Below are 56,637 nucleotides of genomic sequence, written 5' to 3'. Positions count from 1 at the left end.
TTTCCGATATCCGGCCATCGGCAATGGCTCGGAACTTCTCGCGAATATCAGTGGACGAAAGGGCAGACGCTCCAACGGCGGCCTCGTTTTCTAGGACGGTGTCGGACTGAAGGATCACGCGCACCCTGGCGAGGGTCTCGGCGGGGAACCGGCTGTCGATCGATGGATCGATCTCAAGATCAATTTTCTCCGCAAAGGCCGCGATGCGGTCATCGCTCAACACGCGTTGCGAAATCGGCGAGAGCGCCTGCGGGCCATGAAGCGCGAGGGTCGCCAGGCAGAAGGGTAAACTGTATTGAGCGTCGACCAGCGTTTCCGGTCTGAGCTTGTTGGCAAGGCGCAGTGCCCAGCCAAAGCTCGAAACCTCAATCCGGGCAATGCTCGCGGGCTCGATGTCGCCCAGGGCACGATAAGCATCGAGCGCAGGATGGATGTAGCGGCAGCAGGCATATCGCTTGAAATAGGTGTCGGCGATCAGCCCTGGGTCCAGGCCTATGTCGATGGGATGGCGAAAGTCATAGTGCGATGGGTGGTCCAACAGATCGATCGGTCCGGTAAAACCTATGCGGGAGAGCTCGAGAGCCATCAAGCCATGCATGGTGCTAATCGGAATGCCCTCCTTGGCCCAGTTTCCAGTCTGGTTGGCGTAGCCTGAACTGCCGTTTGCCTGCTGATTGGGCGCCCAGACGCCGGCTATGGCCAGGGCATTGGCAAGCTGATCGCGATCCGGCCTGACCAGATGCCCACATGCGGACACCACACCCAGACCCGCCCATCGCCCCGTCTGATAGGTTTGTGTCCGATCGTATTGCTGGGCCGCGGCAACCGCGATGGCCACTTCGTAGCCTATGGCGATGGCGGCAAGGATGTGCGGGGTCGAATAATGTGCTTGGGTGGCCTCTGCCAAGACTGCCGGCACAATCGCGGATCCTGGATGCCCACGTGCCAGACGGTGTCCGTCGTCGAAATCAAGCGAGGATGCCGCCATCGAATTGCACCAGGCAGCGCCGGCGGGACTGAGCCGGCTGTGGGTAAACCAGACTGGCGCCCCTCCCTTGGCAAACGTTGCATGGGCCATCTGCCGGGCCGATAGAGCGGCCTGGATCGAGACGCCCGCAAGGCAGGCCGCGACGTTGTCCAGCACGCAATCAAGCGCTTTGGACCGTATGGCACCTGGCAGTGCCTGGGCTGGATATTGCAGGATGTTGTCAGCCAGGCGTTGGGTGAAATGCCGCAACTCGGTCATGAGGGAGCATTGTCGTTGGCAAGCCCAGCCAGGGGCGACGCCGCTGCCAGATAGGTCTCGTAAATATACTGGGCCACATAAAGGTCGAGGCTGGGCACCCCCACACAGGTGATATGGGTTGGGCCGGCGTCGTGTCCCTCAGCGGCAAGGTAGTCTGCCAGTTCGCGCACACCGCGGTCCGCGGCTTGAGCTTCGAGGGTCGAGCCTCGTCGCGAGAAGTGAAGTGCAATCGACTGGGAGTTGCGGGCACTGACCATGGCAATGTCATCACAGACGACGCGGCCGTGGTCCAAGGCACGAGAGATGAACTCATAGGGGGCTTCATCGCCGCCGAGATGAAGAACTGTCGCATTTCGTTCGATTTCAAAATCCTCAAAGAGCGGGAACTTCGAGTTTGACGCGGTGATGATCAGGTCGGCTTCCCTTAGATAGGCGTTGCCGGCCACGGGAGTGATCGTCAAAGCGATCGGTTGAAGGGACTGAACAAAGGCCTGGGCCGTGGCCATGGAACGCGTCCTGACCCAGAGGTTTTCCAGTCGGGGTCCGAGCACCGCGTCAAGAGCAAGGCAGATGCTGCGGGCAATTGGCCCCCCTCCAAACAGAAAAACGCTGGCACCGGGGCGTCTTGAGAGAATGGCTTTACCAATTAGGGTCGCGTAGGTCGCGGTGCGTGCCGCCGAAATGGCCGTGCCCTCGAGCAAGCAGAGCGGGCGCATGGTCATGGCGTCCAGAAGCAGAATTGTCGAACACGACCGCGGGTATCCAACAAACCGGTTGGCGGCATTGGCGCCCACGATTTTGACGCTTGCCAGTGTGGAGTTGACTGCCGTCAACGTGGATAGTTTCCATCCGAGACGCTCGCGTTCGAAATGCTGACGAAGCGCTCCATGTTGAGACGACGCCCAAAATGCACTTTCCGGGGGGAGCAGCACCGATTTCTTGCCCGTGCCCTGGCCCGGCCCGATGTCGCGCCACATTTGAGCGGCGCGCTCGTGGAGAAGGCGTGGATCGAGCTCGACGCCGGATCTAGCCAGGTCGGCCGAGGAGATCAGTAGCGGTGGGAACGAGGGCCTATCATGCTCCATTTTGGCGATCCTTGCAGGTCTGATCGCGCAAGGATGAGCCTTTCGGCCGGCTCGAAGTAGCCAATTTTGGGACAAATCGAGGCCGACAACCGGCCCAAGAAATGGGCCGGCGGCGCTGATTGCTTTATCGCCAGGCCCGGATAGTTGCCATCCCACAGCAAGGGGGTAGCGTTTGGCAAACCCCTCGTGCCAAACCTGCCCTTCCGCCTAGCCGGTTGGCGGAATGTGAAGCCGGTGGCAAGAACCGCAACTCGATAGGCTTTTGCGATGAGCAGCCATTGGAATGAGCTTTCGCGCTCGCTCTATCGCATCGCTGTGCAGTTCGGCGCAGATATATCCGACGCCTTCAGGCGCCCGCGCGATTACCCGGCCCCACGGATCGCAAACAAGAGAATCCCCGAAACTGCTCCGCTCGGTCCCGTCGGCCGATGGGTAGCTCCCCCATTGGCCGCAGGCAACGAAATAGGTCTGGAACTCGATCGCCCGCGCGCGACACAGAACCTCCCAGTGGTCTCTTCCGGTCTCGGCGGTAAACGCGGCGGGCAATATCATGACGTCGACTTCGCGCTTGGCCAGCTCCCAGAACAGGTTGGAGAAGCGCAGGTCGTAACAAATGGCGCAGCCTATGCGCAGTCCGTAGAGCGTATAGACCAGCAGGTTCGAGCCGGGCATGACGGTCTCGGATTCGCCATAGCGGCGTCCTGAAGGCGTGGTGATGTCGAAGAGGTGGATCTTGCGATATCGCCCGACCTCCTTTCCCGAGCCGTTAAAGATCACCGTGGTGTTGTAGATCTTGGTGTCGCCGGGCACGCGCTCCAGCATGCTGCCAGCGTGCACCCAGACCTGATGTTTTGCGGCAAACGCCGAGACGATGCGATAGGCTTCGCCGCCCGGCAAATCGTCGGCCGCAAGCAGCTTCTGCTCGGGGGTGCCGCCGGACCAGTCGAAATGTTCGGGCAAGACGATAAGATCGGGATGAGCATCGTGGACGGCTTGCTCCATGAAGTGGACGGCCTGCGCCAGATTGCGGGCCCGATCGGGTTGGGAATTCATCTGGATCATGGCCAGCTTCATGAGAGGTTCTCCCGGTCGAGATCGAAGATGGAATGGCCAGCCTGCAAATGACGGCGCACGGCCAGTGATTGTACTTGCCGGGCTGCAGCCCGAATTGCCATCTCGCGCATGCGGTCAGGGCCCGCCACGTAGACGCCGCTCTCATCGGCGAGGACGCAATCGCCGGCCATGACCACGGCATGGCCGCAAGCGATCGGGTAATTGATCTCACCGCCCAGTTGGATATGGCGGGAGGTCGTCTTGGCCGACACGCCGCGGCACCAGACCGGCAGGCCGTTGGCGACGATTTCCGAAGGGTCGGTGCAAGGACCATCCACGATGATGGCCACGGCTTGCCTGGCCTTGGCGGCGGCCGCAACGCCGCCGCCAACGCAGGCAATTTCGTCCTGATCGAGTCTTGCGATGACCAGGATATCTCCCGGTTCCAGCATATCGATGGCCATGTAGATCACCCGCCCATCGCGACCCGGGGCCGCGACGGTGATGGCGCGACCAACGGCGTGTGCTGGAAATACCGGGCGAACACCCCCAGTGATGAAGCCTGCGAACTCGAAATGGCCGATCGTGGCGGTTTCGACGCCGGCGAGCAGAGCACAAAGCTCCTGATCCAGCGGCTCGGGTCGAGGCGCTGCCCGGTATTGTTTGTCCATTTTGTGTTTCCGCCTGACTGGGAGCTAGACCGGCCGTTCGCCGGCGGTGGTCGTGCGGTGCATGATCCGGATCGAATTGGGATCAAAGCCGTCGCGGCGATGCATGGTGCATCGGTTGTCCCACATCATGATATCGCCGGCATTCCACTGCTGGACAAAGACGTCAGCGGTGTTGGTGGTATGATCCCAAAGCTGGGCGAGCAGATCGTTGCTCTCCTCGAGCGGCATGCCGACGATCCACGCCCCTTCGGTCGTCCCACCGAGATAGAGCGCTTCGCGACCGGTTTCGCCATGCGTGCGCACGAGGGGATGCACCATGCCGACCCATTCCCGGAAGTCCTTGGAGGTCGGTTCGGTACGCCCCAGGCGGAGCTTTCCGGTTTTGTCATAGGCCGATTGGAAGAAGATCTGGCGCTTGTGGACCGCGTCGCGCAGGTGGTTGGGGAGGCTGTCATAGGCCTGATAGGTGGACAGAAAATAGGTGTCGCCGCCGGTCTCGGGGACCTGCACTGCGCGCAGGATGGCTCCGGCAGGAGGTTTCTCGTAGAACCAGGTATCGGTGTGCCAGGTCGCTTCGCTATTGCCCATGGCGCCGCTTGGCCGGCCATCTTTCATGGCATTGCTGATGACCAGGATTTCTGGATGCGTGGGGTGGCCACCTTCCTGCAGTTGCTTTGGATGAATGACGAACTCTCCGAAATGGCGGGAGAAGTCGACCTGCTGCTGATCGCTGATATTGGCGTTTCGAAACCTGATGACGCCGTATTGCAGCCAGAAGCTGCGAACGAGCGCGATGTCGACGGCGTCGTAATTGTTGAAATCGAACCCCTCGATATCGGCACAGACATTACTGTCATGCTGTACGGCCCGTATTCTGTCCTTCACGTCCATAATTTTGCCTCCTGTAAACGTCGGCTATTCCGACACTGGTAGCCTAGGGTTTGAGATCAACGGTCGTCCAATATCAATTTGGCCTGATTAATAGGATTTGATTATCGGTCAGTTAGCTAGACAGGAGCTTTATAGCGGCGGGTTCGATGGTCAGCTCGATATCGACGCCAGGCCTCAGTTCTGCGCCGCGGGCGGCGCTGATCAGAGATTTAAGGACCGTGTCGCTCTGATGCCGGCACCACACTTCGAGATAGGCGCCCAGATTGACGATCTTGGTGATGGAGACCGGCAAAATGTTGAGGGGGCGATCGGCTGGAGATTGCCCTTCGATCCAGCGCGCGGCCTCAGGGCGGATGCTGCAAAAGGCAATTCCGGCCGGATCGGGCTCGGGGGAGGCGGCCAGCAGCTCGAGGCCAGTTCCAGAAATCTTCACACGATGGATGCCGCCTTCGACCTTGGTGGGGGTAACGGCAAAAATGTTGGACTTTCCGATAAAGTCGGCGACGAACGTTGATCGCGGCGTGCTGTAGAGTTCAGAGGGCGTACCGACCTGAGCGATGACGCCCTGGTGCATGACCACGATCCTGTCAGACATGGCCATAGCTTCTTCTTGGTCGTGGGTGACGTAGACGAAAGTGATGCCCAGTTCGCGCTGGACGTCCTTTAGTTCGATGCGCATGGCTTCGCGCAATTTGAGGTCGAGATTGGAAAGTGGCTCGTCAAGAAGCAGCAGGGAGGGACGCGGAGCGATGGCGCGGGCCAGTGCCGTGCGCTGCTGTTGTCCACCGGACAGTTCCTTGGGGTAGCGGTCCTCGAAGCCATCGAGGTGAACGCTGTGCAGAGCTTTTTTGACTTGCTCGTCAATGTCGTGCTGGCTCTTGCCCTGCATCTTGAGCCCGAAGCCGACATTTTGTCTGACCGTCATATGCGGGAAGAGGGCGTAGTTCTGGAACACCAGACCCACCCCACGCTTCTCGGGGGGCACTCCAGTCTGATCGAGGCCGCGGACCTTGATGTGCCCGCTCGACGGTATGGTGAAGCCGGCAATCATGTTGAGGGTCGTGGTCTTGCCGCACCCCGATGGGCCAAGAATGCTGACGAACTCGCCTTGTGGCACGGTTAGATCGATCGCACGGACAATGGGGGTGGAACCGTAATTCTTGCTCAGATTGACCAGCTCGATATCGGGCGAACTCATTTGCTTCCTCCGTGGATTTGGGCGGAAAAGCCGCCAATTTTTTCAAAGGCGAAGATCACGGCCAGCACAAAGAGGAGAGACGCGACATTGACCGCCGCCAGAACCGGATCGAGGCTGTATTCGAGATAATTGATGACGGTGATCGGCAGAGTGGTTTCGCCGGGCCGGACCAAAAAGACCGACAGGGGAATGTTGTTGAAGGAGATGATGAAGGCGAAGGTCATCCCCGAAAAGACGCCCGGTTTAATGATGGGGAGTAGCAGGTACCGGATGCGCTGGGCTTTGGTTGCACCCAGGCTTTGGCCCGCGCGGTCAAGGTTCTTGTCGAAGTTGAACATGGCGGTCGCGATCATCCTTACCGCAAAGGGCAGGGTGAGGATGATGTGCGCGGCGATCAGTCCTGGGGTGCCGACCCAGCGATAGAGCCCGGCTGATGAAAGGAACAATACAATCGCAACGCCCTTGACGATTTGCGGCACGGCCAGGGGTGAGAGCAAAAACGACATGATCGTCGCGTGCCCGGGACATTTCTCGAAGGCGACCACATAGGCCGCGAGAAGTCCGAGCACGCCGCTGATTACCGCAACAAGGACCGCAATCTGCGCACTGAGCATGAAGGGATCGAGCCACCGGCTGGCAATCAGGTCGCCATACCAGCGCGTGGTCCACTCCCCGGGGATGAGGGTCACCTGGGCAGTTGGGCTGAGGGAAGCGGCCATCACCACGAGCAGGGGCAGGGTGATGAAGGCCATGATGCAGACCAGGGAGACCCAGAACAGGCTCGAGATAATTCGGTTCATTTCGATCACGCGGTTCTAGAATTGAAGCTTCTTGTGCAGGCGCATTTCGAGCCGTGAGCCGATGAAGGCGACGATCAGCATCATCACCAGCAGCACGTTCGCCATGACTGCGGCGAATGACCAGTCGATGTAGAAAAGCACTTGCTCGTAGACCATGGTGGCGAGCACCTTGAAGCCGGCGCCTCCGAGTATGGCGGGCGTGGCATAGGCGCTGGCCGACATGGTGAAGGCGAGCAGCATGGAGCTGACAATGCCCGGAATGGTCAGCGGCACGAGGATGTGCCGGATTACGGACAGGCGCGATGCGCCCAGGATCTGAGCCGATTTTTCGAGGTTCGGATCGACACCCTGCAGGCTGGTCAGGAGGGACAGAATGCCAAACGGCAGGATCACATGAGTGAGTCCTATCACGACGCCGAACATGTTCTTGGCCAAGGGCAGGGGTTCGGAGATCAGGCCGAGCCCAACGAGCGCGTTGTTGATGAAGCCGTGGTCCTCCAAAATGATCAGCCAGCCATAGGTGCGCAGCACGACCCCGGCCAGTTCCGGGGCGATGGCCAGGGCAAAGACCACTGCGCGCCAAGGCGAGCGGGACCGGGCAAGGAAATAGGCGACTGGATAGCCCATCACGGTCACGCAGATCGCGACAAGGCCGGACATAAGAACAGTGCGTCCCAGGCCGATCAGAGTGAAATCATCGTTGAAGAAGCGCTCGTAATTGGCGAGAGAGGCGCCCGAAGCCCCCTTCGGCTGGAAGCTGAGGCCCACCATCATGCCCATGGGGATGGCAAAGAACAGCAGGAGGATGAGGGCAGGGGGCAGGAGCGGTGTGTACTTGCGGAGCAGGGCCGTCCTCATGGGACGGTCCTTGGCGGCATTGATGGCCAGGCTCGACATGGCGGTTACCGAGCGGCCGGGACGACTTCGCGTTCCCAGCGCATGCCCCATTCCGCCAGGTTGGCCGACAAGGAAGCGAGGTTAGGAAGCAGAAGTTCGTCGAGGTCGGCCTGGGTGGTGATCTTGCGGGCTCTGGCCTCGTCGCTGACTTCGATGTCGGAACGGGCCGATCCGACCTTATAGCTTTGGACCCAACGTTCCTGGCTGGTCTTTGCCAGGAAGAAATCAACGAATTTAAGGGCCAGCTCTTTGTTGTCGGCGCCCACTGGAATGTTGAGGGTGGCAATCAGGGGGATTGAGCCTTCTTCGGGCAAAATGTAGTCGACCGGGGCGCCGCTATCGACAAGCAACTGTGCCCTGCCGTCCCAGAACGGCATGGCCCAGACCCGACCATCGACGATGTAGCTTTCAAGGATAGCAGAGGCCTGCTCGAAGCCGATCGACTGGGCCGCGAGCCGCGTCATGGCTTCAAAGCCGGGGTCGATATTGTCATTGATATCGCCGCCATAGACCGAGGCCATGATCTGCGTGAGATAGGCCGCCATGATATTGGCGAAGGTCGGCAGGACGATCCGGCCATGCAGGTCTTCGTTGAAGAGATCCTTCCAGGAGGTGGGTGCTTCAGTGAGCTTATCGGTGCGGTAGAGCAGGGAGAGGTACTGGATCTCGTGGACCGCCCCACAGGCGCCGGCTACGGCACTGATGGCGGGATTGAGATAGGCCAGGTTGTGTACCGTTTCGACACTCATGGGCTCGAGCAGCCCTTCGCGGCAGCCATCGAGCGACTGAGAGGCCGACATGACCACCACATCAAAGCCCGGTCGGCCCTTGGTGGCCTTGATCTTGGCATAGTCCTGCTGGGACGAGCCGACGGCATCGTAGATCACCCGGACGCCATACTGTTCTTCGAATGGCTTGATGATGGCGTCCTGGATGATTTGCTCATAGGGCCCGCCATAACTGTTGACGATCAGATCCTGCCCGTGGGCGAGGGTGATGACGCTCGACAGGGTTACGGCTGATGCCGCTAGAAGTGCTCTTTTCACGATATTCCCCTCAATGTGCTTGCGCTGAACAAGGTGCAGGGGGGCGGACGTTATTTCAAATATTGAACGCGGCGCATTCATAGCCGAATGCGATCAATACCGTTACCGAGCTCTTACATCCGCCCTGTCCGAAAATTAGGCGTCGCACGATGTTCTTGCGGCCTGGATATGTTTGAATGCGCACAGCCAAAGCTCGTAGCGTTCGGTCTCGCCCTCGAGGCGGGCATAAAGGGCGCACCAGGCGGCGATAGAGGCAGAGCCGCTTCCAAAGATGCGCGCGAGCATGCTGGCGGCCACAAGGGAGCTGGTTTCAAGTTGCTTGACGTCTGCGATCGAGCCCCAAAGCTGGGCTGGTGGCAGAACGGATTTGTCTGACATGGCGAGTGCTCCGTGAAGAGCCCGGCGCGCGGGTGGCCGGACGTTTTCAAGGCAGGCAGCTGGCCTGCATCGTCCGGAAGCACCATTCTGTGTCAGTCGATGCGGGGGGAATTTTAGCATTGGCACCGCGCTACGCAACGCCAAAAGTCCTCAGGAGGCCCCCTAAATAAGAGGGGGCAGGCCGCTTACTGCGCCTCGATCGCGGCCTGTGCGAGCAGGGCGAGACGTTCCTCACACACGGTCTTTACCAAGCCATGCAAGGTCTCGGTGCGATCGATCAGCCAGGTCAGAGCTTCTTCGCTGATCTCGTAGTGACGCGAATAGCGCGCTTTGACATAGGCTTCATTGAGCACGTTGAACCAGGCGTTGAAGCGCTGCTGCTCGCGCGGCCATGCGTCGATGAGCCGGCGATCGCGATCTTCACTCAACATGCGCAGGAATTTGAGATTATGCGAAGGCGGGCTGTAGTTGGTGAGGACCAACAGAACGGTACTGTAAGCTCGTTCCACCGCTTGGTGAAGATCGAAAGCGGCCTCGTTCAGCTGTCCATCAGCCAATGAAAACCTCGCGAGCTTCAAGCGGTGCTCCGACGAACCGAAGCGATCATCATAGTGCCTCTTTGCAACAACAAGCGCCTGTGCCGCGTCCAGCACAGCGGGCTCAGCCAGTTCCCTGTCATCTAACTCGTACAGAACGATCCCTTCCTTCCGTATATCGGTGAAGAAGTACTGCGCATTGCGCAGCGCATTGTTCACCTCACGGCCTGAATGCACGATCAGGCCCACGGGCGCCCCGATCGAGGGTTCTCGGTTTAACCGATCCGTGGCCCGATCCCAATACTCAAACCCGGCAAAGCGGCTCTCGTTAACGATCACCAGAACGTCAAAGTCGGAACGATATCCCTTCATGGTGTGGGGTTCATCAACCCAGGTGCCACGGGCGTATGAACCAAACAAAATTATCTTGAGAATACGGCCACGGCGCTTGTTTTCCGACTTGGCCTCTTTCAGCGCATCCTCAAATTCCTCATGGAGTGTCTCGACGATGCGGGCGACGTTTCTCTGCTTGCTTTCTGGGAGGTGATCGAGACTCATCTTCATTTCAGCGCGTCTCCTCTGGCTCTGAAACATCGTTATAACGGCACTATGCCTAACCCCGATTCCGCTGACAACATTGATTACGTTTGATTTATCGATTTCGTACTTACATAATCGCACTTGTATGTGGACCAGAGGCCCGGAGCTGGCACTATCGTGGAAATACGCCAACTCACCTTGTTCGTAGCGCTCGCCGAAGAGCTGCATTTTGGCCGAACGGCTGCCCGCTTCAATATCGCTCAGCCCGCGTTGAGCGTGCATATCCAAAATCTCGAACGCGACCTGGGTGTTCAATTGCTGGTTCGATCGACCCGCCGCGTGCAATTGACCAAGGCTGGCTCGGTGTTTCACGAGCGCTGTCGCCGCATACTAAGCGACCTGGAAAATACTCGACAAGTCGCTCAGGCCATCGCCGGGAAAGATCTGAAAAAGCTTACGATCGGCACGATCTACCCGGCAACATTTGGCGTGCTGCCGGAATTTCTTGCCAAGATCGGTCGCCGCTTTCCCGACGTCAAAATCCACGTTCGCACCGGAACAAGCGAGTTTATCATCCGAGAAATTGAAGCCGGCAATATCAATGTCGGCTTCATTAGGCCGCCAGAGAATCTGGGGGCGTTGCGATGCCTCGGCCTTGCGCACGAGCGATACGTTCTCGCAATGCCCTTTGACTCATTCCTCTCACGGCTGCCCAAGCTCGGTATTGACGATCTAAGGCCTCAAAAGATCATCGCCTTTTCCAGATCGAACCTGTCTTACACCGAAGACTATTTCTACCGGATGTTTAGAGAGCACGACCTCCTTGATAGCATCGCCTATACCTGTGATGACACACTGTCTCTTTTCTCGCTGGTGTCGTCAGGGCTGGGCGTCGGTTTTGTCCCCGAGTGGATGAAGGAACTGCCGAACCAAAACGTCGCCTTCCGCACCGTGGACGGGGTCGATTTCAACGTTGGACTGTCGATCGCCTGGAGCAAGGATGACCCCACTGCCAATCGAGACGAGATAGTCGAGATGGCGCGTTCGCTGAGATAGAGGTTGTCATGCGTCGTCAACACATTGGCGTCTTTAGGCGTAAAAGGACGCCTCGATGGCGGGTTTGGGCCGAGGCTGTCTGAGAACTCGGGGCACCATCGCTCGGGTTGTTTTTCTATGGCGTGCGTCGTGTCCGTTCAAGCCGTTATTCCCTTGAAGGTCGAGGCAACGCCAGCGATAGTGATGGCGCGCTTCATGTTGTAGGCCAGCATCGCCAGGCTGGCTTCCGTGGCGACGTTCTTCAGCCCTCGCGTTCGGAAGTGGGGGGCGCCCATTCATCCTTTTATGGCGCCGAAGAGGTGCTCGACGGTACAGCGGCGAACCGCCATCGCTTCGGGCACCGACATGATCACGGCCTAAGACACCGGCTCGGTGGAGTAATCCGACTGTCCTGATGTTCATTCCAGCTTTGCCCCCGGGTCGACGAGGCACGATCTCGTTGGCCAGTATTTTTTCGCTGTTCAGACTCCGGTCCGAAACGCTACATATCGCTGTCGTCGACGTCTTTGCTGCTAACAGAATTATAACGAGCCATTCAAGCTTCGTTCAGGCAGACCCGGGCAACCTCCATTAATCGAATTGAACCGAACAGATGGAGCGACCAAAATGCATAAGATCCTGCTGACTGCCGCTATTCTCGCCGTCCCGTTCTTTGCCGTTACCCCCAGCTTTGCCATGAAAGGCATCGACGCCGCCCGCTCGTGCGAGGCCCAGAAGCCGAAATGCCGTGTCACTTTCGATGATGGTGGCGGCGCCACGATCTTCATCGGAGACACCATTATCGATTGCCCCACCCCACAGGGCGAATGCTCGGTGGTGCGTGTCGTGCATGGCCGGGGTGATTTCGGACCGGCTGATACCAGCAGTGGCGGCCTGATCGGCGGGCGTGGCAATCCGCCCCACGGCGGCAATGGTGGCAACAAGCCTGGAAACGACAGTGTCGGCTCGAACTCCGGCACTGCCACCACCGATGTCGGCGGCAGCGGACTCATCCAGTAGTCCCCCTGTTCGAACAAGGGCCTGCTGCTTCGACCGGATCGGCGCTAACCTAACCGAACTGGTCATCCGTGAGAGTGCCGGTGGACGCACCGGATCACTGCATCCCAGTGGCTTATCGAACTGATGGAAGTGTTGAAAAGCCCCGACCTCGGGGCGGAGGTAGGGGCTAGGAGACTTTGCCAAGTCTTATCGTAGTATGCAGGCCTAGAAATATTGCCTCCCTGGGCACGACCGGGCTCGGCGATGTTCCTTACGCAGTTTACAAAATATGAAGCTAGCGCGAGAAAAAGAGGCGTTGGTGAAGGGGTAGCCATTGGGCGTGACGCCGCGCAATTCCATCGGCCGCCGGGCTCGCTCGGCGCTAGCCGCGCCCCTGGTTATCCATAAAAGTGGCATTGACCTTCCCTCGTCATGAAGATCAACACCTCCGCTGCGGGGCGCGGCAAGGTGCAAGCGGGCTTATGCTCGCAATCCACAAGTTCGGCGCATTCCTCGACTCCCCCCGAATCCATGCGACCCAAACCGACATGGCCCGGTTGCACCATAAACAAGAGCCGCGATGACCCCCGGCGGCCGTCTGCGATATGCGCGCCGGATGGCGGGCTACGGCAATGCATCCGATGCGGCCAGAGCCGTAGGCATCGGCGTATCGACTTACAGAGGTCACGAGAACGGCAAGAACGCCTTCACGCCGGCGCAGGCGCAGAAATACGCTGAAGCATTCAACACCGATGCCTCCTGGCTGCTCTATGGCGACGCCGAGCAACACGGCGAGCCGGCGATTTCATCGCGGCCGTCACCTGTCGTCGTCGGCGATTCTCGCCGCCTGATGCAGTCGCTGCACGACACAAGGCTGTTGAACGGCGAGGAGACGGTCGAGGTCTATGAGCAGGCGCTGTTGCTGCTGGAAATGCAGCAAGCAAAGGCTGATGAGAACCCGGCCTACGGCCAGTCGTCGCGACTGCGCGCGAGCTGATTGAGCATCATTTGAGGCAGCGGGGTAATCTAGGCACTCGGTTATGAGTACGTGCTCTATGTCGATGAAGCCGGGGATCTTGGCCTAAAAACCCGCGCGGACGGCGGCACCGGTTCATCGGAGTGGTTTGGTCTAGGCGGGGTTGTGATCGCAAGAAAATTCGAAACCGAACTGGTGGACTGGGTGCGAGCCCTACGCTTCGCGCTGCTTCGAGCGCGGCGATCTTGCCGGCGCCGTCGAAGGCGACGTTGAACACCGTCTCCGCCACAGGTGACGTTGGTCAGATCACGTTCAATTGGACCGCGCCGAACAGCGCCAACTACCTGGGCTCGCGGATCTACTGGAACACCAGCAACAGCATGACCGGGCTTCTCTGGGGCTACCGAGTATGGTGCGCCAAATGCGGCCGGCAATCGCGTCGTCACCGCATCAGCGCCGGCACGCGATACGGCTTCATCGTCGCCATCAATGGCTCGGGCGTTGCAGCTGCGGCTGTGCCAATAGGCGCAGTAACCGTCACCTAAAACGACCTCAGCATATCGATCACGCAATGGCCTGCCGCACCGGCGCGCCTTGGTGTTGCCATGACCGAAACCGCAAAAATCATCATATTACAAAGTTGCTTTCCTCGAGGGTAGTTGAGAAAAGCACGTTGGTTGAATGGCGCGGCAATTCTGGTCGGTTGTGCAGGTCGCCTCGCCCTGGAAAAGGTCGAGGCTACCCAATTGGGGCGGGACAGCCTCTATCCACCATTGAGGGTTGGCGGCCGGACAGCGCTAAGAGTGGTTGCGCTCACCTTTGTTTCATCAAGGTTCATTGGATATATGCGTTCCAAATGCCAAGCCTCGGGGCCTAGAAATTGAATACATAATCCCACCGGGCCATGAGCCAGATTATCGCCAGCGCCAAGGCAACCGCATCCGCGACGACCTCGCCGAACGGGCGGTTCTTCGGCCCGAAGCGCTTGCCCATCATCGTGGCGATCGCTCGCCACTCTCGCTTTAACCAGCCCATCTCAGTGGATGACCTCGGCAGCCGCCAACCATAGAGCGACGCAGGCCGACAGCATCGTCAGCCAGACCAAGCCTTTGATCGTCAGCATCTTTCCGACCTCTCTCGCGCTGAGCGTAACCGAGCGGAGCCAATCCTTCAACATCACTGGAGAATTCAATGTCCGCTGCACAAACGTTCCGCGCCAAGCGCCTGGAATTGTCACAATGCGTCTGGGCGATTTCCCCTTCGCCTCCACTACCTCCCTCTTGAGAGTCAGCCGACGGGGACGGTTCTGGCGTCGAAGCACGCACTCGGCTGACCTTAGGCTGCAATCAGCGAATAGCCACGACACTCCAGCTCCGCCTCTATTCTAGACCGGTTTGTTCGCAGCAGCCGATCATCAGTGAGAGCTGTCGCAAGATCGCGCCAATGAAATCGACTAATCTCTGTGGGAACGATGTTCGCCTCGCCAAAGGGCAGAACCAGTAACCAAGCTCGCGGCCCGGCGTCGTCAGATATCAAAACATTGACCTGCATTTCCGCCTCCTCTTTGGGGAGTTCATAGCTTGGAACTGTGACCTCCTTGAGGCCCGCAAGTGCGGCTACTCAATTAGCGCCAGCGCCGCCTGCGCGCTCTCCTGCCGCTCGGCCTCGGCATACTTGCCTTCCAGATGCCGCATCATGTTGAAGCGGGCCTCCCGCTTTGCATAGGCGGAGTCTGAATATTGGCCCTGTTCATGGTGTGCTAGGTCTCTATCGCCTTTTTGAGGAAATCCGCCTCGTCCTCGTAGACCAATATGAGCCGTCCAGCCACGTCATCACCTCGCTGATTGAGCGAGGATAATGCACCAACATTATTGGAGTTTGCCCATGCTCTCGAAGCCCGAGGCATTTTTTTCGCACGTCCGTGCATCCGTCTTTGGCGGCGAGATCAGCCAGCCGCAGGTCAACGGCATCAACGCCATTCTCGACGCATGGGACCGGTACGGCGACGGCAACCTGCAGCAGCTGACCTACGCGCTGGCAACGCCCAATGTCGAGCCCGGCGGCCGCTACCAGCCGATCTATGAGACTGGCGCGAAGTCCTATTTCGCGAAGTACGAGCCCGGCACCAAGCTCGGCAACACCATTGCCGGCGACGGCTACAAGTTCCGCGGCGCCGGCGCGGTGCAGCAGACAGGCAGGGGCAACGCGATCCGCACCGGCGCCTAGCTTGGCCTTAACCTTGACCTTGATCCGGTCAGCCATCCGGAACTGATGATGGATATCACCACCTGGGCGCGCATCCTGGTCGTGGGCACCATGGAAAGCTGGTTGACCGGCAAGGGGCTGGACGACCTCATCGACGACGCGGAATTGCTGAGTGCTCCCTAGCGTTAAACTGTGACGCCATCAAACTGAGGTGTCCTAGCACCAAAAATAGGAACAGCAACGCCGACCATTAACCAAAAGATTGGTGCCGATAAAAAGTTGGCACTTAGGCTGAAGACCAGCAGCGCCAGCAGCAGAGGGTATTCCGTGTGCCGCGCCACTAATAGAGCGGTTCGTCGTGCGGGCTTGTGCAGCGCAATCAGGATTGCGAGGAGGGCCATTAAGCCGAGCAGGTATTCCTTCAGCAGAATGATTTGGGCGAAGGCACCGAGGGCGGGCTCATTGGCTGTGGACGCGATACCCAAAAGCGTCGTTTTGCTTATCGACCCATCCTCGTAGAGGCCGAAATTTAGGCTTTCATCGAGCAAGTAAGAGGTAATGGACCCGTTCGAAATGCCCAAATCGGAACCCAGGCCGGCCAGCCGAACGGCGATACTTTGCCATAGCAACGGCCAACTCAGAAAATAAGTCTGCACCAGACCCGGGAAAGCAAGGGCATAGATCAGCAGGGCCAGGCCGGCGAGCGCTCCCATTCGAAGAAACCGCGACCGACCTTCGCCACCCCCAAAGATCGCCCGAAAGACCAATATTGAGACCAGGCCTACGAAGACAACTTTTGAGAGAGTCAGTACTGCGGCACAGCAAAGCCCAAATTCGATCCAGTAATTTCTTGGCGTGCCGGTAGCGTTATACAGCGCGATGGCAAGGAGCACGACCATGGAGGCGAACTGGTTGGAATACAAAAAGCCAGCCGGTCGACCCTGCAGTGGCGATGCATTCAGTTGGTCCGCGGGCACAAGGAAGGTCCACGAAGGTATTTTCGTTGTCCAATTCGTTTCGGTAATTTTGCCCTGAGTCGTTAGTGCCTGCGTCCACTCACCGATGCCGACAACTTGCAGGAGCATCAACAGAGCGGAGGCCAAGACGGTCCAAATAATCACGGACCTGGTGATCTCAGGCGGTGCAAGTCGACGCATCGCCGCCCCAGCGGCAAACATCAGAGCCAAGAGCAGAAATTCATAAGCGGTGCGGGCAGGGTCACCGAAAGCATATGCTGCTGCGGTGACGCACAAAAAGGCCAACGCAGGACGGATGCGGACGCAGCAGATCAGCGCGCATGAGGCAAGGATGCTCAGAAAATGACACACCCTACCTGCGAATATGGCCTCTGGCGCTGGCTGATTGGTGAGTACGCTCGCGCAGATTATTAGAACAACAAGTGAGCCGCTCAGGTGTGGGATTGCTTGCACAAGCCGAGCACGCACCGTCGACGACGGTACGATGTCTAAATCTACCGCTCTTGGGGAAGATCCCAAAAGCAGGGAATTCTCGTGCGCCGTCTGGTTTTCCATACGTAAATTCATGACGGCGGGGCGGCGGTGATCGGCTCAAATATGGCGCGCTTGCACAGGTCACTATCGAACCCGCTCTTAACTGAAGGGCGGCGACTTTGGGCGGAAAAGAACATGACCCTATTATAAATGCCGTCGTTCACGCCGACCAACCCTCTTACTAAGTTCTCGACGTTCGGCCAATTCCCACTCTTCTCCGGCTCGGTCGTTCCACTAATGCATGAATACCAACGCTTGGGACCAAATGGACTTTCGCCAATTGTTTCTTGCGGGCGAGAGACTTTTGCGGTTGAGATTGTGCCGCCATTCAACGCCACAACGCGCGCCGCCTCTTGTTGATAGTTTTCTGGAAATGGGATGGTTTCACCGGAGAACTGCACCCGGTTAATATTGTACCCGGAGCAAGCTGCCAGAACGCTAACCAACGACAAAGCCAATAAATACTTCAGCATCATTCTCCCCGGGTCCCGCTTGGCAGCTAGAGCAGATGGCCGAGCCACTAGCAACTAGGGTTTTGAATCGCGCCGGACCGTCGATCCATCAAGCCAAATGCCGCCCTGCGCACAATGCAAGCCGCGCGGCGACTTGCGGTATTCCCATCTGTCTAAATTCAAGCTTTCAAACTCACCAGCGCATAGCCGTTAACGACGTTCTGGGCATCAATGATGGGGCTGACGGAAGAGAGCAGTCTGTCGTCTAGTGTTGTCACGGCAAGGTTCCGCCAGCTCAAATGCTTCAGTTGGTCTGGTATTGCGGCAGTCGGACCATATGGCGTCACGAGCAGATGATACTGCTGAGTTTCATCAGTTCTTACGAAGACGTTGACCTGCAAATTATCGAACTCCCGGCCCAATTAACACTGAGGCCACGTACCGAGGAACGGCGCAACCCTCATTCCCCAGCCTGGCGATTTCGCTAATCCATAAGCTCCCGCGCCGCCTGCGCGATCTGCCTGCGCTCTGCCTCGGTGTATTTGCCGTGCAGATGCCGGATCAAATTGAACCGGCTCCCCCGCTTGGCATAGGCCGCGTCTGACAGGTTGCCCCTGTTGATCGTATTCCAGAGCTCTATCCCCTCTTTGAGGAAATCGGCCTCGTCCTAGTAGACCAATATGCGCCGTCCAGCCACGTCATCACATGCTGATTGACGAGGATAGCCGAAAACCGTCCGCTTCTCGAACATCTGCCTGCCAAACGCACCATGTTAGCGACCCTCCGGTGCAACGAAAGCCGACCGAGCGGGCAGCGCAGCGGCCGCATTGAGGAGTGTGACTGTATGTTCTAGGAGCCTCATCGGGCCCCAGCGGTATGGCTCAAGGCTCCGTGGATGATCGACACCGCCCGTCTCGACAACAGAGAACGCTGACTGGAACAGCAGTTCTCCGGCGTTGCGGAGGTCGGCAACCGCGTTCAACGCTGGCGGAGGAAGTATGGCAGCTTGATATGCGGCTATGAGTAGGTCTGCGGCTGCAATGAAGTGGTCGAGGCAGTCAGCCTCAAGGGAAGTCGTCACGGGTTTTCTCCGCTCACCGATATTGGTGACGGCGTCTATTGATGCGGCGGTTTCGGCTAGGGCAACAAGTATAACGTCAACATATGGACAGAATGCGATAATATCCTGTCATTACATGGTGACAGCGAGCTTCATTCGCTCAACATTTACCGAACTTCTTCGCTGATTTATTCGTCATCATGTCGTGACGGTCGAACATATTGTCGCAGATTGGTCTGCGTCTCACTCAGACCTATGATTGACAAGGGTTTGACTATACGCGCATCTCATTTGGGGGCGTGGGGGATCGGCGTGAGTTTGTTGCGGCTGTTGCGGATGCTGGTTCGGCTGGTTTCCGGGAAGAGACCGACCTCCTATCGACGCCGAGCAAATGCGCCGGCTTTCAAGCCCTATCGGACAAGCCCGTCACAGAGGGCGTTCACCCGCACGACGACGATTGTCAGGGCGGACAATCCCGTGTCGCCCGCCGTGCTGCAAGGTCGGTGCTGGGTAATCGACGGCGACACCATCATCGTCGACAACGTTCGGCTGCGCCTTGCGGGCATTGACGCGCCGGAGCTTGATCACCCATGGGGCAACCAGTCCAAGTGGGCGCTGGTGCAGCTCTGCAAGGGCCAGACTGTCACGGCGAGGCTCCAGCCGGAAATGTCCTATGACCGGGTGGTGGCGGAGTGCTTCCTTCCTAATGGGCGAGACCTCGCTGCCGAACTTGTGCGCTGCGGTTTGGCTCTGGATTGGCCGAAGTTCTCGGGTGGCAAGTATCGGCATCTCGAACCTGCTGATGCTCGACGCAAGCTGTGGAGGGCCGACGCCCGACAACGGGGAAGGATCATTCCGCAGAGCGGGACCTAATCCGGAAGGTTGACCCCACCCCCCACAGGCTCTGGCCTATCGGGCGTTCGCTAAGGACTCAGAGGAGCGCCCGAATGACGACGACGACACCGGCAACGGTGGCGACGTGGCTATCAACCTCATACGCCCAATGTTATCGGGCTGACCTTTGTGTTCCAGGCAATTCATCAGTGCCACCTGGCGGCATGGAGCGGGGCTCCGACACGGCCGTTAGGTGAATGATGGTTTCGTTTACCGCTGCTGCAGCGACATGATCGCCATGGATCGATGGCTGAGAGGTCTTGCTTGCTGGCATCTTGCCTTACCTGTATGAGTGGGGTTCACAATGTGCTGCTCGTCCGACTGCCAAGTCAGAGCCGAAAGCAGTGGTCGTCGCCAGTGTGGCGCTTCCAATGATGTCATTCTGCGTAATCTGCAGGACGACGCCGCCGCAATTGCTCAGTGCGCTATAATCCGAAACCATGTGGTTCAAATACCCCGCAGCCGTGTCGCTGCCGCGCAGAACTCGACCGCGTAGGGTGAGAACATGCTGACATCCTGGAATGAACGAAGACTGACGAGGATTTTGTCTTATTTGATTTGGCCGTGGGCTTGGCCTCCGCCAGCGATCAGAAAGACTATGAGCAGCGGGGCGTAGGCAATAGCGACCAGGCCCCACGATATTGATGGATTTATGCCCGCCAGCGATGCGATTGGCGCGGACCAAACCAAACTAATTGCGCCGTACATAAGCGTTATTTTTCTGTGCCCAAATCGCCTAGCCAGCTGTTGATAGGCATGAGTGTTGTGGGCTTTCCATGGCTTTTCCCCTCGGAAGACGCGACGTAATAGAGTTACGGTGGCGTCAGCCATGAAAACAGAAATCAAAATTAGAATAATTGGGTATGAAGTATCAGAATTTCCGCTTTCAAATAGCGCCAAAACAAATATCGCAAACGCGAGGAAGTTCGATCCTACATCCCCCATGAATATGCGCGCAGGTGGCCAATTTCGGGTCAGAAACCCCGCGGTAGCGGCCATTATTATCCCGGATGCCAACTGGGGAGATTGGTCGCTTGGTAATATGAGGCTAGCCCCAGCCAATATTAGGATTGCTTGAGTGCCCGCTATGCCATCAATCCCGTCCATAAAATTGAATAGATTGATCCACCAAAGTCCGGCCAGAACCGATATGGCGGTCAACGGCAGGCCTACTATCTGCAGTGAGCCGAGCGCAATTGCTGGAAGAGGCCCTGCCAATGAGACGGTAGCGCCGATAAGAATAGCTTGAAGAGGAAATCGCAGTGCCGGCGAGAGATTAAACCGGTCGTCTATCAATCCCAGTGCGGCAAAGGCCGCTCCTATCGCTGCGGCGCCTGCGTATTTGGGGTTGCCTTGAACGGCGATGAAAATAAATCCCAAAATGCCTACGATTGCTATCGAGGCCCCTCCGCCAGTTGGGGTGGGTTGGATATGGGCAGACCGGGAGTTTGGACTTTGAACCAAACCCAGTCGAGCAGACTTACGTTCAATTATTGCCGTTGTAGCCCATGCTAGCGCAAAGGCGAGGCAGACGAGAATAGCAGCGGACAACGGTTCACCTCTGTTTGAGTCGGATTCTCTACGAAAAACCAACCCGGACGTAAACCTGCAGGCGCGGTCGCCATAGCTTGATAGCACTTGGGTCGTCACCTATAGAGAACGCAACTAACGCGCTTCGCCCGAATCCAGAAGGAATCCATCATGCTGGCTGATAGTGTAATACTCATAACGGGTGGAACGGGTTCCTTCGGCAAGAAGTTCGTGCCAATGACGCTGAAGCGGTACAATCCCAAGCGCATCATCATCTATTCGCGCGATGAGATGAAGCAATGGGAGATGGCGCAAGGCTTCGGGCATGACAAGCGCGTGACCTTCATGATCGGGGATGTTCGAGACAAAGAGCGATTGTCGCGCGCGCTTGATGGCGTCGATTATGTCGTTCACGCTGCCGCCACGAAGATCGTGCCGACCGCAGAATACAACCCCATGGAATGCATCAAGACCAATATCGTGGGTGCGATGAACTTGGTCGATACCTGCATCGACAGCGGCGTTAAGGGCGTAGTTGCTCTTTCTACCGACAAAGCGAGCAATCCTATCAATCTATATGGCGCGACGAAGCTGGCATCCGACAAGCTGTTCATTGCCGCTAACTCTTACGCGGGAGAGCACGCGACGGTGTTCTCTGTTGTGCGCTACGGCAATGTGATGGGGTCGCGCGGATCGGTCATCCCCTTCTTCCAGGCACTGGCCGCAAAGGGCGAGTTGCCGATTACTGATGAACGCATGACCCGCTTCATGATCACCCTTGAGCAGGGTGTCGAACTGGTGTGGCACGCCTTTGAGGACATGAAGGGCGGTGAAATCTATGTGAAGAGAATTCCGTCCATCGGCATTCTGGATATCGCGAGGGCAGTCGCACCGGAGGCAAGTCACAAGATTGTCGGCATCCGGCCAGGCGAAAAAATTCATGAGCAGATGATAGGCATAGAAGACGCCCCACACACCTATGAGTATGACCAGCACTTCAAGATCCTTCCTGCAATCCACGACTGGTCTACGGCAGAAAACCGTATCGGGTCGGGCCGGCGTGTCGCCAGCGACTTCACATATTCCTCTGAGAGCAATACTGACTGGATGTCGGTTGATCAGTTGCGAGGCTGGATTGAGGCCAATGCTGCTGCAATTGGCCGGATATAGTCACATATGCCCAAGCTGCTGCTGACTGGTGGAAGCGGGCTACTGGCACTGAACTGGACGCGACTGATGGCGGAGTCCTGGTCGGTGCACCGGTTGGAGCATCGCCGTCGGCTGCAGGTTTCGGGCTCACAATCGTATTCCGGTTCTGTCGAAACTTCCAAAGGCATGTCGACACTGCTTGATCTCGTACGGCCGGATCTGGTGGTGAATTGCGCCGGAATGACCAATGTCGAAGAATGCGAGGCCAATCCTGAAGGCGCTCAGCGCGCAAATGGTGATATGCCAGGTGCACTCGCCATGGCGTGCCATCGGCGGGGCATAGGTTTCGTTCACATTTCGACCGACCATGTGTTTGATGACCGGCAGACGCTATTCAGCGAAACGGATGTCCCAGCGCCACTCAATGTCTACGGTTCGAGCAAGGCCGCTGGCGAACGCGCGGTGCTTGATGCCTCGCCGGAAGCACTAGTGGTGCGTACTAATTTTTTCGGCTGGGGTACCAGTTACCGCCGCTCGTTCACCGACTCGATCTTGAGCGCACTGCGCGCTGGCGAACGGCCCCTCTTATTCGATGATGTGCACTTTACGCCCATCCTTATGGATCGGCTGGTTGTTCTGGTGCATCAACTCGTCGAACAACGCGCCCAGGGGCTCTATCATGCAGTTGGCGACGAGCGCCTGACGAAGTACGAATTTGGCGTGCTGGCAGCGCGCGTTTTTGGCCTTGATGAAACGTTGTTACAGCGTGGCCGGTTTTCTGACAGACCGGATCTCGTAGCACGCCCTCGTGAGATGGGCTTGAACAATTCCAAGCTATGCAAACTTATTGGCGCGCCAGTTGGCGACGCTAAAACACAATTAGAACACCTTGCGGCGCTTGAAGCCGAAGCCCCTGTGAAAGAAATACAGCAATTATGATTCCTTACGGTCGCCACCACATCGACGAGAGCGACATTGCGGCGGTCAGTGACCTGCTGCGTGGGGGCATGCTAACGCAGGGTCCGATGGTGGAGGCTTTTGAGCAGGCGATCTGCGACTATACTGGGGCCCGCTTTGCGGTTGCGGTTTCGAGCGCGACTGCGGGCCTGCATTTAGCCGCGGTCGCGGCCGGGGTCGGCCCTGGCACATCCCTGGTCACCTCCCCAATTACTTTTGTGGCAAGCTCGAATGCGGCGCTTTATGCCAATGGAAGGCCACTCTTCGCCGATATCGATCCTGCAACCATCAACCTCTCGCCGCAGCGACTCGAGGAGATTCTTGCGCTACACCCGGAGACGCGCGCGGTGGTGCCGGTTCATTTTGGCGGCCTGCCCTGCGATATGCCGGCGATAAAGGCAGTGGCCGATAAGGCCGGCGCGCACGTTATCGAGGACGGTGCTCATGCGCTTGGCGGTCGTTATCTCGATGGCAGTCGCATCGGCAACAACAGCAATGCCGACATGACGGTGTTTTCCTTTCATCCCGTCAAGGCCATAGCGGCTGGCGAGGGCGGCATCGTCACGACCAATGATGAGGCGCTGTACAGGCGGCTCATCCGTTTGCGCAGCCATGGCATCAACAAGCTGGACGACCCGTTCGAATTGCCGGAACAGGCGTTCACCGACGGCGCACAAAACCCTTGGTATCATGAGATGCAGGAGCTCGGTTACCACTATCGTATTACTGATATCCAGTGCGCCCTGGCCCTGTCGCAGCTCAAGAAGCTCGACAGTTTCATCGCTCGGCGGCGCCAGTTGGCGATCGACTACGACGCGGATTTTGCTGGTTTCGAGAATTTACGACCGGCGCAACCACCAGAAGGGCGGGATCTAAGCGGGCACCATCTTTATGTTGTCCGCATCGATTTCGACAAGATCGGCAAGACACGCGGTGCCGTGATGCTCGAACTCCGTGAACGTGGTATTGGCTCGCAGGTCCATTATATCCCGGTCCCGGCGCAGCCGGTCTACAGGCGGCTTCAAATGCGGCCCGAAGACTACCCAAATGCCATGGAATACTACCATCAGGCGTTGACAATCCCGCTTTTCTACGACCTCAGCGACGAGCAGCGTCAGTCTGTAGTCGGGGCCTTGCGGGACGTGGTGGGATGAAGCTGGCTTTGGGTACCGTGCAGTTCGGACTGCCTTACGGCATCGCCAACACGAGCGGACAAGTGCTGCCCCAGGAAATTGCGGCAATACTAGCCACGGCGCGCTCCAACTCCATCGACACCCTCGATACTGCCATCGCCTATGGCGATAGCGAGGCGCGATTAGGCGCTGCAGGCGTAGAAGGCTTCAAGCTTGTTTCCAAGCTTCCCAAGCTGGACAACGGTGTCCAGTCCATTGAGCCCATGGTCCGCGCGTCACTTGACCGCCTAGGCGTTGATGCGCTCGAAGGGCTGCTGCTGCATCGTTCTGAGGACCTCTCGGGTCCGGAAGGTGTTGCCGTTTTTGCCATAATGGCGGGCCTTAGAGATCGTGGCTTGGTACGCAGGATTGGAGTGTCGATCTATGATCCGGCCGAACTGCAAGCGATCGTGCCTCGTTTTGCGATCGACCTCGTGCAGGCCCCCTTCAATGCTTTCGACCAGCGATTGGTCCGCAGCGGATGGCTCGAGCGACTGCAGCATGCCGGTGTCGCGGTGCATACCCGGTCGGCCTTTCTGCAAGGCCTGCTGCTAATGAGGCCGGATATCCGCCCGGCCGCTTTTGGGCGATGGTCCGAACAGTGGACGGCCTGGGATAACTGGCTTGCAAAGGCAGGCGCGACCGCCATCGCGGCGGCATTGCAAGTCCCTCTTTCGCAGCCTGGTATCGATCGCGTTCTGGTTGGTGTGGACAGCGAGCTACAACTGCGGGACATTCTGCACGCCGCAGTCGAGATCGGACCGACTCCTCCCGCAAGCCTCGCTACTGACGACCTAGATCTCATCAACCCTGCACGCTGGAACTCAAAGTGACCCCGACCCCAACAACAAGCATCGAAATCGTCGCCGAACTTGCCCAAGGGTTTGAGGGAAATCCCGGGCTGGCGCGCTTGCTTATAAATGCCGCCGCTGCGAGCGGCGCGGACGCGGCCAAATTTCAGTTAGTCTACGCCGATGAATTGGCGACACCCGACTACAAGTATTACGACCTGTTCAAAACCCTGGAAATGGACGATGCGATCTGGTCAGGTCTGGCGGCCGACGCGGTGAAGGCCGGGATCAAACTTTATCTTGACGTTTTTGGGCAACGGAGTCTCGACCTAGCGGCCCGCCTTGGTGTCACAACGGTCAAATTGCATGGCACAGATATCGCCAATGCCGGCTTTCTCGCGCAGGTCGCGGCCAGTTCTGTGCCGCGGGTGATGCTGGGTGCGGGTGGCGCCCATCTCACAGAAGTCGAAACCGCTCTCGACCTGTTGAGAGATAAGCAGGTGATCGTGCTATTGGGTTTCCAGAGCTATCCGACACCGCATGAAGATAACCAGATCGCTCGGGTTCGCGCCTTGACCGAACGCTGGAAGGGTAGCCGCGGCTCGGTGACCTTGGGCTTTGCCGATCATGCGCCGCCCGAAGAGGGCACGCGTTTCGCTCTGGCCGGAACGGCCATCGGCGCCGGTGCGACGTTGATTGAGAAGCATCTGACGCTTGGTCGCAACATGAAGCTTGAGGATCACGAGTCGGCGCTGAATCCAGACGAGTTTGAAGAGTTCAGCCATATCGTGCGCAACTGCGCCTCGGCCCTTGGCCTGACTGTCACTTCCGACGATTTCGGGATGTCGGAAGCCGAGAAGGGATATCGGAAGATGATCCGTCGCCATGTGGTCGCGACCCGGGACTTGGCCGTCGGCACAATCTTGCTGCCTGAGCACCTAATGCTGAAGCGGGCAGGCGCGACTGACGTGATCACCGATCTGGACCTCGCCTATGGCAAGCGCCTGGTTCGAGCAGTGACAAAAAATGCGCCGGTGCTGTCCGCAGACCTTGGGAACACGCAATGAGTCGTCGGCTCGTAGCGGCTCTCGCCTGCCGCAACCAAGGGGCGCGCCTCTATGGTAAGCCGGTGCAGAATTTAGACGTCGAAAGCGGCACGAGGATCATCGACAATATTATTGCCAATCTTCAGGCGACCACATGCATCGATGAGGTGGTCCTGGGCATTTCGGAAGGTGTAGAGAACGACGTGTTTCGCCGCATCGCCCATGAAAAGGGCTTGCGTTACGTTGTCGGTGACGAAACTGATGTGCTGGGCCGGCTGGTGGCCTGCGGGAGGCTTGCCGGAGCGACGGACATCTTCCGTGTCACAAGTGAATCTCCCTTCCTCTATTTCGAGCCGGTTCAGGCCGCTTGGCGGCGTTACCTGGATGAGCAGGCCGATGCCCTATTCCTTGATGATGTGATCGATGGCTGCGGCTTTGAGATCATCGCGCAGGGAGCGCTCGAGACCTCTCATCGCAATGGTGAGCGTAAGCATAGGTCTGAACTCTGCACGCTCTACCTGCGAGAGCACCACAGCGAATTCAACATCATCCGCCTCGAGGCCCCGCTTGAACTTAGTCGCCGCGACCTTCGGCTGACCGTGGACAACCCCGAGGACCTAGCTCTGTGCCGGACGATCTATGCGGCCTTCAAGCAGCAGGCGCCACGCATACGCGTGCACGACATTCTGACCTTTCTGGACGCGAATCCTAGCTTGATCGCCTTGACGGCGCCGTTTGCTGAGCAGGGCTACAAGACGATGTATGTGTGGGGCGAGCAATGAGCGACAGTGGCCAGAAACTGTGGGACCGTGCGAAGCGCGTCATCCCGGGCGGCAACATGCTGCTCTCCAAGCGAGCAGAAATGTTTCTGCCAGACCAATGGCCGGCCTACTACTCCAGAGCCAAGGGGGCCACGATCTGGGACCTCGATGGCAATGCCTATATCGACATGTCGCTGTTCGGCGTGGGGACTAATACGTTGGGCTATGGTGACCCTGAGGTTGACCGCGCTGTGGCCGAGGTAGTTGCCAATGGCAATATGTCGACACTTAATGCGCCCGAAGAGGTCTATTTGGCCGAGCGCCTGGTAGAGATCCATCCTTGGGCCGACATGGCCCGGTTCTGCCGCTCGGGCGGCGAGGCGAATGCTGTCGCCATCCGTATTGCCCGCGCCGCCAGCGGCCGGGACAAGGTGGCCTTCTGCGGCTATCATGGTTGGCATGACTGGTATCTTGCCGCCAACCTTGGCGATGGCAAGACCCTCGCAGGCCACCTGCTGCCGGGCCTCGAGCCTAAGGGTGTGCCGCAAGACCTTCAGGGGTCCATCCTGCCATTTTCGTATAATAATCTCGCCGAATTTGAGGCCGCGACAAGCAACCCTGGGGTTGGTGTGATTTTTATGGAGGTTTCGCGCAATTCGGGACCGGACGCCGGTTTCCTCGAGGCGGTGCGTGAGACCGCCACCCGCCGCGGAATCGTGCTGATCTTCGACGAATGCACCTCCGGCTTCCGGCAGACTTTTGGCGGGTTGCACAAGCTGTATGGGGTCGAACCGGACATGGCGACGTTCGGCAAGACGCTGGGCAATGGATATGCTGTTACCGCGGTCATCGGCCGCCGCGTCATCATGGAAGCAGCCCAGACCACTTTCATCTCGTCCTCGTTCTGGACCGAGCGCATCGGGTCGGTCGCTGCCCTCAAAACCCTCGAGGTGATGGAAGCCAAGAAATCCTGGGAGATCATCACCCGGACTGGCGAAACTATCCGACAGGGCTGGCAGTCATTAGCTGACGATGCCGGCCTCCAAATTGACCACTGGGGCCTTCCGGCGCTTTGCGGTTTCACCATCCGAAGCGAGAATGCGCTGGCCTACAAGACGCTCATCACGCAGGAGATGCTCGCGAAGGGCTATCTTGCTGGCAACAGCGTTTATGCCGCGACCGTGCATACGCCGGAGCTGGTGCAGACCTTCTTGGAGCAGCTTGCACCCGTCTTCGACCTCATCCAGCAATGCGAAGACGGCCGCCCGGTAACCGACCTGCTCAACGGGCCGGTCGCTCATGCCGGGTTCAAGCGGCTCAACTGAATGCAGATCGTCTTTCGCGCCGATGCATCGACCTCGATCGGATCGGGTCACCTGGTACGCTGCGCTACATTGGCTCACGCGCTCCAAAGGCGCGGCGCTAAGATTCTGTTCGCATGCCGCGAGGCAAATGGCGACATGACCGGTTGGCTCGAAGAGCAAGGATTGGCGGTTGCACGGCTCGCTTTCGGTACTAGAGATGATGCGGCCGAAACTCTATCGGCGCTGGGGCAGCGTGATTTCGATGCTGCCGACTGGGTAGTGGTCGATCACTATGGGCTCGATGGTCGCTGGGAACAGGCGATGTCCCGGCCCGGGCGTCGCGTCCTCGCCATTGACGATCTGGCAGATCGTTCGCACGACTGCGATTTATTTCTGGATCAGAATCTGGTGGCTGAGCACGATACCCGCTACGCTGGGTTGTTGCCTGATACTGCGGTACCCCTGCTGGGGCCACGATACGCGATGCTGCAGCCGGGCTATAGGCAAGTGCATTCTAGCGTTCGTGCAAGACATGGACGGCCACGAGGCGTGCTGGTCTATTTCGGCGCGGCGGACCTGCCCGGCCTTACCGGTCGGGTTGTCGCAGCACTGCTGCGGCAGAGGGACGATATCGTCATCGATATGGTCATCGGGGCCGTCAATCCGCGGCGACAACAGCTCTTGGCATTGGCCCGGATGCACCCGCAATTGATTGCACACTTCCAGATGCCATCGCTGGTCGAACTAATGAAGCGAGCCGACCTGGCGGTAGGCGCGGGTGGGGCGACAAGTTGGGAACGGCTTTGCCTAGGGCTTCCATCGCTGGTCGTGACCCTTGCGGCAAATCAGCAACCGATCGCGGCCGAGTTGCACCGGCGCAAGCTAGCGATCTGGCTTGGTGATGCGGATGAACTGGACGGCGGCAGACTGGACGACGTGCTTAGGCAGGCGTTGGAGAAGGATGCCGAGACGTGGTTCGATGCGGCACAGGCTGGCATCGTGGATGGTCGGGGCGTGGATCGGGTGGCGGCCGCGATGCTTGGCGAAAGCTCGAAGCAATTAGTCAGCCGACCGGTAAGTGCGTCCGACGAGTGGCTGCTACTCGAGTGGGCCAATGACCCGACCACCCGGGCCACAGCGTTTCAACCGCAAAGAATTACCGCTGACGGGCACCATCGCTGGCTGCAGCGGCGGCTGGCCGAGTCCAAAGAATTTCGTTTGTTCGTAGTTGAAACGCCGGCCGGCGTAGAGCTCGGTCAAGTGCGCTTCGAACGCGAAGGCGAGGACTGGTTCATCAGCTACTCGCTGGGGCGAGAATTCCGCGGTCAAGGGCTTGCCGCACCGATGCTGGCATCCGCGCTCGAAGCGCTGCACAGCACTGTCGGTCCGGCTATGGTTGCTGGACGGGTCCGGCCGGAAAACATAGCATCGCGACGAGTGTTCGACCGCCTGCAGTTTACGGCAGCCCATCTGGACGATAAAGCAATTGAGTTCCGCCGCCAGATCTAGGCGGCCCGCAGAAGTGACAAACATGAAAATTTCGGACTTCTACGTCGGCCCCGAGGCCCGCCCGTTCATCATTGCCGAAATGTCCGGCAACCACAACCAGTCGCTTGACCGAGCGCTTGCGATCGTGGATGCGGCGGCCAGAAGCGGCGCGCAGGCACTCAAGCTGCAGACCTACACTGCCGATACCATTACGCTCGACGTGCGGGGCGGGGCGTTCGAGATCGAAGATAAAAACAGCCTTTGGACGGGTAAGAACCTGCATGATCTTTACAAGCAAGCCTACACGCCCTGGGAATGGCACAAGCCGATCATGGATCGCGCTCGCTCACATGGCATGGCTTGTTTTTCCTCGCCCTTCGATGAGACCGCTGTAGACTTCCTCGATGACCTAGGCGTGCCCGCCTTCAAGATCGCCTCGTTTGAGAACAACCATCTGCCGCTCATTCGAAAGGCGGCGGCTACCGGTAAGCCGTTGATCATTTCAACCGGGATGGCGACGCTGGCCGAGTTGGACGAGGCGGTGCGCGCGGCCCGGGGCGCCGGTTGTAAAGATCTGGTGTTGCTCAAGTGTACCAGCACCTATCCGGCAACGCCCGCCAACACAAATGTGCTGACCATTCCGCACATGCGGTCGCTATTTGGCTGCGAGATTGGGCTCTCCGATCACACCATGGGAGTTGGCGTCTCCGTCGCGGCAGTGGCGCATGGGGCAACTGTGATCGAGAAGCACTTTACCCTTTCTCGTGCCGAGGGCGGCGTGGACAGCTCCTTTTCGCTGGAGCCGGACGAACTTACGTCGCTGGTGATCGAGACAGAGCGGGCCTGGCAGGGGCTCGGAGCTGTCAAATACGGACCAACCGAAGCCGAGCAGAAGTCGCTGATTTTCCGGAGGTCGATCTATATTGCCGAGGATGTAGCAGCGGGCGATATTTTCACCTCGACAAATCTACGGATCGTTCGGCCGGGCAATGGCCTCGCCCCGAGATTTTATGATCAGGTGCTTGGTCGAACTGCCAAAACGGCGATGCGAAAAGGTACACCACTCGACTGGGATTGCTTGGGATGATAACGGTTCCAGTGCTGGAAACCAACGGGTTTATCCTCCGCCCCTTGCAGGTTACCGACGTCACGCAGCGCTATCTTTCTTGGTTTAGCGGTGCTCGGGCACAGCACATTGTGGCCAGCGCAACCACACGTACGCTCGAGGACCTTCAGGCCTATGTTATCGACAAACTGGCGCGGCCGGAGGTCGTATTCTTCGGCATTTTTTCGCGCGACACTGGACTGCACATCGGCAACGTTAAATTCGAGCCGGTGGACCAGCAGGCTGGCTATGCGGTGTTTGGCATTTTTATTGGCGATGCTGATTTTCGTGGGCGTGGCGTCGCCGCAGAAGTGATTGCCGCTACTGCCGTCTGGTTGAAGCAACTGGGTATTGCACAGATCTTGCTTGGCGTGGATGCGGAGAATAAGGCTGCCGTTCGAGCCTATGAAAAAGCCGGTTTCGTTGTTGGCAAGACGCCGCACCTGGACGAGCAGGCGGGTGTGCATAGGATGATAATGCGACTTTGACCCGCAGGCCCGGTTGACTTGTCTCGGTGGCCAATTCGTGCAAGTTGGCCACAGTATCCTGTCCCTTCGGCTGCCAGACGGCTGATACCGACAGATCGTTCTCGGCGGCCAAGATCGAAGACACTAGGGCGAATCGCCCCTGTTCTTGTAACTGTGCCTTGAACACATGCTCGCCGACACCGTGTCGGTAAACGCTGTCTTAAAAGCTCGTGCCATCGGGCCGAAAGTCGAGAATGACCAAACATCGATCGATCGAAGTGGGCTATGGGGACGTCAAGCGGGTCCAGATCGGCCACGGACTTCCCCTGGTATTTTTGGGTGGCCCCTGCGCCATCGAAAGCCGTGACCACGCCTTCAAGATGGCCGAGGCCATTGGCGAAATCTGCCAGCGGCTTGATATCCCATGGATCTACAAGTCCTGCTACGACAAGGACTGCCGCTCCTCTCCTGACAGCTTTCACGGCTTGGGCATGGAGGAAGGCCTGCAGATTCTGGCCGACGTCCGGCGTGAGTTCGGTGTGCCCGTGGTGTCCGATTTCTCGGACCCCGCATGGGCTCCGGCGACGGGCGAAGTCTGTGACATGGTGCAGATCCCGGCTTACCTCTGCCGACAGACCTCGATCCTGCGCGCTGCGGCGCTGACCGGTCGGCCGGTGCATGTCAAGAAGGGGCAGTTCATGAGCCCCTGGAACATGAAGAATTCCGTTCGCAAGCTCGAATCGCATGGCTGCACGCAGGTGATGCTGGCCGATCGCGGCACCTTCCTGGGATACAACATGCTGGTCAACGACATGACCAGCTTCCCCATCATGGCGCAGAACGGCTATCCGGTATGCTACGACGCCACCCACTCGATCCAGATGCCGACCTCGATGGGCGACGTGTCGGGCGGGCAGCGCGAATACATTCCCTATCTAGTGCGGGCTGCGGTAGCCTGCGGTATCGATGCGCTGTTCATGGAAACCCATGACGACCCGGACAATGCGCTGTCCGACGCAAACACGGTTCTCGATATCAAATATCTGGAAAACGTGCTGACGCAGGCCAAGATGATGCATGCAATGCGCCTGGAAATTCTGGAAAAATTTGGAGAAGACAATGTCCACCCTCCAAAATGAGACGCTGCTCGTCGCCGATGTGATGCTGGGAATGGGCAAGTTCCCAGTGGTTGCACCATGCACTTTTCTGAAGCCCGCGCTGGAAGAAATGGGCAAGGCCCGCCTCGGGATCATCTGCATCAGCGGACCCGAGGGCGGCCTCGACGGCATCCTGACCGACGGCGATCTCAGGCGCCAACTGTTGCGCATGCAGAAGCCATTCTCGGCGTTCTTTGCCGACGACGTGATCGACCACGCCGTGCTGTCACCCACAACCGTTCTGGACACGGCGAGCCTGCGCAGCGCATTGGACATCATGGAGGCCAAGCAGGTCTGGGATCTGCCGGTGCTGAACGAGGCCGGGCGCCTCGTTGGCCTGCTACACCTGCATCGCGTGGTTCAGAAGCTGCTTGGCCAGAATGCCTGATCGGATCGCCTATGTGGTGCCGACCAAGGATCGCCACGACGACCTGCAGAAGCTACTGGTCAGCCTGACGGCCCAGACAGTGCAACCGACACAGATCGTCATAGTCGATGGGGGCGATACGCCGATCAAGGCATTGGTCGACGACTATCCTGGCCTGCCTATCACCTATGTGCGGGAATATCCGCCTTCGCTGGCGCGCCAGCGCAATGCCGGTATGGCGGCGCTTCAGGCCGACATCACCGTGGCGGGATATCTTGACGACGATCTTGAACTAGAGCCCGACGCCACCGCGCGGATGAGGGCATTCTGGGAAAAGGCGGGCGATGAGGTAGGAGGAGCAGCCTTTACCATCAAGAACCAGCCCCTGCGACATGGGCTGTTCGGCAAGGTCGCCGACCTCTTCTTGATTAATGGCGGCGAGCAGGGACGGGTGCTCGCATCCGGCTTTGCTACATCGATCACGCCGCAGTCGCAGGACATGCGGACCGACTGGCTCTATGGCGGCGCAACCTTGTGGCGGCGGAGCGTTATCCGGGCCTTCCAGTATGACGAGTGGTACATCGGCCACGGCTTCCTTGAGGATCTCGATTTCAGCTACCGGGTATCGCGGTCAACTCAGCTCTGGGTGGTCGCCGATGCCAAGGTCTGGCATTGGCCGCATCCAATCCGCATTGAGCGAAATGTGAGCTTGGGGCGGCAGCAAGTGGTCAACCGCGTCTACTTTGTGCGCAAGCTTGGTGGCTTTAAGCGCCTTCCCGTGATCTGGGCGCTATTCGGACAATGTGTGCGCAACGGGCTGGAATCGTTGAAGGGATGCAACCGCGCTGGCGCGCTGCGCCTGTGGGGCAATCTGCTGGGACTACGCGACCTCCTGGTCCATGGAACCCGTTCGGTCGAGGGAATCTGGAAGTGACTGGGACCGTTCAATCGGAGGGACGTCTCAAAATCGCGGTGGTGACCCAGCATTTCTGGCCGGAAAATTTCCAGATCAATCACTTGGTCCGGGCGCTGACGGAGCGTGGCCACAAAGTCACCGTGCTGACCGGGAAGCCCAACTATCCAGCGGGGGACTTTTTCGAGGGCTATAGCTATCTTGGGCATGACGTGGACTGCTACCAAAATGCCGACGTGCTTCGCGTCCCGGTCATTCCGCGCGGCAAAGGCGGTGGCCTGCGGCTAGCGCTGAACTACCTGTCATTCGTGGCCAATGCCCGCCTGTTCGGGATCCGGCGGTTGAATGGCCGGTTCGACGCCATTTTCTGCTATGCGCCGTCACCCTTCACGGTGGGGCTGACTGCCCTTTCGGTCAAACGTCATACCGGGGCGCCGATGCTCATCTGGGTACAGGACCTGTGGCCGGAAAGCGTGGCCGCTGCTGGGGGCGTGAAGGCCAACTGGGTACTCGGACTGCTCGACGCCATGGTGCTGCATATCTATCGCGGCGCCGATCGCGTACTCATTCAGTCCCCGGCCTTTCGCACGCATGTTGAGCGGGCGGGCATAGCGGCAGATCGGGTCGTCTACTTCCCGCAAAGCGTCGACCCGCTCTTCCAGCCCCTGTCGCCTGAGCAAAGCCCTGAGCAGGGCGCCCTAATGCCCCCTGGTTTCCGGGTGATGTTTGCCGGCAACGTGGGACAGGCGCAGGATTTCGAAACGGTCCTTGCCGCGGCAGAGCGCCTCCGGGATTATCCAGAGATCAAATGGGTTGTCATCGGCTATGGACGTCGCCACGCCTTTTTGGCGGAAGAGGTCAAGAAACGTGGGCTCGGCGATCGGTTCGCGCTGCTGGGGCAGCATCCGGAGTCTAGCATGCCCCTGTTTTTCGCGCATGCTGATGCACTGCTCGTTACGCTGCGTAAGGACCCGATCTTCGCCAAAACCATTCCGACGAAGATTCAGTCATACTTGGCTTCTGGCAAGCCGATCATCGCTGGCATGGATGGGGAAGGTGCGCGTATCGTTCTTGAGTCGGGCGCCGGCTTTGCTGCGCCGGCTAGTGATCCCGACAAGCTTGCCGAGGCCGTTCTGACGCTATATGGGCTTTCCGAAGAAAAACGGGGCCAGATGGGACGGAACGCCAAAGCCTACTCGGTCAATCATTTCGATCGCGACCGTCTGGTCGACCAACTTGTTGGCGAGATGGCGGCGCTGGGCGCTGCCAGATAAGCGTCTATTGGCGCTGGAACAGCGCTAGATTGCTCTCGAGCAAAGCAATATCGTCAGTGATCAGGCCAGCGTGCGCCCGCGATGCATCGCGATAGGTAGCATGCTCGTTGTTGCCCATATCCACGATATGCTGAAGAGCCGCCGTAAAACTTTCGGGTTGATCCAGCGGCAAGTCCCAGCCAACGCCCAAAGCCTGCAAATCGCGCCAAGGCGTTCGGTCACTCAGAATAACCGGACATCCGGCGCCCAATGCTTCGGCCACCACGTGGCCGAAGTTTTCGCCGTGCGATGGCAGCAGCAATACATCTGCGCCGCCCAGAATGGCAGGCACGGCGTCAGGCGCGATCTGGCCCATATGGCGAAAACGCACTGACCTGGGGAGTAAATCCGCCAGCTTCAGGCAGCGTTCCCAATACGGGCCATCCTCGATTGGGCCATAGACCCGGAAGTCGACCTCACCGATAAGGCCCTGCAGCACACCGATGGCGCCGTCCAGGTTCTTCATAGGCGAAATTCGGCCGAGAAAAACAATTTCGGCGCGGCCACTCCGCTTTGGCCTTCGGGGCGCAAGCTCGGGCAGGGCGCCAGGAAGATCCTGTGCGATCGTGACCTCTTCGGTTCGGCCGGCAACGGCCCGGATATCGGCTGCCTCAAAGCTGCTTGAGGCCTGCCACTCTACGCCACGCCACAACCCTCCGGCCCGAAGGGCGGTTAGATAGAGTCTTTTCCGCAGTGGCTTCAGCGCCAATGCGCCGTCGGAAAATTCGCCGCGCGGTGCTAGAATTATGTGCGGGCGCGGGCTGGAGAAGCGTGCGGCCAGCAAGGGAAACAGCGAGAACCGGCGTGACAGGGTGCTGTTGAGATAGACCGTCTGCGGTGCGATCTCAGCGATGAGGTCTCTGAAGCGAGCAACAGAGGCCTGGCTTTCTCGCAGGTAAAGCACCTGGCCGCCCGTGATGGGTAGCCAGACGCCCGTTTTCACATCGCCGTAGGACCGCTCATCACCGAGGTCGCGGTCACGTGTCACTACGTAGAAGTCGATGCGATCACCGAGGCGGACCAGCAGGTTGCGTAAGGTGGTGACCGGGCCGCCTCCCTTGAAGCCGGGAATGAAATAGTCGCAAAAAATCAAGACCTTCGTGTGGCGAGGCATGGTCAGGCCTGATCCGAGCCGGCGCCTGCGCTCAGTCGCACCATGCGGGCAAAGGTCGGGCTCGTGGCCAGTAGAACCTCAAAAGTGCCGGTTTCAACGATTTCGCCCGCCTCCATCATGACCAGAAGGTCGCAACGCCGCACTGTGCTGAGGCGGTGAGCGACAACGATGACTGTCTTGTCGGCGCGCAGTACGTCGATAGCTTCGACGATGGTATTTTCGGTCTCGCTGTCGAGGGCGGAGGTCGCCTCGTCCATCAGCAGCACTGAGGGGTTGTGATAGAGCGCGCGGGCTATGCCGATACGCTGGCGCTGGCCGCCCGAAAGTGACGCGCCTTGCTCACCAATATTGGTTTCGATGCCATGTGGAAGGGTTGCCACGAATGCCTCAAGTTCAGCGTGCCTGATGGCCAGTTTGACGGCTTCGTCATCTATGTCGGCTTCCGCTAGTCCGAAGGCGACGTTGCGGCGCAGAGTGTCGTCAGTGAGATAGATGCTTTGCGGCACGTATCCTATCGAAGCACGCCACCCCGGCAGGTCGGCATGGATATTCTTGCCGTCGACGGCAACAGTTCCTGTGTCTGGTTGTAACAGCCCTAGGATGATGTCGATGAGCGTACTCTTGCCGCTGCCAGAAGGGCCGACAATGCCTACGCTGGTACCGGCGGCGATCTGTAGATTCACGCCCCTGAGGGCAGGCTGGTCTGGCCGATAGGCAAAATGCACGTTCTCAAGATGCAGGCCATGCACGTCCTGTTGTGCGGACACAGTTCTCAGAGGGTGTTCCGGTGGTATGGACCCGAACAGATCGGCATGGACCACACCAAGTGGCTCGACGCCGATCCGGACCTGCTGGACCGAGGCGAGAATGCGACTGGCCGAAGTCATCAGGCGAAGGGCCGCCACGCCAAAGAGAGCCATGAGCGGTGCAATATCGGCGATGGAGCGTGTGGTCATCGCTAGCCCAACCGCTGCGATGACGACGACGACGAGCACGGACTCGAGGTAGTAGCGCGGCAACTGGGTCAGGAAATTACGCTTCGCCTGGGCGGTGGAATACAGATCTCGCGCCTCGCGCATCTGCCGCACGAAATCGTCGGTACGCCCTAAGACACGCAGTTCCCGGCCGGCGCCAATACCCTGCTTGAGCTGGTTGAGCAAGTTGAAGGAAGAGCGCTGAAAGTCGCTGCCGACCCGCGCCAGCCCTCGATGGACCGACAGGTAGTAGACGGCCGCCGCTAAGGCGACCAGCAGGAAGGACGAGATGGCAACCAGTGGATCGACCAATAGCAGCATGATCAGTACTGCGACAGTAAGGCCCCCTTCGACCAGGATGGTCAGGCCAGGTATCATGAATGACAGGAATGCATGGCTCGCCGACGTCGAGGCATTGCGGATCAACTCGGACGAGTTGCGGCCCGCTAACTGCCGCCATGGCATGGTCAGGTAACGGATGTAGAGGCTCACGCCAACCTCAGCCTCGGCGTCGAACAGAATTGCGTATTGCCAGCCGACAAGAGCGGCCGACGCGACGTTTTTGACGACGAAGAGTAGGCCCATGGCTATGGCAAGGGCCATGACCACTGTACCGCGGTCCGTCGTACCCATCAGGGAGGCGATCCAGGCGAGCCAGCTGACGCGTTCGAGAGAATCGCTATCTACGAGTGTCAAGACCAACGGGAATACCAGGCCAATGCTCAGAGCGTCGAAAATAGCCACCAGCGCGAAACTGCCAATCAAAAGTGGCATGGAGCGTCTGGTCTTGGCATCGAGCAGGTCGATGGCTTGGCGGAATGGGGATGTCATGTTGGGAACGCAATCTGATCAGCCAAGGGCGGCGCGATGAAGGCGGACCTTAGTCAATACCAGTGCAGGGAACAACGCTGATACGGGCAAAAATGCGATTGCTCTGTTCTCAAGGCCAGACCTGCGATTGCTGATCTCGCGGCCCTCGCGTATATGTCTGACACCTCGCGCGGCGGCACCTGATCTAAGGAATACGGCGATTTCAGTTCTTACTACGACGAAATTCTCCCTCTCCAGTATAACAAGCGCCATCGTTCTGTTTCATGCCGCCATCATGGCGCTAGGTATCCTGTTGCTCGGCCCTTCGGAACTGATGTCCTGGTGGGGCGTGCTACTCGTGTTGGCGCTTGATATGGTTCTGGTGCTGGGCCTGGGGGTAACTGGGGATAAGACCGCAGCCCATGTTATTGTGCTGGCCTGGTTCATGATATTGTTCTTTTTGCCACGGCTCGCCGCGTTCCTTCTGTTTCCCGCCCAGATGATCACCTTCGTGGGAATCGATGCGTTTAGCAGTTCGGAGATCAGCAACGGGCTGCTTTTCATTGTCGCGGGAACGGCGGCGCTGCTGATCGGCTTTGTCATTGGCGCACTGGTGCCCGGACCGAAGGCCGATACCGTCCCGCGAAGTTTCCCGTTGTCGGGAATTTTCCTTTACTGGATACCCTGCGGAGCGGCCGCCTACTTCGTCTATTTCGTGCTTCAGATTTCCATTTTTGGCGAACCGTCGGCCTGGGGCAGCCCGATGGGCTGGTTGGTGCGGGTATTCGACACCGATGCGGCGCTTATGATGCTCATCTGCTGGGCTGTTCTGCAGCGCTCGGTGACGCCGTGGAAAGTGCTGGTTGTCGGCCTGGGTGTGTTTCTTTGGATAGTCTTGTCAATTATCCTGGGGTCGCGTGGTGGTGGTCTTCGCATATTTCTGATCTTCGGCATGGCTGCAATTGCACGCTACGGCAATGTCCGTCTTTCAGGGCGCCGTTTCGCAGGCGTTCTTGTGGCCGCAGTGGCGGTGAGTGCCCTGATATATCCTTTGGGAACGGTAATCCGAATCGCGCAGGGTGAGAGTAAAAATGCCGTTGCCCAGGTGGCGGCAGATTGGCTCCGTGTGCGGACCGTGGATGTGGACTTGGAGGCTATGTGGCCATTGCGGCGCATGGCAGTGAGTTCACCGCTGGTGCAGAATGTGGCGCTTGTGGTGTCACCCGTGATCACCCGGCTGGGGCTGATCGATTACCCATTGCAGATAATCAACCGGCCGGCAGATCAGGCCGTGATTGACCGCTTCATGACACCACTCTATTCGCTAAAGAATTATCTTAACAACATGGTGCCGGGGGAGCTGTTCCCCGGATACGACATCATGACCTCGCGGGTTTTCACCATGGCCTATCGCGGTTATGACGAAAACCATGTGCGGACGGCATTCCTGAGCGAGCCGTGGACAGCTTGGGGCTATGCGTGGTTGCAGGGCGGCGCCGTTGGAGGCCTACTGCTAATGACGGTGATGGCAGCAGCAGTCCAGGCTGGATACCTGACGGTGCAGCGGCTGGTCGGGCCGATGTTCGCGCCCTATGCCGCCACAGGTTGGCTGTTCCTTGCAACCACCAGCGGGTTGCTGCAGTTGTTCGGCCTCGATCACTGGCTGACTATCTGCAGCCACTTTGCCATTGCGTTGAGCATCGGCTGGCTCTGCATGGTGCTCGCCAAAGTCTTCTGGGAGCGAATGGGCCCGGCGCCTTCAGCCGGGGTCTGAAGCAGCAGGGCGTGACCAAACCGTCCGATTGACATATTGGGTATAGCTCAAGATCAGTCGGACAACCTTGCCTGAGACATTGGCCACGTCATAATCCGCGACCACCGCGGGCTCCCGTTGCCCCAGGGTAAGTGCCTCGGCCGCCTGCTCTGTGACGACGCGAACGCTGTCCAGCACGCGTTCAGACTGTAGGCCGCTCATCACCAGAGTTCCCACATCCATGCCCTCTGGACGTTCGTGCGATTCGCGGATCATCACCGCCGGAAAGCCCAACAGCGAGCTTTCTTCGGTTAGCGTGCCACTGTCGGACACAACACAAAAGGCGTGGCGTTGCAGGTGCACATAGTCGAAGAAGCCCAATGGCTTGAGAAAGCGCACGCCGGGAAAAGCCGAGAGGTCGTAATTCTCGAGCTGCTTGCGCGTACGGGGGTGCGTGGAGACGATGACCTGCTTGCCGTAGGTATCGTGCAGAGCCTGGATGGAGGCCAGCATAGATTGCAGATGAGCCGGCACGTCGACGTTCTCTTCGCGGTGCGCGGAAACTACGAAATAATCCTGCGGCTTTAAGTCGAGATCGGACAAGACAGACGACGCATTAATGCCAGGGGCATAATATGAGAGCACTTCGCGCATAGACGAGCCGGTCTTGATCACAGTCTCGGGCTTTATGCCTTCGGCTATGAGATAGCGGCGTGCATGCTCAGTCAGCGTCATATTGATGTCGCTGAGGTGATCCACGATCTTGCGGTTGATCTCTTCGGGCACGCGCAGGTCGAAGCAGCGATTGCCGGCTTCCATGTGAAAGATCGGGATCTTGAGGCGTTTGGCGGATATCACCGCGAGGCAGGTATTGGTGTCGCCGTACAACAACACGGCATCGGGTTTAAGCTCGCGCAACAGCTGGTCGCTCTTGGCAATCACTGCGCCAATGGTCTCGGCCGCCGTCTCGCCAACGGCCTCCAGAAAATGGTCAGGGCGGCGAATTTCAAGCTGTTCGAAGAAGATCCCGTTGAGCTCATAGTCATAGTTCTGGCCGGAATGGACCAGGACATGTTCGGTGTGCCGGTCGAGCGCGGCAATCACACGGCTCAGCTTGATGATCTCAGGCCGCGTGCCAACGATGGTGACGACCTTGAGACGGCCGGTATGGGGGGGCGGCGGGTTGATCGATGACACGTCGGGCTCCTTCAAGCATGACTCGACGCCATGGCTGGTTGGGCAATATCAGACCGGAGCGATAAGGTGAACAGGCCAGCGCTCAGCGCTGGCGGATTGCTGTGGCCAGTTCCTCCAGCATGACGTCCCAGGCCGGAGCCTGGTAGCCTGTTGCGGCTCTGAATTTATCGCCCTTCATGCTGCGGTCGCAGAAGAAGACCTCTTCCCGCGCAATGACAAGGTCCTGCCTGTTTAGCAGGGTGTTGAGATCTGAGAGCAGATCGAATTTCGAGATCGGCTCGGACACGACTTGATAGACCCCCGACAGGTCGGGAAAGCGGGTAATCAGCATGTCGATGACTCGGCCTAGCTCGGGCGTGGTAAGGCCCGAATAGATGGCGCGCGAAAATCCACGAATGGTCCCACGCTGGGCGAGATACCATTCAACCAAGCTGCGCTTGCGGTGCAATTCAAGGCCGATCATTGAGGTGCGCAGCGTGACGCAGTTGTTACCACCGACCTCGCCCAGATGCTTGGTACGGCCATATGTGTCGATTGCGTCAGCGACGTCGTCCTCGCTATAGGCCCCGCGATCACCCGCGAAAACACAATCGGTGCTGATATGTATGAGGCGCGCGCCAGACTGCTGGCAGGCGGCAGCCAGTCGGTGCGGCAGCACGGCATTGATCTCGAGGCTTTGCAGCACGTCCGATGAGGTGGGCTGCTGCTTGACAATTCCGATGGCATTGACAACGACATCCGCGCGCACCGTACCGATCGCCTCTATCAGGCGCTCGGTGTCGCGCGCATCGATACCCGTCAGGCTGTTCTGATCGTTAAAAATGCCGAACTGATGATACTCGGCAAGGTCGCGCCGCAGGGTGCAGACGACTTCATGCCTGGGCGAAAGTTCAAGCAAAAGGCGGTGGCCCAACATGCCATCACCACCCAATATCAGAACGCGCATAGACGACCTCGACCCTACGTCCTGCCAGTCCAATCCGCCAGGCATTGATCGCCGACTAGGTGGCATATAGGTCCGCAATGCGCAACCTGCTTGTGGCGGCCTGTACGAGGCCGTGCAAATGCTTTATCTGCAGCTATCGGCCCTCCAATGATGCGCCGTCACCACCTGATATCCGCTCCGTTTCCGTTGCGGCTGAGGCAATTTATCGGATCCAGCTCATGCCCTTGCGAACCCGCCCGACTGTTGCGGAGCTGTCCTTTTGATAGCGAACGAGCTTGCCGGAGGTCTCCTCGAATGGATCAAGACGTCTGTTCGGCGCAGTGGACGTTCACGGGCCTTGCCGCGTCTTTTGGCTTTGCGCCGATCGTGGCAAGAGGTGATGGACGGTCCCGATCCTGACCAGGTCACGCGTCTTTCTGACGAGGTCAGTCATGTTAGCCTGCACACCTCTCGGTGGCTGACTCGCCTTGCGGGCATTCCAGGCGAGATAGAAGACCAGTTCGATATCTGCGCTCGGCAATATCTGCTGGCTGCTACGCTCTATACCGAATTGCAGCCAAGTATACTGCTCGCTGTAGGCAGTCGTCCGACCGGCCTCGCTGCGCCGCATCACTGGCGCGCCTATCTTCAGGCGCGCGGACTGCGCTTCAGACCGGCTGCGTCAGTGCTACGCTACGGCCGTGTCGTGCTGTTACACGGGGTTCGTGGCGTCTCCACCGCTATGCGGATCCTTATCGCCTCGTTGCGCGGCAAATTGAGCGCAGCGCCGCAGCAGCCCTATGACGTGCTAATGACGCTGCCGCCGTCGCTGCTGTCGCGCGGTGGCAACGGTCCGAGAGAGTCGTTGGTTGGGTGGTTTGCCGATCGCTCGCGCGGCGCCCCCTTGTGGATCGAGACGCCGACCGGTGTTTCGGAACTTCCCGCCAATTGCACTACTGTAGCGATTGCCTTGCCACGCCTTTCGGGCTTTGGCTATCTGCAATTTATGATTGGCAGTGCGCGCGCGCTGGCCGCTGCCATTGTCGGCGTCATGGTCGGGCAGCCACATGTCATGCTTCTGCTGCGTGATATGGTACAACTCGCACATGCGCGCGCCTTGGGTCCCGCCTCTATGGCGCGGAACTACGCTGCGGAAAACTCGCAGTGGATCCACAGGCCGCTATATACGGTCTGGGCAGAACGCGTGGCGGGGAGCCGAGCGCAACTGCTCTTCTATGCGACGAATATGGACGAATCGATCCGGTATGGCTCGCGGCATGGAAAGCCGACATTCCTGCCGGGCTATCGTATTATGAGCTGGTCTGACTATCTAGTGTGGGACAGCCATCACGCCGATCTGGTGCGGGCATGGGGCCATGACAGTAGCCGCATCATCATCGTGGGGACCGTGCCACTCACCGACTCTGGTTCGTTGATCCCCGCACTCCCACCCCGCTCTGTTGCCATATTCGACGTCGCGCCGTTCAAGCCGGCACGCCTGGCCAAGCTTGGTCTAGTGCCACCCTACTATAGTGCAAGGGTGACCGTCGATTTCCTGCGCCAGTGTCAGGAAGCTGTGCGCAGCGTCGGGGGAACGCTTATACTCAAGCAGAAGCGCGACATCGGCAATCACGCCCATTCATCCTATCGCGTGGAAACTGAGATATTGAAGGCAAGCCCCGACGTCCTGATCCTTGACCCGGGAATTTCGGCCCGGCGCCTGGTGGAAATGTGCGATGCAGTGGTTTCTATGCCATTCTCCAGCCCAGGCCTGTTTGGGCGAGAATCAGGTGTTCCTTCGGCCTTGTTCGATCCGACGGGAACTATCGTGGCGTCCGAACGCCAGCGGCATGGTCTACCCCTGCTGCAGGGCGAGCCAGCTTTGCGGCAATGGCTTGCCGATGCCTTTACAGCGGACCGGCTGGCGGAATCCAGCGGCCGCCTATCCGAGTAGCTTCCATGGCGATGACCAAATATCTAGATCCATCCCGCTACGCCGCGTTCCTCCGCCGCCGGACAGCTCTGGCCCAATATGATCTTGGTGCGGTGCAGGCCGAGGAGCGCGCAAAGTTCACATCCGCCGGGTTCGATCCTGTGGCGGGGCGTGAACGGCTCGACAGCGTACTGCTGCCACTTTCTGGCCAGAGCTTCGATCATGTGACAGGCACGGATTCGGTGCACTGGTTGCTGTTCGCATGTCTAAGCCTGACCGAGTGGGGCAAGGGCGCGCGCGACATCCTGGAAATCGGCACCTTTCGCGGCAAGACGACGGTGATCCTCAAGGCATTGTTTCCGCAGGCTCGCATCGTCACCTGCGACCTGCCCGACAATGACCCGATCCTGGCATCGTCTTATCGGCGCGACGATCCTGCCGTGCTGGCGGAATACAAGCAGGTGCGCGACAGCCGTGTGCGTCAGGACGGCATCCGCTTTGTGCAAGCCAATTCCTTTTTCTTGCCCGCGACCGCCCCTGGTCCCTATGACCTCATCTGGATGGATGGCGGACACCTCTACCCCGAAGTTGCCTGGGACATGTGCAATGCCTGGCACATGTGCCGTCCCGGCGGCCTAGTGCTGTGCGACGACGTCTACACCGACCCAAAGGGCGGTGATGCCTACGCCTCGGCGGCCGGCCTCAATGTGATCAACTATCTGGCAGCGCGCACCCCCGTTGAGGTAACCCACTTCATCAAGCGCGAAAATCCCGCCTGGGCATCCGATACTAGGCAAAGAAAGTACGTGACGGTCCTGCGTAAGCCTGACCCGCGGGAGAACCGAGATGCTTAAGTCTTTTGTAATGGCCGCAACGCGGGTTCCTACGCATTTGGTGAAGCTGCTCGACAGTCTCATGACGAGTGTCCGTCCCAGTTGGCAAGGCCGAATTCGGGGAAATGCAGTCGAAGCACTTCTGGCTCACCAGGACACCGTTACCCATGGCGCGTACAGCCTGACAGTCGTCACTCCTAACGCTCTTTGCACATACCGTGCCGCCAGTTTCAGCGAAAAGGAGCCAGAGACCTTGGAATGGATCGACCGCTTTGTCGAACCCGAAGTAATATGGGACGTCGGCGCAAATATTGGGCTCTACTCGCTCTACGCAGCGAAGCGTCATCCCAATGCAAAAATCTACGCCTTCGAGCCCTCCGTGCTAAATTTAGAGCTCTTGTCGAGGAACATTTTCCTTAACGGCCTTGTAGACTCAATCTGCATCGTTCCCTGCCCGTTGTTCAGCAGCGTCGGCGAGGACACATTCCGCTTGCAGATGGCCGATCGCGGAGGGGCGCTTTCGGCCTTTGCCGTTGGCTATGGTTATGACAACAAGCCTCTGAAGTTCAACTTGTCATACCGTACCCTAGGTGTCTCTATGGATGACATGGTGGGGTTCTTCGGTGTGCCACAGCCGGACCAAATCAAGATGGATGTGGACGGTGTCGAGCATCTAATTTTGAAGGGCGGGGAAAGAGTGCTGTCCGATACGCGCCTCAAATCTGTTCTGGTGGAACTTAATGATGACTTCATCGAGCAGAAGGAAATGGCTGAGGCCACATTGAAGCGCGCTGGCCTGAAACTCGCTGACAAACGACGTTCTGAGGCTGCGTTTGACGCCGCGGCCGGACAGGTGTGGAACAATATATGGGTGCGTGACTAACTCACTGCTCAGCATCTGGCGCTAGCGGGATACCGATCCGCCAATCCAGAACGACCACCATCAGCTAAACGCGCTTCAATGGGCGGTAATATGCTGGTGTAGAATTACCGTCGCGTGTTGCTAACCGCACTCATAGATCAGTAGGAAGAAATTGGGCACGTTCAGGTTCTTGCTTGCGTCGCTGGTAATGTTGTCCCATTTTCCCGGCGTATATCTAAAATCCAACCTCGGCCAAAGCTCGGTACTCGCGTTTTATTTCATCAGTGGTTGGCTGATGGCCATGTCCTACGAGCGTTTCGTGGCGAAGAGCGCGTCGCCCAATACCGCGTTCTTCCTGGACAGGTTCATCAAGATCTGGCCAAGTTATGCGCTGGTCTTTGTCGTCTCCCTTTGTTTTTTTGTAGTACAGGGATATTCCAGTTCGATTGGCGCAGGGTGCCGCTGGAATTGTTAGTAATACCCAATGCCTTTTCTAAGATGATCCCTTGGAACGAGGCTCACGCGTTAACAATCGTCCCACCAGCTTGGAGCCTTGGCGTCGAAGCCTGCTTCTACCTTACTGTCCCTCTATTGGCACTGCTGAGCTATGGCAAAAGTGTCATATTGGCTTATCTGCTTGCAGCTGGTCACCTCATCGTGCTCATGATTGGCAGTCCAATTGGCCGGTTTGTTCAATGCGGCGGCATCATTCGCGAGAACCTTTGCACAATACCGATCAGCGATTATCTAGGGATGGATTTCCCGGTCTTTGTGGGCGTTACTTTTCTCCTTGGCCGAATTTCCTATTTGAGATTTAAAGGGGCAAACAAAAGCGATAGCCACCTGGCCATAATATGGGCGGCCTATTTATTCACTTTCGTTATTGTCGGGCCCTACACAGGACGGATCGCCAATCTATCGACGTACGACGTACTCTTTGCCATGTGTTTCTTGCTGCCAGCGGCGCTAGTTACGTTGGAGTTGACGCGGGTGCGAACCCAGGTGGGGTGGGATAAATTACTTGGTGACCTTTCATACCCCCTATTTCTCACGCACTTTCTGGCCCGCTACATAGTTGAGTATTTCTTTGGAACCTACGATAACAACCCTCAGTTTTACCTGCAGGCCATCGCCCTATCGATTCTGCTTGCAGCGTTTCTCATGCGATTTCAACGTGGCGTCGACGCGTTGAGATACGCGAAACGTGGATTTGAGAGCGCTCGGACTGAGCCTAAAAGAACGGGCGGTACCTGAATTGGTCAGCACATTCCGGGCTAGTTGACCCGCTCTACCCAGAATGATGAGAGTCGGTGGCCCGCCGTCAGGTAGGGAAATCGTTCGTGCAATTTTGCAGGATAGAGGCGCTGCATATAGCGCGCCGCCCAGCGCACCGAGAACGCGTTATTGTAGAGCAGGAACGCGTGCAACATGTAGCTCTCGTTCCAAAACTGGCCCGACAGCTCCGTCCAGTCCTTCCAGTAATTGGTGGGCAGGACGATGTCGTGCCAGTGGATCAGGCATCCTACCGGGGTATGCGGCACGATCTCGAGGAATTCGTAATTGACGTCACTGCCGATCTTGCTGACATGGCTAGAGTCGATGAAAACGATGTCGGCATCGGTGAACATGGCCACAGGCACATTCTGCACCAGTTCGGTCACCAGTTCGTAGTCTGGCCAGTGGGCGTCGCGCAGGAATTGCCGCGGATAGGGTTCGATGCAGGTGAAGTGACAGGGAAAGCCTTCTGTTCGGTTCTTTTCGACCGCCCGCATGGCGATCAACGTGCTGTCACCGCCACCGATCTCCACCATCTTGCGCGGTTTGCGCTCCCGGATCAGGGCATAAAGCGCAAAGGCGTCGGCCAGAGACAGACCGCCATTGGGCTGGGGCACATATTCGTCAGCATAGCTGCTGAACGTTGTGTCCAGCAGCTCCATCTGCCCGGTCTCGTTCATGTCAACGCCCATCATGGAAAATGGGCGCTCATACACGTCCGGCGTCAAATCCTTCACCGAGGGTATGGGTGAGTAATATTCGTTTGCGGTGACGTGTAGGTCGAGGTGTCGCTCCAGGAAATGGAAAGACCTGCGCGCCAGCTGACGAGTGACGCGCGCCTTCATGGTATGGAAACGGTCAACTATCGCCACTGACGAGCCTCATATGAATTGACCAGTTTCATCCGGCGCTACTGTACTATATTTGCCGGGGGAATATAGCGCTGTTGGGCAGGCGTGAGTTTGTCAAAGGTCTTCCGGCTCACCTTATAGAGCGAACCGCGGTTCAGCAGCGCGATAGGGGGCACGAAGGTGGAGTAGCCCAAGTCGCGATAGCCTTCATCGGGCATGCCCGCCTTGTGTAATCCGCGCGTATCCTCAAGAATTATCGTGCCAGCGGGTACCACGCTGATAATCTCGCGTCCGCTCGACTCTGGGTAGACCGAACGGATTTCGTCGTCAGAATAGTAAATCTTTCCGTCAATGCGACGGTCACTGACCGAGCCTGCAATGTAGTGATGCGGGCCAGTCTTGAGGGTGCAGTCGGACAAGAAGACGAAAGCCTTAAGCAGGTGTGTCTCATGGTTCCTGTCGCGATGCCAGGCGTGGTTCATCACCACGAAACGGGCCGGAAAATTGCGACGAATATAGGCTTCAACCATCTGAGGGACAAAGCCGAAATAGGCCTCGGCGATCGGTAGCACGTTTGGATCAAGCCAGAGGTCTAACCAGTCACCAGTGTCTGGCAGTTCCGTCGTCAAGGTTGACGGCTCGTACTCGGCGACCGCTTGGCCGTAGGATTTGACGTCTTTGCGGTCGAAGGTGAGACCTCGCTGAGCGAGGGTATGCGGTGTCGCCAAGAAGTTGCTCTTGATCAGGTCCGCATCCCGCGTTGGGTCGATGCGCGACTGCGCCAGCGTGGGGAATTCGAAGTTGAGATCTTCCTCGATGCGCTTGCGGTATTGTTCCTGCAGTTGCTTTAGCCTCTCTGTGCCAACGAGGTGATCGAACATCACATAGCCGTGCTCACGCAGGTGCGCGAGTTGTGCCGATTGCTCAGAAGTCAGATTGCTGGCATTGGCCCGACGGCCGACGCGTGCCAACTTTTCCAAGGCAGTTCTAACAAACGCCATACGCTCGCTCATCGACAATCTCCTTGGCCGTCCGGCTGGCAAATCAAGCTAATCTCGAGTTTGTACTTAGCATTTCGAGTCCGTGCCATGCCAGCTACAAACTGGCCTCGATCCCGGCCTGGCCATGGTTTATGCCCAGCTTGGTGCCATGGAGCGATAGCTTGTTTTGCGTCGGCCATCTTGGTAGGCACAGGCATCCTTCAATCGATTGGTTACATCCTGCCATGTCATATCCAGCTGCGCTCGAACGGCGTCAGATGCTGAAACGCAAATTGCGCAATCGTGAGCGCGTGTTCGGCGGCTGGGTGTCCTATCCCGATCCGGGGATTACTGAAACCTTTGCGAAGGCGGGTTTTGATTTCATCGCCATCGACATGGAACACACCACCATCTCGCTGGCGGAAGCACGGCAGATCATCACCTCGTGCCATGCCGAGGGCGTGACCTGCCTGCCGCGGCCGGTGTCGCACAATAACGACATCGTCAAGCCGCTGCTGGAAGCCGGCGCCGACGGCATGATCATCCAGATGGTCGAGACCGCCGAGGAGGTCCGCCGCCTCATCGACATCACCAAGTTCCCCCCGAACGGCAAGCGCAGCTACGGCGTCAACCGTGCCCATGGCTATGGCTTCGATTTCGACGCCTACATCGCCGATTGGAACGACAGCTCCTCGCTGATCCTGCAGGTGGAGTCGATCAAGGGCGTCGAGAACATCGACGCGCTGCTGGCCTTCGACGAAGTCGACGGCGTCATGGTCGGGCCCTACGATATTTCCGGCTCGCTGGGCGTGGCCGGCCAGACCAACCATCCGCTGGTGCGCGAAGCCGCCCGCAAGGTGGTCGAGGCCTGTGCGCGCGCCGGCAAGAGTGTGTGCACGCAGATCGCCAATGTCACGCCCGAGGCGGTCGAGGACGCTTTTGCCCAGGGCTACACATACGTCATCCTGGGTTCGGACCTGTTCGTGCTAACCAATTGGGCGCGCCAGACCGGCGCAGTCGTCAATCAGTTCCGGAAGGCCTGACCCATGAACGCGTTTACGTCCGAGCTGTTCAGCGTCGAGGGCCGGGTTGCCGGGGTCACCGGCGGTGGCGGGCATTTGTGCGGCGAGATGGCCCGAGGCCTCGCCAAGGCCGGCGCCAAGGTCGTGGTGATGGATTTGCGGCTGGAAAAGGCCGAGGCCGTCGCCCAGCAGATCAAGGATACCGGTGGGCAAGCCGTCGGCGTCGAGCTCGATGCGACCAAGAAGGACAGCTTCAAGGCGGCCCTCGATCAGGCCGTCGCAGCGTTCGGCCCACTCGACATTTTCGTCAATGGCGCCGGCATCAACAGTTCCACGCCGTTTTTCCAGATGGAACTCTCCGAGTGGAATGCGGTGATGGATTCCCAAATCACCAGCACCTTCCTGGGCTGTCAGGTCATCGGCGAGCACATGGTCGGCAAGGGCCGTGGCTCGATCATCAATATCTCGTCGGCTTCGGCCGGCCCCCCGCTGTCCAAGGCCTTCCCCTATTCTGTCGCCAAGGCCGGCATCAAGAACCTGACGCAGAACCTGGCTCGCGAATGGGCCTTGCAGGGCGTGCGCGTCAACGCCATCCGGCCGGGCTTTTTCCCCACCGACTGGAACCGCAAGAACTTCATCACCCCCGAGCGCGAAGCCGCGATCCTGGGCCACACCCCGATGAAGCGCTATGGCGAAGTCTCCGAACTCATCGGCGCGCTGATCTGGCTCGCCTCGGATGCGTCGGGCTTTGTGACCGGGGCCGAGATCGCCGTCGACGGCGGTTATTCCGCCATGACCATTTAGGCCGCTCATGACCAAAACAGTCATCATCACCGGCGGCAGCAAGGGCATTGGCCGCTCGCTCACCGAAGGCTTTGCGGCGGCTGGCTACAAGGTCGTGGTCGGCGCGCGCAACGATAGCGGCATATCGGAAGTCGACCCCGACAATATCCGCTTCGTGCAATGCGATGTGCAGAACGAGGCGGACCACCGCCGCCTGCTCGACGCCGCCATGGACTGGACCGGCCAGCTCGATGTCTACATCAACAATGCCGGCTTTTCCGCCTGGCGGCCGATCAGTGATATCGACGGCGAGTTCTTCGATGACATGATGGCGGTCAACCTCAAGGGGGCGTTCTTCGGCTGCAAGATTGCGTCCGAAGGGCTGCGTAAGGGCGGCGTCATCATCAATATCTCGAGCCTTGCCGGCAAGCGCGGCACGGCCAACAATTCGATGTATGTCGCCACCAAGTTCGGCATGAACGGCATGACCCAGGCTCTGGCCAAGGAGCTGGGACCGCGCGGCATTCGCATCAATGCGCTGTGCCCGGTGCTGGTGCGGACGCCCGGTCTGATGGAGGCGCTGGCCGTCGAAGGCTCGCCCGCCAAGGGCGATCCCGAAGCGTTCCTCGCCGGGTTCGCGGCGCGCGATGCGGCGCTGGGCTTTCTGCCCGAAGGCGAGGACGTGGCGGCCATGGCCGTGTTCCTCGCGTCCGAACAGGCACGTGCCATCAGTGGCCAGTGCATCAATGTCGACAGTGGCGTCTTGCCAGGGTGACCCAAGTGACCAAGATCGTTGCCGTTATTCCGTCCCATCTGGCGTCCGTTCGGTTCCCCGGCAAAATCCTGTTCCCGTTCGCCGGCATGCCGATGATCGAACATGTGCGGCGCCGGGCACTGCTGGCCCAGGGCCTGCACAGTGTCGCGGTGGCCACCTGCGATATCGAAATCGCCGATGCCGTGCGGGCCGGCGGCGGCGACGTGATCATGACCGCCGATACCCACCGCAACGGCACCACGCGCGTCGCCGAAGCCGTGGCGGCGCTCGACTGCACCCACGTGCTCCTGCTCCAAGGCGATGAGCCGCTGCTGCTGCCGCGCCATGTCGAGGCGATGATTGCCGCCATCAACGCCAATCCTGAAAACGACGCCTGGAACGCCACGGCGCCGATCAGCGAGCCCGAAGAACTCGACCGCCACTCCTTCGTCAAATACGCGATCAATGCCCAAGGCCGGGTGATCTACGGCTTCCGCCGCTCGCCCTCGACGGCCGCCTTTGCCGATCAACAGCGCTATATCCGCAAGGTGCTGGGCATCATCGCCTATCGCCGCGATTTCCTACTCGAGATCGCCGCCGCGCCCCAGTCGCTGGTCGAGCGCTACGAATCCATCGAGCAGATGCGCATCGTGGAAGCCGGCCATTCGCTGCACTCCGTCCCGGTCGAGGAAAGCCTGCCATCGGTCAATGAACCGCACGAAGCCGACATCGTGCTGGAGCATATTCGCGATGACCCCGAGCAGGCCCAATTGCTCGCGCGGATTCTCGCATGATCGACGCAGCGGACTTGGTCGCCGATCCACAACTCGCCGAGTGTTTCGGGATACTGGCTTCGGCATCGGCTGACATATTGAGAGGCGCAGGCGATCCCGCGATGATCGCCAATCCCTATCTTCATCCGCGCAACATACATCCGGGCAATTTAACACTCTATCGGCCCTTGATCGATGGACTCGACGAACCGCGGACTGGTCTCAAGAATAAACTTGTGGGCCTCAGGGCACTCGGCACTGCGCTGCGCGACAAGAGTACAGCATGGCAGGGAGACGATGTCAGCGCGCCGATCGACGTCCTTTTCGTCTCGCATCTGTTGCGGCCAGAGCAGGCTACGAGCGGGCAGGACCTCTATTATGGTAGGCTGCCGGAGGAACTGCAGCAGCATGGACTGCGTTGCGCCGTCGCCATGATAAACCACACCGGCCTCTCCTGGGCCAGCATCGCACCGCGCTGGAAGAAGCAGCCGGCACCTAGGTTGCTGCTGGCCAGAACGCTCTCGGCCTTGGGGGAACTGCGCAATGGTTTCGCGTTGACACGCGCTGGGCGACGTTTGAAGAGCCACTCTTCCAGCGACGCCCTGATCGCCGAGCTCGCCATCCGCGCCGCCATGCATTCCAGTTCGGGGACGGCACGCAGCGCATTGCGTATCGGCATGCAGGTTGCTGCTCTGACGAAACACACACGTGCCCGCGTTGTGGTGATGACCTATGAGGGGCACGCCTGGGAACGACTGGCCATGTTGCTGGCCCGCCGGTCCGTGCCCGACATCCAATGCGTCGGCTATAGCCATGCCGTGCTGTTTCCGGAGCCGCGGGCGATGACCGCCTCCCTCGGCGCGGCGCTCGATCCAAACCATATCCTAACCGCCGGCACGGTTACCCGTGACAAGCTCAAGGAATTGGTGCAGATGCCCAATGTCCGTCTTGGCGTGCTTGGCAGCGTCCGGCGGGGAACGGCGGCACTGTCGCCAGATCGCCCGCAACGGTGCCTCGTTCTACCCGAGGGACTGGTTTCCGAAAGCGTGCCATTGATATTGGCGGCGATACAGGCCGCAAAACTGCTGCCTGACGTCAAGTTTCGCATCCGCCTTCACCCGGTGCTGAAAAGGGAACAACTTCTGTCCGAGGCGCCTCTGCTCCGCAGCCTGCCAACCAATGTCGAATGGTCGGATCAAGGCCCACTAGAAGCCGATTTCGTCGATTGTCGCTGGTTGCTCTATCGTGGGACTAGCGCCGTGTTTCAAGGAGTCGAGGCGGGTCTCAAGCCGTTCTATCTGGGGTTGCCAGGAGAGTTTTCCTCTATCGACCCCTTAGCCGACCTGGATGCCTGGAGGGTAGCTATCAAATCCGGGGCGGACTTGGCATCTGCGATGTCAAATCCGACCGATGTTAAGCTCGAACAGGCAGAATTGGCGGCTGCCCGCCTCTATTGCAGTACATACTTCGCTCCTATCAACCCTGCGGCGCTGATCGATATTGCCAATGGGGTTAGTGGTCAGGGCGCTTTAGCAGAGGACAGCCGATTTGCCTGAAGTATTGCAGCCACACCCCGACCTTCGCTCCGCTCAGTGGGGGGCGCGTTATGCGACCCAGTCGCAATATGGGCATGGCGCGGCCAGGGAACTCTGTAATCCCATCCTGCATTGTCGTGATGAGTTTGGACTGGGTGCATAATGCGAATGGGTCCGCCCAACGGTTTGTCAGTGCCTAAACTCGTAGAGCCCATCCAGAACATGGTTGGCAGCCTGCCTCGCTTCTGGAAACGTGTCCTGCTCGTTGGCTATGATTTGTGCGCTCTGGCCGCTGCACTATGCGCCGCGTACGCCCTGCGCTACGGCGGCTGGCTACCGCCGACGCGGTTGGATCAGTTCATGCTGATAGCCAGCGCTCCGGTAATCGCGATCCCCATTTTCATTAGAGCAGGCCTCTATCGTGCGATAATCCGGTTTCTGCCGGTGCAGGCGTTGTGGACGATCCTGCAGGCCATGTCGATCGCTGTGGTATGTTGGGTTGTCGTCGTCTTTTTGTCCGAAATGGCAGGTAGTGGAACGGTGCCGCGCTCGGTTCCCTTTCTCTACTGGGCCTTCGGTATCGTCTTCATTGCTGGCAGCCGATTTATCGCCAAGGCGCTTCTGTGGCCCAGCGGTAATTCTGCAAGTGGGAGCCGGCCGGTTGCCATCTACGGAGCCGGTGAAGCCGGTGCGCAACTAGCGCATACGCTGCGGATGCAAGGCCAGCGCATGGTCGTTGGCTTTCTCGATGACAAGCCACAGCTGCACGGTCGGGATGTCGCCGGTGTGCGCGTCTTCAGCCCTTCCCATCTCCCCACTTTGGTGGAGCGATATGGGGTGACCGAAGTCATTCTCTCGATTCCTTCTCTGACGACGCACCGCCGCCAGGAGATTTTTGCGGCTGTCGGCGGACATGGCATCAAGGTGCGGACGGTACCGCATCTGTTCGACATAGCCACGGGCAAGTACTCGATCAGCGAAGTCCGTGAGATCGATATCGATGAGTTGCTCGGCAGATCGTCTATCCCGTCTGACCCGGAATTGTTTGGTCAGATCATAGCCGGACGCAGCATTATGGTGACGGGTGCCGGTGGATCGATCGGCTCGGAACTGTGCCGGTTGGTGACGAAGTGGGCGCCGCAGCGCCTCGTGCTGTTCGAGAGCAATGAATTTGCCCTCTACCAGATCGAGCGCGAGTTGAGCACCATCAAGGATCTTGCGATAGTCCCGCTCCTTGGCTCTGTCACGGATCAGAAACGTCTTGCCGCGGCCATGCTAGAACATGGCACCGACGTAGTGTTTCATGCTGCTGCCTACAAGCATGTGCCACTCGTCGAGGCCAATCCGCTCGAAGGCATCTACAATAACGTTTTTGGTACTCGCGCGATCGCTAGGGCGGCACTCGAAGCGGGAGTGATGCATTTTGTGCTGATATCAACCGACAAGGCGGTCCGCCCAACAAACGTGATGGGAGCCACCAAACGTTGGGCTGAACTCATCGTGAACGCTGTTGCGAGAGAGGCCGCCGCTAGTGGTTCTGGGCAGAAATTCTGCGCTGTCCGCTTTGGCAATGTTCTTGGCTCAAACGGCTCGGTGGTGCCGTTGTTTAAAGAACAAATTGCGGCCGGGGGGCCGCTGACTCTCACCGACACGGCAATGACGCGCTATTTCATGTCAATCCATGAAGCGGCCGAACTGATCGCACAGGCGGGCGCACTGTCTGAAGGCGGGGACCTGTTTGTCCTCGACATGGGTGAGCCCGTACTGATCCGGACGCTTGCGGAGAACATGATAAGACTGGCTGGCCTGTCTGTCCGTGGCCCGGGGGTTCCCCACGGGGAAATCGAAATCGTGGTCGTAGGAAAAAGGCCGGGTGAAAAGCTGTATGAGGAATTGTTTTACGACGAAACGAGCACCGTAACGACCTCGCACCTAAAGATCCGTCGTGCACCAACGGCAGATACGGGTGGCCAAAATATCTTGACAATGCTGGATGCTTTGGAAGGCGTACTGGAGCAACGCGACGAACCCCAAGCGCGAAGAATTTTATTTAGCGTGATCGCGGACCGTAGCTGAGCATATCTATAGAAGGGCTGGCTCTAGTCGTTTCATTAGGAAGAGTGAAGCGTGTTCTGTCGCAATTTCGAATTCTTGATTTCTTGACTTGAGTCGTCGTCCGGATTGTTCGAACTCTTTTATGCGGGAGTGATTTAATTATATTCTATTAGACAGTCTTGCTTCGCCACCTTATCCCCGCTTTCCGTGCGTTAACGGTGATCTCACGATCGTCCGTCCTGCGATGTGCGATCAAGCGCCGTAAACGCCCGCGCTGTGAGTAGCGGCGGTGTTAATTTAGCAAATTAGATTCGACCTCAAACTCTATATGAGGTCGTTGTTTATCAAAGGGATTTTCGCACCCTCAGTCCGGCCACCGCTTCCCTTCTCAAATGCCCACTTAATTTAACCCCGACCGCTGGTGCTTGTCGTGGAGGAAGAAAATGCGACGCTGCGCTGCGCGCGCATTGGATAAGGGTGCCTGACGGTGCTCTTGACCCAGAAGCAAGCCGCGGACGCGCCGGCGTTGCCCCAGCTCCACGGAGCTAGGGGGGTGGGATGATAGGCGACCTGTTACCAACTGCGACCGGCACACGACCGCCTCAAATATTGATGGGCATCTGGCCTGCGACGCTGGCGTACCGAAGGAGCTGCTCCGACGCCTAGCGGATCGTAACCCACCCCATTTTTGAGCCGTCTGCCGCGCACTTGAGGAACGGCAGCTTCTCTATCGCGGATTGTGTCAAGGGTCGCGCGAAGACATCTGCCGCGGGGGGGGCGGCACTGCTGACCGTGGAATGTCGCCGATAAGCGGCACGCGTATAGGGTTAGACTTTACTGCTTGGCATGAGGTCGTGCCACACGGGGCTCGCGCTTCTCTTCGGGGTCGGCACTTTGGTCGCCCCATGATGGGGTAAGAAAGGTGGAGTGGACCAATCTTTCAGGCGCCCTTGCTACTGACAGGGCTGCAGCCATTACGATCTCACGCCACCTTCGTCCCCGTGAGGACCTCTTTCCTGCCGAGGCAGAACCGTTAAAGCTCCTGTAGTTGGGTATCAGGCGAGCGCTGCAGCGGGTTCGCTGCCCCAGCGGAAGTCGGTGCCATCGGTCCGCATCCGGGGCAGGATCACCGCCAGGCGGCGGGCTACAGCGACAATGGCACGGCGCTGGCCTCGCCGTTGCGCAACCCGCATGCCCCAGGCCTTCAGCCACGAC

55 protein-coding genes and 1 pseudogene (1 of these 56 only partly in view) are annotated in these 56,637 nt (G+C 58.7%); 32 read left to right on the top strand and 24 right to left on the bottom strand.

Features of this window, described 5'->3' with window-relative positions; all coding sequences use genetic code 11:
• The 11 genes from ABIB57_RS23790 to ABIB57_RS23740 all read right to left on the bottom strand — a co-directional run.
• Nucleotides 1–1,246, bottom strand: partial view of an MmgE/PrpD family protein gene (locus ABIB57_RS23790; protein WP_354043740.1) — the 5' portion only. The gene continues 101 nt to the left of window position 1, outside the view; only the first 1,246 of its 1,347 coding nucleotides appear in the window; the start codon lies at nucleotides 1,244–1,246; its stop codon lies off the left edge, out of view.
• Complete coding sequence (locus tag ABIB57_RS23785) at nucleotides 1,243–2,331, bottom strand: ornithine cyclodeaminase (RefSeq protein WP_354043739.1); 1,089 nt, start codon at nucleotides 2,329–2,331, stop codon at nucleotides 1,243–1,245. The genes ABIB57_RS23790 and ABIB57_RS23785 overlap by 4 nt, the downstream gene beginning before the upstream one ends.
• A 207-nt stretch (nucleotides 2,332–2,538) precedes the next feature.
• On the bottom strand, nucleotides 2,539–3,405 hold the full coding sequence (locus ABIB57_RS23780; RefSeq protein ID WP_354043738.1) for a carbon-nitrogen hydrolase family protein: 867 nt from the start codon (nucleotides 3,403–3,405) through the stop codon (nucleotides 2,539–2,541).
• On the bottom strand, nucleotides 3,402–4,055 hold the full coding sequence (locus tag ABIB57_RS23775; RefSeq protein WP_354043737.1) for an RraA family protein: 654 nt from the start codon (nucleotides 4,053–4,055) through the stop codon (nucleotides 3,402–3,404). The genes ABIB57_RS23780 and ABIB57_RS23775 overlap by 4 nt, the downstream gene beginning before the upstream one ends.
• Before the next feature lie 24 nt (nucleotides 4,056–4,079).
• Nucleotides 4,080–4,946, bottom strand: a complete 867-nt coding sequence (locus ABIB57_RS23770; protein WP_354043736.1) for a TauD/TfdA dioxygenase family protein — start codon at nucleotides 4,944–4,946, stop codon at nucleotides 4,080–4,082.
• Between the two features lie 112 nt (nucleotides 4,947–5,058).
• Complete coding sequence (locus ABIB57_RS23765) at nucleotides 5,059–6,144, bottom strand: ABC transporter ATP-binding protein (protein ID WP_354043734.1); 1,086 nt, start codon at nucleotides 6,142–6,144, stop codon at nucleotides 5,059–5,061.
• A complete protein-coding gene (locus ABIB57_RS23760) occupies nucleotides 6,141–6,944 on the bottom strand; it encodes an ABC transporter permease (protein ID WP_354043807.1) in 804 nt (267 codons plus the stop codon). The genes ABIB57_RS23765 and ABIB57_RS23760 overlap by 4 nt, the downstream gene beginning before the upstream one ends.
• A 15-nt stretch (nucleotides 6,945–6,959) precedes the next feature.
• Nucleotides 6,960–7,841 (bottom strand): ABC transporter permease, encoded by an 882-nt coding sequence (locus tag ABIB57_RS23755; RefSeq protein WP_502914469.1) that lies wholly within the window; start codon nucleotides 7,839–7,841, stop codon nucleotides 6,960–6,962.
• 5 nt (nucleotides 7,842–7,846) lie between these two features.
• On the bottom strand, nucleotides 7,847–8,851 hold the full coding sequence (locus ABIB57_RS23750; protein WP_354043804.1) for an ABC transporter substrate-binding protein: 1,005 nt from the start codon (nucleotides 8,849–8,851) through the stop codon (nucleotides 7,847–7,849).
• A gap of 171 nt (nucleotides 8,852–9,022) precedes the next feature.
• Nucleotides 9,023–9,265: a Y4oE-related protein gene (locus ABIB57_RS23745; RefSeq protein ID WP_354043733.1), complete on the bottom strand. Its 243-nt coding sequence runs from the start codon at nucleotides 9,263–9,265 to the stop codon at nucleotides 9,023–9,025.
• A gap of 185 nt (nucleotides 9,266–9,450) precedes the next feature.
• Nucleotides 9,451–10,365 (bottom strand): nucleotidyltransferase and HEPN domain-containing protein, encoded by a 915-nt coding sequence (locus ABIB57_RS23740; RefSeq protein WP_354043732.1) that lies wholly within the window; start codon nucleotides 10,363–10,365, stop codon nucleotides 9,451–9,453.
• 153 nt (nucleotides 10,366–10,518) lie between these two features.
• Between ABIB57_RS23740 and ABIB57_RS23735 the strand changes: the two genes are divergently transcribed.
• Nucleotides 10,519–11,397, top strand: coding sequence for a LysR family transcriptional regulator (locus ABIB57_RS23735; protein ID WP_354043731.1), 879 nt, complete (start codon nucleotides 10,519–10,521; stop codon nucleotides 11,395–11,397).
• 137 nt (nucleotides 11,398–11,534) lie between these two features.
• Here ABIB57_RS23735 and ABIB57_RS23730 read toward each other — a convergent pair whose 3' ends face one another.
• Nucleotides 11,535–11,672, bottom strand: a complete 138-nt coding sequence (locus ABIB57_RS23730) for a hypothetical protein (RefSeq protein ID WP_502914468.1) — start codon at nucleotides 11,670–11,672, stop codon at nucleotides 11,535–11,537.
• Between the two features lie 331 nt (nucleotides 11,673–12,003).
• Here ABIB57_RS23730 and ABIB57_RS23725 point away from each other — a divergent pair, with 331 nt between their 5' ends.
• From ABIB57_RS23725 to ABIB57_RS23715, 4 genes are all read left to right on the top strand, one after another.
• A complete protein-coding gene (locus ABIB57_RS23725) occupies nucleotides 12,004–12,396 on the top strand; it encodes a hypothetical protein (RefSeq protein ID WP_354043729.1) in 393 nt (130 codons plus the stop codon).
• Nucleotides 12,397–12,955: 559 nt separating this feature from the next.
• The gene (locus ABIB57_RS23720; RefSeq protein WP_354043728.1) at nucleotides 12,956–13,372 is read left to right on the top strand and encodes a helix-turn-helix domain-containing protein; all 417 of its coding nucleotides are present in this window, start codon (nucleotides 12,956–12,958) and stop codon (nucleotides 13,370–13,372) included.
• A 51-nt stretch (nucleotides 13,373–13,423) separates the two neighbouring features.
• On the top strand, nucleotides 13,424–13,624 hold the full coding sequence (locus tag ABIB57_RS26880) for a DUF3800 domain-containing protein (protein ID WP_502914467.1): 201 nt from the start codon (nucleotides 13,424–13,426) through the stop codon (nucleotides 13,622–13,624).
• Entirely contained in the window at nucleotides 13,621–13,896 is a 276-nt protein-coding gene (locus tag ABIB57_RS23715; protein WP_354043727.1) for a hypothetical protein, read from the top strand. The genes ABIB57_RS26880 and ABIB57_RS23715 overlap by 4 nt, the downstream gene beginning before the upstream one ends.
• A gap of 328 nt (nucleotides 13,897–14,224) precedes the next feature.
• On the opposite strand, the gene ABIB57_RS23710 is transcribed toward ABIB57_RS23715, so the two are convergent.
• Entirely contained in the window at nucleotides 14,225–14,347 is a 123-nt protein-coding gene (locus ABIB57_RS23710) for a hypothetical protein (RefSeq protein ID WP_354043726.1), read from the bottom strand.
• Nucleotides 14,348–15,235: 888 nt separating this feature from the next.
• Between ABIB57_RS23710 and ABIB57_RS23705 the strand changes: the two genes are divergently transcribed.
• On the top strand, nucleotides 15,236–15,577 hold the full coding sequence (locus tag ABIB57_RS23705; RefSeq protein WP_354043725.1) for a hypothetical protein: 342 nt from the start codon (nucleotides 15,236–15,238) through the stop codon (nucleotides 15,575–15,577).
• A 164-nt stretch (nucleotides 15,578–15,741) separates the two neighbouring features.
• Here the strand turns inward: ABIB57_RS23705 and ABIB57_RS23700 are convergent, their stop codons facing one another.
• From ABIB57_RS23700 to ABIB57_RS23690, 3 genes are all read right to left on the bottom strand, one after another.
• On the bottom strand, nucleotides 15,742–17,088 hold the full coding sequence (locus tag ABIB57_RS23700; RefSeq protein ID WP_354043723.1) for a hypothetical protein: 1,347 nt from the start codon (nucleotides 17,086–17,088) through the stop codon (nucleotides 15,742–15,744).
• Nucleotides 17,089–17,096: 8 nt separating this feature from the next.
• On the bottom strand, nucleotides 17,097–17,543 hold the full coding sequence (locus ABIB57_RS23695; RefSeq protein WP_354043722.1) for a hypothetical protein: 447 nt from the start codon (nucleotides 17,541–17,543) through the stop codon (nucleotides 17,097–17,099).
• A 155-nt stretch (nucleotides 17,544–17,698) separates the two neighbouring features.
• Nucleotides 17,699–17,920 carry a hypothetical protein gene (locus ABIB57_RS23690; protein ID WP_354043721.1) on the bottom strand — a complete coding sequence of 74 codons (222 nt, stop codon included), beginning with the start codon at nucleotides 17,918–17,920 and terminating at the stop codon, nucleotides 17,699–17,701.
• A 971-nt stretch (nucleotides 17,921–18,891) separates the two neighbouring features.
• Between ABIB57_RS23690 and ABIB57_RS23685 the strand changes: the two genes are divergently transcribed.
• The gene (locus ABIB57_RS23685; RefSeq protein WP_354043720.1) at nucleotides 18,892–19,452 is read left to right on the top strand and encodes a thermonuclease family protein; all 561 of its coding nucleotides are present in this window, start codon (nucleotides 18,892–18,894) and stop codon (nucleotides 19,450–19,452) included.
• Between the two features lie 570 nt (nucleotides 19,453–20,022).
• On the opposite strand, the gene ABIB57_RS23680 is transcribed toward ABIB57_RS23685, so the two are convergent.
• Nucleotides 20,023–21,024, bottom strand: a complete 1,002-nt coding sequence (locus ABIB57_RS23680) for an MraY family glycosyltransferase (RefSeq protein WP_354043719.1) — start codon at nucleotides 21,022–21,024, stop codon at nucleotides 20,023–20,025.
• 150 nt (nucleotides 21,025–21,174) lie between these two features.
• Between ABIB57_RS23680 and pseB the strand changes: the two genes are divergently transcribed.
• From pseB to ABIB57_RS23610, 14 genes are all read left to right on the top strand, one after another.
• Complete coding sequence (pseB, locus tag ABIB57_RS23675; RefSeq protein ID WP_354043718.1) at nucleotides 21,175–22,173, top strand: UDP-N-acetylglucosamine 4,6-dehydratase (inverting); 999 nt, start codon at nucleotides 21,175–21,177, stop codon at nucleotides 22,171–22,173.
• 6 nt (nucleotides 22,174–22,179) lie between these two features.
• The gene (locus tag ABIB57_RS23670; RefSeq protein ID WP_354043717.1) at nucleotides 22,180–23,091 is read left to right on the top strand and encodes an SDR family oxidoreductase; all 912 of its coding nucleotides are present in this window, start codon (nucleotides 22,180–22,182) and stop codon (nucleotides 23,089–23,091) included.
• On the top strand, nucleotides 23,088–24,263 hold the full coding sequence (pseC, locus tag ABIB57_RS23665) for a UDP-4-amino-4,6-dideoxy-N-acetyl-beta-L-altrosamine transaminase (protein ID WP_354043716.1): 1,176 nt from the start codon (nucleotides 23,088–23,090) through the stop codon (nucleotides 24,261–24,263). The genes ABIB57_RS23670 and pseC overlap by 4 nt, the downstream gene beginning before the upstream one ends.
• Nucleotides 24,260–25,114, top strand: a complete 855-nt coding sequence (locus tag ABIB57_RS23660) for an aldo/keto reductase (RefSeq protein ID WP_354043715.1) — start codon at nucleotides 24,260–24,262, stop codon at nucleotides 25,112–25,114. Before pseC ends, ABIB57_RS23660 begins: the two co-directional genes overlap by 4 nt.
• Nucleotides 25,111–26,139, top strand: coding sequence for an N-acetylneuraminate synthase family protein (locus ABIB57_RS23655; RefSeq protein ID WP_354043714.1), 1,029 nt, complete (start codon nucleotides 25,111–25,113; stop codon nucleotides 26,137–26,139). Before ABIB57_RS23660 ends, ABIB57_RS23655 begins: the two co-directional genes overlap by 4 nt.
• Complete coding sequence (locus ABIB57_RS23650; protein WP_354043713.1) at nucleotides 26,136–26,900, top strand: hypothetical protein; 765 nt, start codon at nucleotides 26,136–26,138, stop codon at nucleotides 26,898–26,900. Before ABIB57_RS23655 ends, ABIB57_RS23650 begins: the two co-directional genes overlap by 4 nt.
• Before the next feature lie 56 nt (nucleotides 26,901–26,956).
• Nucleotides 26,957–28,204: an aminotransferase class III-fold pyridoxal phosphate-dependent enzyme gene (locus ABIB57_RS23645; protein ID WP_354043712.1), complete on the top strand. Its 1,248-nt coding sequence runs from the start codon at nucleotides 26,957–26,959 to the stop codon at nucleotides 28,202–28,204.
• Nucleotides 28,205–29,692 (top strand): UDP-2,4-diacetamido-2,4,6-trideoxy-beta-L-altropyranose hydrolase, encoded by a 1,488-nt coding sequence (pseG, locus tag ABIB57_RS23640; protein WP_354043711.1) that lies wholly within the window; start codon nucleotides 28,205–28,207, stop codon nucleotides 29,690–29,692. It abuts the gene before it with no gap.
• 22 nt (nucleotides 29,693–29,714) lie between these two features.
• Nucleotides 29,715–30,758 carry a pseudaminic acid synthase gene (pseI, locus tag ABIB57_RS23635; RefSeq protein WP_354043710.1) on the top strand — a complete coding sequence of 348 codons (1,044 nt, stop codon included), beginning with the start codon at nucleotides 29,715–29,717 and terminating at the stop codon, nucleotides 30,756–30,758.
• Complete coding sequence (locus ABIB57_RS23630; protein ID WP_354043709.1) at nucleotides 30,755–31,264, top strand: GNAT family N-acetyltransferase; 510 nt, start codon at nucleotides 30,755–30,757, stop codon at nucleotides 31,262–31,264. Before pseI ends, ABIB57_RS23630 begins: the two co-directional genes overlap by 4 nt.
• A 233-nt stretch (nucleotides 31,265–31,497) precedes the next feature.
• A complete protein-coding gene (gene kdsA, locus ABIB57_RS23625; protein WP_354043708.1) occupies nucleotides 31,498–32,382 on the top strand; it encodes a 3-deoxy-8-phosphooctulonate synthase in 885 nt (294 codons plus the stop codon).
• Nucleotides 32,363–32,788, top strand: a complete 426-nt coding sequence (locus tag ABIB57_RS23620; RefSeq protein ID WP_354043707.1) for a CBS domain-containing protein — start codon at nucleotides 32,363–32,365, stop codon at nucleotides 32,786–32,788. Before kdsA ends, ABIB57_RS23620 begins: the two co-directional genes overlap by 20 nt.
• A 13-nt stretch (nucleotides 32,789–32,801) precedes the next feature.
• Nucleotides 32,802–33,701, top strand: coding sequence for a glycosyltransferase family 2 protein (locus ABIB57_RS23615; RefSeq protein WP_354043706.1), 900 nt, complete (start codon nucleotides 32,802–32,804; stop codon nucleotides 33,699–33,701).
• Between the two features lie 83 nt (nucleotides 33,702–33,784).
• On the top strand, nucleotides 33,785–34,954 hold the full coding sequence (locus tag ABIB57_RS23610; RefSeq protein WP_354043705.1) for a glycosyltransferase family 4 protein: 1,170 nt from the start codon (nucleotides 33,785–33,787) through the stop codon (nucleotides 34,952–34,954).
• A 4-nt stretch (nucleotides 34,955–34,958) separates the two neighbouring features.
• Here ABIB57_RS23610 and ABIB57_RS23605 read toward each other — a convergent pair whose 3' ends face one another.
• Nucleotides 34,959–36,107: a glycosyltransferase family 4 protein gene (locus ABIB57_RS23605; RefSeq protein WP_354043704.1), complete on the bottom strand. Its 1,149-nt coding sequence runs from the start codon at nucleotides 36,105–36,107 to the stop codon at nucleotides 34,959–34,961.
• Between the two features lie 2 nt (nucleotides 36,108–36,109).
• Nucleotides 36,110–37,912 carry an ABC transporter ATP-binding protein gene (locus tag ABIB57_RS23600; RefSeq protein ID WP_354043703.1) on the bottom strand — a complete coding sequence of 601 codons (1,803 nt, stop codon included), beginning with the start codon at nucleotides 37,910–37,912 and terminating at the stop codon, nucleotides 36,110–36,112.
• 274 nt (nucleotides 37,913–38,186) lie between these two features.
• On the opposite strand from ABIB57_RS23600, the gene ABIB57_RS23595 reads away from it, so the two are divergent.
• Nucleotides 38,187–39,665, top strand: a complete 1,479-nt coding sequence (locus ABIB57_RS23595; protein WP_354043702.1) for a hypothetical protein — start codon at nucleotides 38,187–38,189, stop codon at nucleotides 39,663–39,665.
• On the opposite strand, the gene wecB is transcribed toward ABIB57_RS23595, so the two are convergent.
• Both wecB and ABIB57_RS23585 read right to left on the bottom strand, forming a co-directional pair.
• Complete coding sequence (gene wecB / locus ABIB57_RS23590) at nucleotides 39,651–40,841, bottom strand: non-hydrolyzing UDP-N-acetylglucosamine 2-epimerase (RefSeq protein WP_354043701.1); 1,191 nt, start codon at nucleotides 40,839–40,841, stop codon at nucleotides 39,651–39,653. The genes ABIB57_RS23595 and wecB overlap by 15 nt on opposite strands.
• An 82-nt stretch (nucleotides 40,842–40,923) precedes the next feature.
• Nucleotides 40,924–41,787 carry a dTDP-4-dehydrorhamnose reductase family protein gene (locus ABIB57_RS23585; RefSeq protein ID WP_354043700.1) on the bottom strand — a complete coding sequence of 288 codons (864 nt, stop codon included), beginning with the start codon at nucleotides 41,785–41,787 and terminating at the stop codon, nucleotides 40,924–40,926.
• 379 nt (nucleotides 41,788–42,166) lie between these two features.
• Here ABIB57_RS23585 and ABIB57_RS23580 point away from each other — a divergent pair, with 379 nt between their 5' ends.
• The 4 genes from ABIB57_RS23580 to ABIB57_RS23565 all read left to right on the top strand — a co-directional run bounded on the left by ABIB57_RS23580 (nucleotide 42,167) and on the right by ABIB57_RS23565 (nucleotide 46,648).
• Nucleotides 42,167–43,720, top strand: a complete 1,554-nt coding sequence (locus ABIB57_RS23580) for a polysaccharide biosynthesis PFTS motif protein (RefSeq protein ID WP_354043699.1) — start codon at nucleotides 42,167–42,169, stop codon at nucleotides 43,718–43,720.
• A 5-nt stretch (nucleotides 43,721–43,725) separates the two neighbouring features.
• Nucleotides 43,726–44,553: a class I SAM-dependent methyltransferase gene (locus tag ABIB57_RS23575; RefSeq protein WP_354043698.1), complete on the top strand. Its 828-nt coding sequence runs from the start codon at nucleotides 43,726–43,728 to the stop codon at nucleotides 44,551–44,553.
• Nucleotides 44,546–45,415, top strand: coding sequence for an FkbM family methyltransferase (locus ABIB57_RS23570; protein WP_354043697.1), 870 nt, complete (start codon nucleotides 44,546–44,548; stop codon nucleotides 45,413–45,415). Before ABIB57_RS23575 ends, ABIB57_RS23570 begins: the two co-directional genes overlap by 8 nt.
• Before the next feature lie 435 nt (nucleotides 45,416–45,850).
• Complete coding sequence (locus ABIB57_RS23565) at nucleotides 45,851–46,648, top strand: acyltransferase family protein (RefSeq protein ID WP_354043696.1); 798 nt, start codon at nucleotides 45,851–45,853, stop codon at nucleotides 46,646–46,648.
• A gap of 20 nt (nucleotides 46,649–46,668) precedes the next feature.
• Here the strand turns inward: ABIB57_RS23565 and ABIB57_RS23560 are convergent, their stop codons facing one another.
• Together ABIB57_RS23560 and ABIB57_RS23555 are read right to left on the bottom strand one after the other, a co-directional pair.
• Entirely contained in the window at nucleotides 46,669–47,364 is a 696-nt protein-coding gene (locus ABIB57_RS23560) for a class I SAM-dependent methyltransferase (RefSeq protein WP_354043695.1), read from the bottom strand.
• 215 nt (nucleotides 47,365–47,579) lie between these two features.
• Nucleotides 47,580–48,533, bottom strand: coding sequence for a phytanoyl-CoA dioxygenase family protein (locus ABIB57_RS23555; RefSeq protein ID WP_354043694.1), 954 nt, complete (start codon nucleotides 48,531–48,533; stop codon nucleotides 47,580–47,582).
• Between the two features lie 245 nt (nucleotides 48,534–48,778).
• Here ABIB57_RS23555 and ABIB57_RS23550 point away from each other — a divergent pair, with 245 nt between their 5' ends.
• From ABIB57_RS23550 to ABIB57_RS23525, 6 genes are all read left to right on the top strand, one after another.
• Nucleotides 48,779–49,543, top strand: a complete 765-nt coding sequence (locus tag ABIB57_RS23550; protein ID WP_354043693.1) for an HpcH/HpaI aldolase family protein — start codon at nucleotides 48,779–48,781, stop codon at nucleotides 49,541–49,543.
• 3 nt (nucleotides 49,544–49,546) lie between these two features.
• Entirely contained in the window at nucleotides 49,547–50,326 is a 780-nt protein-coding gene (locus tag ABIB57_RS23545; protein WP_354043692.1) for an SDR family oxidoreductase, read from the top strand.
• Between the two features lie 7 nt (nucleotides 50,327–50,333).
• The gene (locus ABIB57_RS23540; RefSeq protein ID WP_354043691.1) at nucleotides 50,334–51,080 is read left to right on the top strand and encodes an SDR family NAD(P)-dependent oxidoreductase; all 747 of its coding nucleotides are present in this window, start codon (nucleotides 50,334–50,336) and stop codon (nucleotides 51,078–51,080) included.
• A 5-nt stretch (nucleotides 51,081–51,085) separates the two neighbouring features.
• A complete protein-coding gene (locus ABIB57_RS23535; RefSeq protein ID WP_354043690.1) occupies nucleotides 51,086–51,853 on the top strand; it encodes a cytidylyltransferase domain-containing protein in 768 nt (255 codons plus the stop codon).
• Nucleotides 51,850–53,388 carry a hypothetical protein gene (locus ABIB57_RS23530; protein WP_354043689.1) on the top strand — a complete coding sequence of 513 codons (1,539 nt, stop codon included), beginning with the start codon at nucleotides 51,850–51,852 and terminating at the stop codon, nucleotides 53,386–53,388. The genes ABIB57_RS23535 and ABIB57_RS23530 overlap by 4 nt, the downstream gene beginning before the upstream one ends.
• Nucleotides 53,389–53,589: 201 nt before the next feature.
• On the top strand, nucleotides 53,590–55,443 hold the full coding sequence (locus tag ABIB57_RS23525; protein WP_354043688.1) for a polysaccharide biosynthesis protein: 1,854 nt from the start codon (nucleotides 53,590–53,592) through the stop codon (nucleotides 55,441–55,443).
• 1,034 nt (nucleotides 55,444–56,477) lie between these two features.
• Here the strand turns inward: ABIB57_RS23525 and ABIB57_RS23520 are convergent.
• Nucleotides 56,478–56,637, bottom strand: a pseudogene (locus ABIB57_RS23520) (IS110 family RNA-guided transposase); the annotation flags it as partial.

The organism is Devosia sp. UYZn731, assembly GCF_040546795.1.
GTDB lineage: Bacteria > Pseudomonadota > Alphaproteobacteria > Rhizobiales > Devosiaceae > Devosia.
The sequence above is the reverse complement of the archived record's forward strand: the minus strand, read 5'-3'. Positions and strand labels throughout refer to the sequence as shown.

Excerpts from the sequence above, each read along its gene's own strand:
- ABIB57_RS23780 (WP_354043738.1), bottom strand. The coding sequence starts at position 3,405 with ATGAAGCTGGCCATGATCCAGATGAATTCCCAACCCGATCGGGCCCGC.
- ABIB57_RS23560 (WP_354043695.1), bottom strand. The coding sequence starts at position 47,364 with ATGATGGGCGTTGACATGAACGAGACCGGGCAGATGGAGCTGCTGGAC.
- ABIB57_RS23770 (WP_354043736.1), bottom strand. The coding sequence starts at position 4,946 with ATGGACGTGAAGGACAGAATACGGGCCGTACAGCATGACAGTAATGTC.
- kdsA (WP_354043708.1), top strand. The coding sequence starts at position 31,498 with ATGACCAAACATCGATCGATCGAAGTGGGCTATGGGGACGTCAAGCGG.
- ABIB57_RS23580 (WP_354043699.1), top strand. The coding sequence starts at position 42,167 with ATGGACGGTCCCGATCCTGACCAGGTCACGCGTCTTTCTGACGAGGTC.
- ABIB57_RS23595 (WP_354043702.1), top strand. The coding sequence starts at position 38,187 with ATGGCGCTAGGTATCCTGTTGCTCGGCCCTTCGGAACTGATGTCCTGG.
- ABIB57_RS23695 (WP_354043722.1), bottom strand. The coding sequence starts at position 17,543 with ATGATGCTGAAGTATTTATTGGCTTTGTCGTTGGTTAGCGTTCTGGCA.
- pseI (WP_354043710.1), top strand. The coding sequence starts at position 29,715 with ATGAAAATTTCGGACTTCTACGTCGGCCCCGAGGCCCGCCCGTTCATC.
- ABIB57_RS23605 (WP_354043704.1), bottom strand. The coding sequence starts at position 36,107 with ATGCCTCGCCACACGAAGGTCTTGATTTTTTGCGACTATTTCATTCCC.
- ABIB57_RS23755 (WP_502914469.1), bottom strand. The coding sequence starts at position 7,841 with ATGTCGAGCCTGGCCATCAATGCCGCCAAGGACCGTCCCATGAGGACG.
- ABIB57_RS23660 (WP_354043715.1), top strand. The coding sequence starts at position 24,260 with ATGAAGCTGGCTTTGGGTACCGTGCAGTTCGGACTGCCTTACGGCATC.
- ABIB57_RS23555 (WP_354043694.1), bottom strand. The coding sequence starts at position 48,533 with ATGAGCGAGCGTATGGCGTTTGTTAGAACTGCCTTGGAAAAGTTGGCA.
- ABIB57_RS23620 (WP_354043707.1), top strand. The coding sequence starts at position 32,363 with ATGTCCACCCTCCAAAATGAGACGCTGCTCGTCGCCGATGTGATGCTG.
- ABIB57_RS23585 (WP_354043700.1), bottom strand. The coding sequence starts at position 41,787 with ATGCGCGTTCTGATATTGGGTGGTGATGGCATGTTGGGCCACCGCCTT.
- ABIB57_RS23785 (WP_354043739.1), bottom strand. The coding sequence starts at position 2,331 with ATGGAGCATGATAGGCCCTCGTTCCCACCGCTACTGATCTCCTCGGCC.
- pseG (WP_354043711.1), top strand. The coding sequence starts at position 28,205 with ATGCAGATCGTCTTTCGCGCCGATGCATCGACCTCGATCGGATCGGGT.
- ABIB57_RS23600 (WP_354043703.1), bottom strand. The coding sequence starts at position 37,912 with ATGACATCCCCATTCCGCCAAGCCATCGACCTGCTCGATGCCAAGACC.
- ABIB57_RS23740 (WP_354043732.1), bottom strand. The coding sequence starts at position 10,365 with ATGAAGATGAGTCTCGATCACCTCCCAGAAAGCAAGCAGAGAAACGTC.
- ABIB57_RS23765 (WP_354043734.1), bottom strand. The coding sequence starts at position 6,144 with ATGAGTTCGCCCGATATCGAGCTGGTCAATCTGAGCAAGAATTACGGT.
- ABIB57_RS23570 (WP_354043697.1), top strand. The coding sequence starts at position 44,546 with ATGCTTAAGTCTTTTGTAATGGCCGCAACGCGGGTTCCTACGCATTTG.
- ABIB57_RS23710 (WP_354043726.1), bottom strand. The coding sequence starts at position 14,347 with ATGATGGGCAAGCGCTTCGGGCCGAAGAACCGCCCGTTCGGCGAGGTC.
- ABIB57_RS23775 (WP_354043737.1), bottom strand. The coding sequence starts at position 4,055 with ATGGACAAACAATACCGGGCAGCGCCTCGACCCGAGCCGCTGGATCAG.
- ABIB57_RS23725 (WP_354043729.1), top strand. The coding sequence starts at position 12,004 with ATGCATAAGATCCTGCTGACTGCCGCTATTCTCGCCGTCCCGTTCTTT.
- ABIB57_RS23530 (WP_354043689.1), top strand. The coding sequence starts at position 51,850 with ATGATCGACGCAGCGGACTTGGTCGCCGATCCACAACTCGCCGAGTGT.
- ABIB57_RS23720 (WP_354043728.1), top strand. The coding sequence starts at position 12,956 with ATGACCCCCGGCGGCCGTCTGCGATATGCGCGCCGGATGGCGGGCTAC.
- ABIB57_RS23545 (WP_354043692.1), top strand. The coding sequence starts at position 49,547 with ATGAACGCGTTTACGTCCGAGCTGTTCAGCGTCGAGGGCCGGGTTGCC.
- ABIB57_RS23630 (WP_354043709.1), top strand. The coding sequence starts at position 30,755 with ATGATAACGGTTCCAGTGCTGGAAACCAACGGGTTTATCCTCCGCCCC.
- ABIB57_RS23745 (WP_354043733.1), bottom strand. The coding sequence starts at position 9,265 with ATGTCAGACAAATCCGTTCTGCCACCAGCCCAGCTTTGGGGCTCGATC.
- ABIB57_RS23575 (WP_354043698.1), top strand. The coding sequence starts at position 43,726 with ATGGCGATGACCAAATATCTAGATCCATCCCGCTACGCCGCGTTCCTC.
- ABIB57_RS23670 (WP_354043717.1), top strand. The coding sequence starts at position 22,180 with ATGCCCAAGCTGCTGCTGACTGGTGGAAGCGGGCTACTGGCACTGAAC.
- pseC (WP_354043716.1), top strand. The coding sequence starts at position 23,088 with ATGATTCCTTACGGTCGCCACCACATCGACGAGAGCGACATTGCGGCG.
- pseB (WP_354043718.1), top strand. The coding sequence starts at position 21,175 with ATGCTGGCTGATAGTGTAATACTCATAACGGGTGGAACGGGTTCCTTC.
- ABIB57_RS23540 (WP_354043691.1), top strand. The coding sequence starts at position 50,334 with ATGACCAAAACAGTCATCATCACCGGCGGCAGCAAGGGCATTGGCCGC.
- ABIB57_RS23645 (WP_354043712.1), top strand. The coding sequence starts at position 26,957 with ATGCTGCTCTCCAAGCGAGCAGAAATGTTTCTGCCAGACCAATGGCCG.
- ABIB57_RS23760 (WP_354043807.1), bottom strand. The coding sequence starts at position 6,944 with ATGAACCGAATTATCTCGAGCCTGTTCTGGGTCTCCCTGGTCTGCATC.
- ABIB57_RS23525 (WP_354043688.1), top strand. The coding sequence starts at position 53,590 with ATGGTTGGCAGCCTGCCTCGCTTCTGGAAACGTGTCCTGCTCGTTGGC.
- ABIB57_RS23705 (WP_354043725.1), top strand. The coding sequence starts at position 15,236 with ATGCTCTCGAAGCCCGAGGCATTTTTTTCGCACGTCCGTGCATCCGTC.
- ABIB57_RS23730 (WP_502914468.1), bottom strand. The coding sequence starts at position 11,672 with ATGGGCGCCCCCCACTTCCGAACGCGAGGGCTGAAGAACGTCGCCACG.
- ABIB57_RS23550 (WP_354043693.1), top strand. The coding sequence starts at position 48,779 with ATGCTGAAACGCAAATTGCGCAATCGTGAGCGCGTGTTCGGCGGCTGG.
- ABIB57_RS23650 (WP_354043713.1), top strand. The coding sequence starts at position 26,136 with ATGAGTCGTCGGCTCGTAGCGGCTCTCGCCTGCCGCAACCAAGGGGCG.
- ABIB57_RS23700 (WP_354043723.1), bottom strand. The coding sequence starts at position 17,088 with ATGGAAAACCAGACGGCGCACGAGAATTCCCTGCTTTTGGGATCTTCC.